Origin of the sequence: Natrinema salaciae, from assembly GCF_900110865.1 — an archaeon.
In the GTDB taxonomy this organism is placed as follows: domain Archaea; phylum Halobacteriota; class Halobacteria; order Halobacteriales; family Natrialbaceae; genus Natrinema; species Natrinema salaciae.
Genome location: NZ_FOFD01000002.1, coordinates 801,875 through 859,545 on the forward strand (window position 1 = coordinate 801,875; position 57,671 = coordinate 859,545).

General features: G+C 65.5%; 49 protein-coding genes and 1 tRNA gene (2 of these 50 running past the window's edge). 27 read left to right on the forward strand and 23 right to left on the reverse strand.

Going from position 1 to position 57,671, the window contains the following annotated elements; translation table 11 throughout:
- The 4 genes from BMX07_RS09165 to leuS form a co-directional block, all read right to left on the reverse strand.
- On the reverse strand, positions 1 to 49 hold the 5' portion of the coding sequence (locus BMX07_RS09165; protein WP_090617027.1) for a DUF420 domain-containing protein. The gene continues 557 nt to the left of window position 1, outside the view; the window shows 49 of its 606 coding nt (coding positions 1-49); the start codon lies at positions 47 to 49; its stop codon lies off the left edge, out of view.
- A gap of 106 nt (positions 50 to 155) precedes the next feature.
- Positions 156 to 911, reverse strand: coding sequence for a J domain-containing protein (locus tag BMX07_RS09170; protein WP_090617029.1), 756 nt, complete (start codon positions 909 to 911; stop codon positions 156 to 158).
- A gap of 85 nt (positions 912 to 996) precedes the next feature.
- Positions 997 to 1,302 carry a HalOD1 output domain-containing protein gene (locus BMX07_RS09175; RefSeq protein WP_090617030.1) on the reverse strand — a complete coding sequence of 102 codons (306 nt, stop codon included), beginning with the start codon at positions 1,300 to 1,302 and terminating at the stop codon, positions 997 to 999.
- A 105-nt stretch (positions 1,303 to 1,407) separates the two neighbouring features.
- Complete coding sequence (leuS, locus tag BMX07_RS09180) at positions 1,408 to 4,167, reverse strand: leucine--tRNA ligase (RefSeq protein ID WP_090617032.1); 2,760 nt, start codon at positions 4,165 to 4,167, stop codon at positions 1,408 to 1,410.
- A 208-nt stretch (positions 4,168 to 4,375) separates the two neighbouring features.
- On the opposite strand from leuS, the gene BMX07_RS09185 reads away from it, so the two are divergent.
- Together BMX07_RS09185 and BMX07_RS09190 are read left to right on the forward strand one after the other, a co-directional pair.
- Positions 4,376 to 4,927, forward strand: a complete 552-nt coding sequence (locus BMX07_RS09185; protein WP_090617033.1) for a hypothetical protein — start codon at positions 4,376 to 4,378, stop codon at positions 4,925 to 4,927.
- A 99-nt stretch (positions 4,928 to 5,026) separates the two neighbouring features.
- A complete protein-coding gene (locus tag BMX07_RS09190) occupies positions 5,027 to 5,992 on the forward strand; it encodes an SDR family oxidoreductase (protein ID WP_090617034.1) in 966 nt (321 codons plus the stop codon).
- Between the two features lie 24 nt (positions 5,993 to 6,016).
- Here BMX07_RS09190 and BMX07_RS09195 read toward each other — a convergent pair whose 3' ends face one another.
- Positions 6,017 to 6,478, reverse strand: a complete 462-nt coding sequence (locus BMX07_RS09195; RefSeq protein ID WP_090617036.1) for an SPW repeat protein — start codon at positions 6,476 to 6,478, stop codon at positions 6,017 to 6,019.
- 722 nt (positions 6,479 to 7,200) lie between these two features.
- Here BMX07_RS09195 and BMX07_RS09200 point away from each other — a divergent pair.
- Positions 7,201 to 8,118 (forward strand): carboxypeptidase regulatory-like domain-containing protein, encoded by a 918-nt coding sequence (locus tag BMX07_RS09200; protein ID WP_342708164.1) that lies wholly within the window; start codon positions 7,201 to 7,203, stop codon positions 8,116 to 8,118.
- A gap of 321 nt (positions 8,119 to 8,439) precedes the next feature.
- Entirely contained in the window at positions 8,440 to 8,895 is a 456-nt protein-coding gene (locus BMX07_RS09205) for a hypothetical protein (protein WP_090617039.1), read from the forward strand.
- 165 nt (positions 8,896 to 9,060) lie between these two features.
- Here BMX07_RS09205 and glmS read toward each other — a convergent pair whose 3' ends face one another.
- The 3 genes from glmS to BMX07_RS09215 all read right to left on the reverse strand — a co-directional run bounded on the left by glmS (position 9,061) and on the right by BMX07_RS09215 (position 12,239).
- The gene (gene glmS / locus BMX07_RS09210) at positions 9,061 to 10,869 is read right to left on the reverse strand and encodes a glutamine--fructose-6-phosphate transaminase (isomerizing) (protein ID WP_090617041.1); all 1,809 of its coding nucleotides are present in this window, start codon (positions 10,867 to 10,869) and stop codon (positions 9,061 to 9,063) included.
- Entirely contained in the window at positions 10,869 to 11,015 is a 147-nt protein-coding gene (locus BMX07_RS24365; protein WP_175480100.1) for a hypothetical protein, read from the reverse strand. Before BMX07_RS24365 ends, glmS begins: the two co-directional genes overlap by 1 nt.
- Positions 11,016 to 11,591: 576 nt before the next feature.
- A complete protein-coding gene (locus BMX07_RS09215) occupies positions 11,592 to 12,239 on the reverse strand; it encodes a helix-turn-helix transcriptional regulator (RefSeq protein WP_090617043.1) in 648 nt (215 codons plus the stop codon).
- A 351-nt stretch (positions 12,240 to 12,590) separates the two neighbouring features.
- Here BMX07_RS09215 and BMX07_RS09220 point away from each other — a divergent pair, with 351 nt between their 5' ends.
- The 5 genes from BMX07_RS09220 to BMX07_RS09240 are packed head-to-tail and all read left to right on the forward strand — an operon-like array spanning position 12,591 to position 19,047.
- The gene (locus BMX07_RS09220) at positions 12,591 to 13,991 is read left to right on the forward strand and encodes a nucleotide sugar dehydrogenase (protein ID WP_090617046.1); all 1,401 of its coding nucleotides are present in this window, start codon (positions 12,591 to 12,593) and stop codon (positions 13,989 to 13,991) included.
- Positions 13,991 to 15,037 carry a glycosyltransferase family 2 protein gene (locus tag BMX07_RS09225; RefSeq protein ID WP_090617048.1) on the forward strand — a complete coding sequence of 349 codons (1,047 nt, stop codon included), beginning with the start codon at positions 13,991 to 13,993 and terminating at the stop codon, positions 15,035 to 15,037. Before BMX07_RS09220 ends, BMX07_RS09225 begins: the two co-directional genes overlap by 1 nt.
- Positions 15,037 to 16,107 carry a DUF354 domain-containing protein gene (locus BMX07_RS09230; RefSeq protein ID WP_090617050.1) on the forward strand — a complete coding sequence of 357 codons (1,071 nt, stop codon included), beginning with the start codon at positions 15,037 to 15,039 and terminating at the stop codon, positions 16,105 to 16,107. The genes BMX07_RS09225 and BMX07_RS09230 overlap by 1 nt, the downstream gene beginning before the upstream one ends.
- A gap of 2 nt (positions 16,108 to 16,109) precedes the next feature.
- Positions 16,110 to 17,072: a glycosyltransferase gene (locus tag BMX07_RS09235; protein ID WP_090617052.1), complete on the forward strand. Its 963-nt coding sequence runs from the start codon at positions 16,110 to 16,112 to the stop codon at positions 17,070 to 17,072.
- Positions 17,062 to 19,047 (forward strand): hypothetical protein, encoded by a 1,986-nt coding sequence (locus BMX07_RS09240; protein ID WP_090617054.1) that lies wholly within the window; start codon positions 17,062 to 17,064, stop codon positions 19,045 to 19,047. The genes BMX07_RS09235 and BMX07_RS09240 overlap by 11 nt, the downstream gene beginning before the upstream one ends.
- A 676-nt stretch (positions 19,048 to 19,723) precedes the next feature.
- Here BMX07_RS09240 and BMX07_RS09245 read toward each other — a convergent pair.
- Positions 19,724 to 20,713 carry a DUF1616 domain-containing protein gene (locus BMX07_RS09245; RefSeq protein WP_090617236.1) on the reverse strand — a complete coding sequence of 330 codons (990 nt, stop codon included), beginning with the start codon at positions 20,711 to 20,713 and terminating at the stop codon, positions 19,724 to 19,726.
- A 389-nt stretch (positions 20,714 to 21,102) separates the two neighbouring features.
- Here BMX07_RS09245 and BMX07_RS09250 point away from each other — a divergent pair, with 389 nt between their 5' ends.
- Positions 21,103 to 21,714 (forward strand): DUF7344 domain-containing protein, encoded by a 612-nt coding sequence (locus BMX07_RS09250; protein ID WP_090617056.1) that lies wholly within the window; start codon positions 21,103 to 21,105, stop codon positions 21,712 to 21,714.
- 72 nt (positions 21,715 to 21,786) lie between these two features.
- Here BMX07_RS09250 and BMX07_RS09255 read toward each other — a convergent pair whose 3' ends face one another.
- Together BMX07_RS09255 and BMX07_RS09260 are read right to left on the reverse strand one after the other, a co-directional pair.
- Entirely contained in the window at positions 21,787 to 22,275 is a 489-nt protein-coding gene (locus BMX07_RS09255; RefSeq protein ID WP_090617058.1) for a hypothetical protein, read from the reverse strand.
- A 152-nt stretch (positions 22,276 to 22,427) separates the two neighbouring features.
- A complete protein-coding gene (locus tag BMX07_RS09260) occupies positions 22,428 to 24,128 on the reverse strand; it encodes an asparagine synthetase B family protein (protein WP_090617059.1) in 1,701 nt (566 codons plus the stop codon).
- Between the two features lie 220 nt (positions 24,129 to 24,348).
- Between BMX07_RS09260 and BMX07_RS09265 the strand changes: the two genes are divergently transcribed.
- The gene (locus BMX07_RS09265; protein ID WP_090617061.1) at positions 24,349 to 25,680 is read left to right on the forward strand and encodes a polysaccharide deacetylase family protein; all 1,332 of its coding nucleotides are present in this window, start codon (positions 24,349 to 24,351) and stop codon (positions 25,678 to 25,680) included.
- Positions 25,681 to 25,834: 154 nt separating this feature from the next.
- Here BMX07_RS09265 and BMX07_RS09270 read toward each other — a convergent pair whose 3' ends face one another.
- Complete coding sequence (locus BMX07_RS09270; protein ID WP_245742082.1) at positions 25,835 to 26,962, reverse strand: PKD domain-containing protein; 1,128 nt, start codon at positions 26,960 to 26,962, stop codon at positions 25,835 to 25,837.
- A 200-nt stretch (positions 26,963 to 27,162) separates the two neighbouring features.
- The gene (locus BMX07_RS09275) at positions 27,163 to 28,137 is read right to left on the reverse strand and encodes a glycosyltransferase family 2 protein (protein ID WP_090617065.1); all 975 of its coding nucleotides are present in this window, start codon (positions 28,135 to 28,137) and stop codon (positions 27,163 to 27,165) included.
- Between the two features lie 240 nt (positions 28,138 to 28,377).
- Here BMX07_RS09275 and BMX07_RS09280 point away from each other — a divergent pair, with 240 nt between their 5' ends.
- Positions 28,378 to 29,646, forward strand: coding sequence for a polysaccharide deacetylase family protein (locus BMX07_RS09280; RefSeq protein ID WP_090617067.1), 1,269 nt, complete (start codon positions 28,378 to 28,380; stop codon positions 29,644 to 29,646).
- A 284-nt stretch (positions 29,647 to 29,930) separates the two neighbouring features.
- On the opposite strand, the gene BMX07_RS09285 is transcribed toward BMX07_RS09280, so the two are convergent.
- From BMX07_RS09285 to BMX07_RS09330, 10 genes are all read right to left on the reverse strand, one after another.
- Positions 29,931 to 31,553, reverse strand: coding sequence for an oligosaccharide flippase family protein (locus BMX07_RS09285; protein WP_090617069.1), 1,623 nt, complete (start codon positions 31,551 to 31,553; stop codon positions 29,931 to 29,933).
- Positions 31,554 to 31,754: 201 nt separating this feature from the next.
- Positions 31,755 to 33,398, reverse strand: a complete 1,644-nt coding sequence (locus BMX07_RS09290; RefSeq protein WP_245742083.1) for a right-handed parallel beta-helix repeat-containing protein — start codon at positions 33,396 to 33,398, stop codon at positions 31,755 to 31,757.
- A 285-nt stretch (positions 33,399 to 33,683) separates the two neighbouring features.
- Positions 33,684 to 34,346 carry a helix-turn-helix domain-containing protein gene (locus BMX07_RS09295; RefSeq protein ID WP_090617071.1) on the reverse strand — a complete coding sequence of 221 codons (663 nt, stop codon included), beginning with the start codon at positions 34,344 to 34,346 and terminating at the stop codon, positions 33,684 to 33,686.
- 190 nt (positions 34,347 to 34,536) lie between these two features.
- Positions 34,537 to 36,222, reverse strand: a complete 1,686-nt coding sequence (locus BMX07_RS09300; RefSeq protein ID WP_090617073.1) for an alkaline phosphatase family protein — start codon at positions 36,220 to 36,222, stop codon at positions 34,537 to 34,539.
- A 195-nt stretch (positions 36,223 to 36,417) separates the two neighbouring features.
- Positions 36,418 to 37,755, reverse strand: a complete 1,338-nt coding sequence (gene glmM / locus BMX07_RS09305) for a phosphoglucosamine mutase (RefSeq protein WP_090617075.1) — start codon at positions 37,753 to 37,755, stop codon at positions 36,418 to 36,420.
- Positions 37,756 to 37,967: 212 nt separating this feature from the next.
- Positions 37,968 to 39,197, reverse strand: a complete 1,230-nt coding sequence (locus BMX07_RS09310; protein ID WP_090617240.1) for a cation:proton antiporter — start codon at positions 39,195 to 39,197, stop codon at positions 37,968 to 37,970.
- Between the two features lie 465 nt (positions 39,198 to 39,662).
- A tRNA-Gln gene (locus BMX07_RS09315) sits at positions 39,663 to 39,765 on the reverse strand.
- Between the two features lie 584 nt (positions 39,766 to 40,349).
- Positions 40,350 to 41,495, reverse strand: coding sequence for a pyridoxal phosphate-dependent aminotransferase (locus BMX07_RS09320; protein WP_090617077.1), 1,146 nt, complete (start codon positions 41,493 to 41,495; stop codon positions 40,350 to 40,352).
- A complete protein-coding gene (gene ribH / locus BMX07_RS09325; RefSeq protein ID WP_090617078.1) occupies positions 41,492 to 41,926 on the reverse strand; it encodes a 6,7-dimethyl-8-ribityllumazine synthase in 435 nt (144 codons plus the stop codon). The genes BMX07_RS09320 and ribH overlap by 4 nt, the downstream gene beginning before the upstream one ends.
- Positions 41,927 to 42,065: 139 nt before the next feature.
- Complete coding sequence (locus BMX07_RS09330; RefSeq protein ID WP_090617079.1) at positions 42,066 to 42,902, reverse strand: DUF4097 family beta strand repeat-containing protein; 837 nt, start codon at positions 42,900 to 42,902, stop codon at positions 42,066 to 42,068.
- A gap of 205 nt (positions 42,903 to 43,107) precedes the next feature.
- On the opposite strand from BMX07_RS09330, the gene BMX07_RS09335 reads away from it, so the two are divergent.
- From BMX07_RS09335 to BMX07_RS09405, 15 genes are all read left to right on the forward strand, one after another.
- Entirely contained in the window at positions 43,108 to 44,277 is a 1,170-nt protein-coding gene (locus BMX07_RS09335) for a 5-(carboxyamino)imidazole ribonucleotide synthase (protein WP_090617080.1), read from the forward strand.
- A gap of 115 nt (positions 44,278 to 44,392) precedes the next feature.
- Positions 44,393 to 45,031, forward strand: a complete 639-nt coding sequence (locus BMX07_RS09340; protein ID WP_090617082.1) for an AIR carboxylase family protein — start codon at positions 44,393 to 44,395, stop codon at positions 45,029 to 45,031.
- 293 nt (positions 45,032 to 45,324) lie between these two features.
- Positions 45,325 to 45,729, forward strand: a complete 405-nt coding sequence (locus BMX07_RS09345; RefSeq protein WP_090617242.1) for an NADH-quinone oxidoreductase subunit A — start codon at positions 45,325 to 45,327, stop codon at positions 45,727 to 45,729.
- Complete coding sequence (locus BMX07_RS09350; RefSeq protein WP_090617084.1) at positions 45,726 to 46,433, forward strand: NADH-quinone oxidoreductase subunit B; 708 nt, start codon at positions 45,726 to 45,728, stop codon at positions 46,431 to 46,433. Before BMX07_RS09345 ends, BMX07_RS09350 begins: the two co-directional genes overlap by 4 nt.
- The gene (locus tag BMX07_RS09355; protein WP_090617086.1) at positions 46,430 to 48,085 is read left to right on the forward strand and encodes an NADH-quinone oxidoreductase subunit D; all 1,656 of its coding nucleotides are present in this window, start codon (positions 46,430 to 46,432) and stop codon (positions 48,083 to 48,085) included. Before BMX07_RS09350 ends, BMX07_RS09355 begins: the two co-directional genes overlap by 4 nt.
- A 1-nt stretch (position 48,086) precedes the next feature.
- Positions 48,087 to 49,193, forward strand: a complete 1,107-nt coding sequence (locus BMX07_RS09360; RefSeq protein WP_090617088.1) for a complex I subunit 1/NuoH family protein — start codon at positions 48,087 to 48,089, stop codon at positions 49,191 to 49,193.
- Positions 49,190 to 49,651, forward strand: coding sequence for a NuoI/complex I 23 kDa subunit family protein (locus BMX07_RS09365; protein WP_090617091.1), 462 nt, complete (start codon positions 49,190 to 49,192; stop codon positions 49,649 to 49,651). The genes BMX07_RS09360 and BMX07_RS09365 overlap by 4 nt, the downstream gene beginning before the upstream one ends.
- Positions 49,652 to 49,691: 40 nt before the next feature.
- Positions 49,692 to 49,964: an NADH-quinone oxidoreductase subunit J gene (locus BMX07_RS09370; protein WP_090617094.1), complete on the forward strand. Its 273-nt coding sequence runs from the start codon at positions 49,692 to 49,694 to the stop codon at positions 49,962 to 49,964.
- Entirely contained in the window at positions 49,961 to 50,377 is a 417-nt protein-coding gene (locus BMX07_RS09375; RefSeq protein WP_090617096.1) for a hypothetical protein, read from the forward strand. Before BMX07_RS09370 ends, BMX07_RS09375 begins: the two co-directional genes overlap by 4 nt.
- Positions 50,374 to 50,679 carry an NADH-quinone oxidoreductase subunit NuoK gene (gene nuoK / locus BMX07_RS09380; protein WP_006181260.1) on the forward strand — a complete coding sequence of 102 codons (306 nt, stop codon included), beginning with the start codon at positions 50,374 to 50,376 and terminating at the stop codon, positions 50,677 to 50,679. Before BMX07_RS09375 ends, nuoK begins: the two co-directional genes overlap by 4 nt.
- Position 50,680: 1 nt before the next feature.
- Positions 50,681 to 52,729, forward strand: a complete 2,049-nt coding sequence (nuoL, locus tag BMX07_RS09385; RefSeq protein WP_090617098.1) for an NADH-quinone oxidoreductase subunit L — start codon at positions 50,681 to 50,683, stop codon at positions 52,727 to 52,729.
- Positions 52,726 to 54,249: a complex I subunit 4 family protein gene (locus BMX07_RS09390; RefSeq protein WP_090617100.1), complete on the forward strand. Its 1,524-nt coding sequence runs from the start codon at positions 52,726 to 52,728 to the stop codon at positions 54,247 to 54,249. The genes nuoL and BMX07_RS09390 overlap by 4 nt, the downstream gene beginning before the upstream one ends.
- Positions 54,249 to 55,775 (forward strand): NADH-quinone oxidoreductase subunit N, encoded by a 1,527-nt coding sequence (locus tag BMX07_RS09395; RefSeq protein WP_090617102.1) that lies wholly within the window; start codon positions 54,249 to 54,251, stop codon positions 55,773 to 55,775. Before BMX07_RS09390 ends, BMX07_RS09395 begins: the two co-directional genes overlap by 1 nt.
- A 52-nt stretch (positions 55,776 to 55,827) precedes the next feature.
- Positions 55,828 to 57,324: a DHH family phosphoesterase gene (locus tag BMX07_RS09400; RefSeq protein ID WP_090617104.1), complete on the forward strand. Its 1,497-nt coding sequence runs from the start codon at positions 55,828 to 55,830 to the stop codon at positions 57,322 to 57,324.
- Positions 57,325 to 57,395: 71 nt separating this feature from the next.
- Positions 57,396 to 57,671, forward strand: the beginning of a protein-coding gene (locus BMX07_RS09405; protein ID WP_090617106.1) for a CBS domain-containing protein. 546 nt of this gene lie beyond the right edge of the window; only the first 276 of its 822 coding nucleotides appear in the window; the start codon lies at positions 57,396 to 57,398; the stop codon falls past the right edge of the window.

Consider the following 57,671-nt stretch of genomic DNA (forward strand, 5'->3'; position numbering starts at 1 on the left):
CACCCATCGGCCGCTCCCGGAGCCGTCGTCTCGCGTCAGCGGTTGCCATTACCGGACGTTGGGAGCACCGCCGTATCATGCTTGCTGTTTCAGCACACCGCTCCGAGAACGCCGCCCGGCCGTTTCGAGAACGCCGTCCCGTGACGGTCGTCGAGTCAATCCCGATCGAACGGAAACCGATCGAGCCGCTCGCGAACGAGCGGCTTCAGTTCGAACAGGTACCGTTCGGTGTCCGCGAGGCCGTCACCGTCGGCCGTCTCGTCGGGAACGTGTTGGGTGTACATCACCTCGCTGACGGTGACGTCGTCGGGAATCTCCTGCGCGATGACGACCCCGTCCACCGCTCGACCGGGCTCGAGTTCGACCGCTGCTCCGGTCCACCGCCCGGGGAGGTCGGTCGCGTGCGGAGCGGCGATACTCGAGCCCTCGTAGAGGAAGCCGTCGTCGCCGAAGAAGCTCGTGTTCGTCGTGCCCTGCCAGGCGAGCGATCGCGAGCTCGTATTGTGGACGCGGAAGAACGCGACCGTTCGCGTCGTCGCGGCGGTGACCGGCCCGTCGATCAGCGCCGCGACGTCGACGTCGTGTACCAGCCCCGCGAGCGTCAGTGTCAGGTACTCGCCGCTCACCGGTAGCTCGTGGTCGCGCGTCTCGCCGCGTTCGGCCGGATCGTCGGTCGGCCGGTACTGACACGCGTTCGAGCGCCCGTCCGTGATCGCCCCGCCGTCCGTTTCGTGGTCGTCCGGTGCCTGCTCGCCGAGGATCGCCTCGTACGCCCCTTTGATCCGCAGAAACCGCTCTCGAGAGCCACCCTGATCCGGATGGTGATCCTTCAGTAAGGTCCTGTAGGCGCGCCGAACGGCACGCTCGTCGGCGTCCGGCGAAAGGCCGAGGACCTCGTAGTGACTCTCCATTGTGGCAGTAGTCGATCCCTCTCAGAAAAGAGTCTTTCCGTGTTCCGCCCAGACCAGTGCACGTGGGTCCGCTGGCCACCACCCGCTAGTGCGAGCCGTCGTTCCCGGGGTCGGTCGCTTCCTCGAGCGTCACCGCGCCATCGCGGTCGACAGTGACGTCGTAGCCGCAGAACGTGAACGAGACGGTCCCGCGCGGTCTGGTCGCGCCGTTGGCCCGCTCCGCGAAGAGCGCGTCGAGCGCCTCGGGATCGACGACGGTCTGGAGCGACTCGTACTCCGGTGGCGAGATCGCCGCCGCCGGGACCCCCTCCGCCTCGGCGACCGCATCGATCACCGCTCGACTCGGCGCGTTCCGGACCGCTCTGCCGCCGCTACCACGACCCTCCACCATCGTTCCTCCCCTTCCAAATCCGGTCGAATAAAACTGTCCGTCTCGCACTCGGAACGCGTCGGGTGGCGGGACGGCACCGTCGACCGGTCGAGCGCCTCGAGACCGTCAACTGATGTGGATCGCGGGTTTGCCGGGCCGAGCCTCGCCCGCCCGCTCGTCGTCGCCGGTCGCTCGACGGACCGTCACGTCCGCATCGAACTCGTCGGTGACGAGCCACGACGCGCTGTCGAGGATCGCCAGTTCGCGATCCCCCGCGAGCACCTGTCCGCCGTCCCCGCCGTCGCGTCCGGCTATCTCACCGACGAACGCCGCGACGGCGTCCCGATCGGCGTCGATTTCGAGCGTCTCGTCCGCGAGCAGTCGGTCGGCGATCGAATCGACGTCGGCCTCACCGGCTGCGTCCTCGTCCGCGGACCGACCCGCCAGTTCGACGGCTCGATACTTCCACTCCCGGGCGACGACCAGTTCGACCCGCTCGGGCTCGTCGATAGCGGCGACGTCGACGATGTCTCGGACGTCCTCGAGCGTTCGCTCGACGAGCCCGCGCTCGAGCTGGGCCGCCGACGTGTCCCGATTCGGCTCGGGCCAGTCTGCCTCGACGACGAGTCCCTCGCCCCGGAGTTTGTTCCAGAGCTCCTCGCCGAGGTGCGGGGCCATCGGGGCGATCAGCGCGGCGAGGGTCAGCAGGCCGCGTCGGTGGACCTCGCCGTGTGGCCGGTCGTACTCGCGATACCGCCGGAGCAGGCGCGCGAGCTCCCGGATCTCCGTGGCGGCACGGTGGAACCGGAACCGGTCGTACTCCTCGGTGACCACGGCGATCGTGCGGTCGATCTCTCGAGCCACGTAGTCGTCGTGATCCCGTCGCCTGACGCGGCTGTCGCCCGCCTCGACGAACGCGGTCGCCATCCGGTAGAGCGTCTGCTGGAGGTCGTAGGCCCCGCGGACGTTGTTGGCGGTCCACTCGAAGTCCTGCTCGGGGTGGGCGGCCGAGAGCACGAACAACCGGGTCGTCTCCGCGCCGTACTCCTCCGGCACGACGACGTTCCCCTTCGAACTGGACATCTTCTCGCCGTCGTACAGCACCGTTCCCTGGCTCTTGAGCTCTCGAATCGGCTCTCGTCCCTCGATGAGTCCGATGTCGGCCAGCGCCTTCGTGAAAAAGCGGGTGTACAGCAGGTGGAGGATGGCGTGCTCGTCGCCGCCGACGTAGACGTCGACTGGCATCCAGTCGTCCGCGAGGTCGGTGTCGAACGGCGCGTCCGCCAGGTCGGGCGAGAGAAAGCGCAGGTAGTACCACGAGGAGTCGACGAACGTGTCCATCGTGTCCGTCTCGCGCCGCGCGGGGCCGCCGCAGTCGGGGCACGTCGTCTCGTTCCACTCCTCGGCCGCGTCCAGCGGGTTCCCCGTGGTCCGAACGAATTCGGGGAGCTCCACGGGCAGCTCCTCGTCGGGGACGAGGACGTGGCCGCAGTCGTCGCAGTGGACGACCGGGATCGGCGTCCCCCAGTAGCGCTGCCGGGAGATCAGCCAGTCCCGGAGCCGGTAGGTGACGTCTTCCACGAGCGCGTCGTGGTCGGCCACGAGTCGCTCACCGGCCCGCTCGCTCTCGAGGCCGTCGTACTCGCCGCTGTTCTCGAGGACGCCGTCGCCGGTGTAGGCCCCGGTTTCGATGGCGCTCTCGGTGGCGTCGTCGGGAGCGATTACGCGCTCGATCGGCAGGTCGTGCTCGAGCGCGAACGCGTGGTCGCGCTCGTTGTGGCCCGGGACGCCCATGACGGCACCGGTGCCGACGTCCTCGAGGACGTAGCTGGCGACGTAGACGGGGAGTTCCGCGCCGGTCAGCGGATGGATCGCGGTCGCGTCCGTCTCGATACCGGAGAACCCGACCTCGTCGGGGTCACGCTCACGGACGGTCTCGACGTACGCTGCGACGTCGTCGTCGTCCTCGGCCAGTTCGCGAGCCAGTTCGTGGCCGGGCGAGACGGCGAGGGAGGTCGCCCCGTAGATCGTCTCCGGGCGAGTGCTGAACACGTCGACCGTCCCGCTACCGTTCCCGTCGTCGGTCTCGCCGTCGCCGACACCGCCGTATTCGGGTACGTCGAAGGTAATTCGCGCCCCTTCCTGCCGGCCGATCCAGTTGCGCTGGATCTCGCGAACGCCCTCGGGCCAGCCCTCGAGATCGTCGAGCCCCGCGTCCAGTTCCTCGGCGTAGTCGGTGATCGTGAAGAACCACTGGTCGAGTTCGCGCCGTCCGACGGGCGTCTCGCAGCGCCAGCAGACCCGGTCGCCGTCGCTGCTCGCGGCTTCGCCGCTCCCCCGATCCGAGGGCTCACTGTGTTCGTCCTCGCGTTCGGCGACCTGTGCGTCGGCGAGCACCGTCTCGCAGTCGGGACACCAGTTGACCGTCGCCGCCTCGTACTCGACGAGTCCCGCCTCGTAGAGCCGCTTGAACAGCCACTGATTCCACCGGTAGTACGCCGGCTCGCAGGTGGTGATCTCCCGGGACCAGTCGTAGCCAAAGCCCATGGTCTCGAGTTCCTCGCGCATGCGACGGATACACGCCTCGGTCCAGGACTGGGGGTCGGTCTTGCGCTCGAAGGCCGCGTTTTCGGCGGGCAAGCCGAACGCGTCCCACCCCATGGGGTGGAGGACGTCGTCGCCCTGCATGCGGCGATAGCGCGAGTAGGCGTCCGTGATCGCGTAGTTGCGGACGTGCCCCATGTGGAGCGTGCCCGACGTGTAGGGAAACATGCCGAGGACGTAGGTCGGATCGTCGGCGTCGGCATCGAGCGCGTAGACGTCGTCGCGCTCCCAGACGTACTGCCAGAACTCCTGTACCTGCGCGTGATCGTAATGACTGGTCATTGTCGGCGAGATCCGTTGGGTGTCACTGGGCGGTCCGGCCATATCATTGTTCGGCCCCGCAGGACCGCCACGCCCCGACCGAACCCGCCGCCGCCTCGCAGTCACCTCGAGTCGGCGACGATCGGTCCCGCGTCCCTCGGCGACCCGCGGCGGTGCGCTGTGGGCTGACATTAACAAAGCGGATCGGCCCGTTACGAGCGATCGTCGAATGTCCCGCCTTCGCGACGATCTGCCATCGGCGTTTACGCTGCTCGTCACAATCGCGACCGTCCTGCTCGCGTTCGGACTGCTCACGTCGGTCTTCGCCCCGGACCTGACGGCCGACGAGACGCCCCCGTCCAGCCCCGCGACGGAGAGCGAGGGTGCGTCGGCGACGGGATCGAACGCGACGACCAACACGTCCGAGAGTGCCACCGCTGCCGACTCGGAGAGCGAACCCGGCAACTCGACGGCCGACGCGGCCTCGACAGCGGCATCTTCCGAGGACGATCCGCCGAGCGATTCGGATACCGACTCGACGGACGACGACGGTCCGTTCGACGACGAATCCGCTGCGGAGGGACCGATCGACGACGAACCGGGCGACGACGACCGCGACGGACTCGAGTGGGCGCTCGAGGAGGCCGGGTTGGTCGACGACGAGGACGACGGGGACGACCGCGACCGCGGGCCACCGGACGACGACCGTGGCCCGCCGGACGAGGCCGGACCGCCAGCGGACGCCGGCCCACCGGATGACAGGGGACCGTTCGACGAGTAGCCGTATGCTCGTCGCCCCGCCGAACCCGTCGGCGACCGTGAACGTCATCGAAACCGAACGACGGGGACTCCCTTCATAGACGGCGTCGTAACTCGTCCTATGCCACCGACCGCACTCGTCACCGGCTGTTCCTCGGGCATCGGCTACGAAACCGCTCGCGCGCTGCTCGCCGAGGACTGGCGCGTCTACGCGACCGCTCGAGACCGCAATCGAGACGGCCTCGAGAAGCTGGCCAATCGGGGTGCGGCCCTCGCGGCGCTGGACCTCACCGACCCGGACGACATCGACCGCGTCGTCGGTCGCATCCGCGAGGAATCGGGCGGTGTGGACTGTCTCGTCAATAACGCCGGCTACGGTCAGTTCGGCCCGGTCGAAGACGTCCCGACGAGACTGCTCGAGCGCCAGTTCGCCGTCCACTGTTTCGGGCCGCATCGGTTGATGCGAGCGGTGCTGCCGGGAATGCGAACGCGTGGCCGTGGCCGAATTATCACCGTCACTAGCGCCGCCGATCGCCTCGCGCTCGCCGGGATCGGCGGCTACACCGCGTCGAAGTGGGCGATGGCGAGTCTCAGCGACGCGCTCCGACAGGAACTGGTCGACTCGGCGGTCGACGTCGTCGTCGTCCAGCCCGGGATCGTCGCGACACCGTTCTACGACCGCGCCGTAAGCGCGGTCGAAGCGGCGGCCGCGGCGTCGCCGCCTCGAGCCGCCGCTGCGGCGACCGCCGGGGAGACGACCCGGGAGGTGAGCGTCGTCAGACCCACCCGCTACACCGATCTCTACCGCGTCCTTCAGCGGCTTCGCGCCGTCGAGGGGGGTGGCCCACTGATCAACGACCCCGAACAGGTCGCAGCGACGGTTCGAGACGCCGCGACCGCCGCAAATCCCGAGACGCACTATCGCGTCGGCCCGGTTCCCCTGCTCGGATCGCTCTACGGGACGGTCGTCCCCGCGACGGTGCGGGATCGTCTCACGAAACTCGGCATCCGACTCGCCGCGAGCGAACCCGTTCTCGACCTGCTCGAGCGACGGACGCCCGACGCGGGTTCCGATCGGTATCCGTGATGGGGGCCGCGCGCGGACGCGACGCTATCGCGTTTCGGTCGCCGTTCCGCGCGGGACCTCGCGGCCGGCGGTGGAGGCGACGTACGCCGACAGCGCTGCGGCGACCAGTCCCAACACGGTGTTGCTCCAGGTCAGTCCCCGATCGGCGACCTCGAGGCCGCTCATCGCGACCTCGCCGCCGATGGCGAAGTGGGAGATGGCTGTCCAGAGCGCCAGCAGCGCGACGAGCGACATCACGCCGGTACTGGTCGGGTGATCGGTGACGATCCGGTAGTAGTTGTAGCCGGCGAGCAGGAAGATCGCACCGCCGACCAGCAGGTTGTTCCACAGGATGGATTGGGCCGTCTCGTAGACGAACGGCGATGCGGCCAGCCAGAACCCGATCAGCGAGACGATGCCGCTCAGCCACTTCTGTCCGTCCGGTTCACCCTGATCGTGGGCGGGCGATTCGCCAGTCGACGGGTCGGTGGTCGTAGACTCGCTCATAGTGGCCTCGATCGGTAATACCGCGAGCCGATTGAAAAAGCGCGACGACCGTTCCACCCCGATTCCCGAGAACGGCTCGGATTCCGTTCGTTCGGCGCTCGATCAACGAGCGGTGGCGCGGCTAAGATCGGCTTTCGAACTCGGCAATGACCGACTGGCTACCCCGTCCCGATCCGGTTAATGAGGGATTATTCCGGGGGCGCTCGGACGAGAACCTGCCCAGCAAGCGCCGTACTCTCGATCACACCCTCCCTCGATCACCGGCCTCGTTCTGACCGATCGGTGCTCGACGAGGCCCCGCCACCGGTTTCGTCGGCTCCATCGGACCGATCCGGCACCGCAGTCGAGCGGCGTCGCGAATCGTTTCAGCCGCGAAAACGGTTTTATCGTCCGTATAGTGAACCGCCGAACGACGAAACCATCAGGTAATGAGATTACTCGTACCTGTGCACTGCGGACGACGAAGCCGGCAGCGTACCCCTGATCGAGTCCCGAATCGAGAGCCGGCGGACGGCAACGCGTTCACGACGGCGACCGCCGGGACCGGTCGCTCGACACTCTCCCGACCGAAACCGGCAGTAGCCGATATCGGCGAGACGGCGAGTGCGTAACAACCGACACCGAATTTCATCCCACCTACAATGCGCCGCAATGCCCGACGACACCAGACGAAGACCCGATCGATTCAGAGCAGCGTCCAGGTTTTGCTCTTGGTTAGCGGTATGGCGTTCCTGCTGGCCGGGTTAGTACTCGCTGCGGGCGGAGCGTCCGTCGACAGCGCGATCGGAACGGTCGACGACAGATGGGACGATTCACAGAAGCAGACCAGCGACGACGTCGAGTCGCCGAACGACGGAACGACGCCCACGGACGGCGGCAACGAAACCGACGGCGACGGCGGTAACAGCAGTGATGGCAGCGACGGCGGTGACGGCGGCGATGGCGGCGATGGCGGCGATGGCGGCGATGGCGGCGATGGCGGCGATGGCGGCGATGGCGGCGATGGCGGCGATGGCGGCGATGGCGGTGACGGCGACGGAGGCGATGGTAGCGACGGCGGTGACGGCGGCGACGGCGGTGACGGCGACGACGGCAGCAACGAACAGCACACGTTGACGGTAATCGTCGAAGACCAGGACGGCAACCCGATCGACGGCGCCGATGTAAGTCACGACCCGTTCAGCGATAACAAAACCACGGGCGGGAACGGCGAGGCCGAGTGGACGGTCGAGGACGGGAGCTACCACGTGTCCGCGGCCGCGGACGGCTACCAGTCCGTGGAAGACGACGTCGAGATCGACGGCGGCGACGAGACGATCACGCTGACGCTCGAGGAGAGCGACTCCGGCGACGGCGGCGACGGCGGCGACGGAACGTACACGCTCTCGACGACCGTGGAAGACCAGAACGGCGACGCGATCGACAACGCGACCGTCGAAGCCGAGAGCGGATTGGGCTTCCTCGGCTGGAGCGACGAGAAAGACGTCGACGACGACGGCAAAGCCGAGTTCCAGGACCTCGAGGACGGCGAGTACACGGTGACCGCGTCCGCGGACGGCTACGCGGACACGGAGCAAACCGTCACGATCGACGGCTCGGACGAGGACGTCACGTTGACGCTCGAGCCGGCTGACGGCTGACGAGTCGGGCTGCCAACCCGATCTCGGGCGTCTGGACTGTTTTTGCGACCGTCACGTTCTCCATCGAACGCGGACGCCGATTCGACGGTCGCGGACTCGAGCATCGGCGTGCGCCGTGTACGCACCTCGCCCTCGTCTCGACCGAACGCGTCGCAGGCCGTCGGTTGCCGCAGTCGTCGATCGACGCCGTCGAGAACGGTCCGAGACCGACCGCTCGATCACGGACTCGCCTCCGGGAGCCGACTGTGACCGTCTCGCGACGGAGAACGGCCGCGTTATGTATTGGATAGCAATGGGTCGGAGCTCCGTATCGACGATCGAATGACCCCCTGGCATCGACGCACCGTACTGGCGATCGGCATCGCGGTCGCGACCGGAACGGTGCTCGGAACCGTCGGCGCGCGTACCGAACGCGAAGACGAGGATCGACAGGCACGCGACGGCCCGACCGATCGGGCGGGCGATGACGACATCGAACTCTCCGTTTCCGTGCCCGAATCGGTCCCCTATCGAGAAATCGCGGATCCGATCGAGGACGCTGCCGACGTCGTCATTACGGTGTGCAATACCGGCACCGACGCGACGTCGATCACCGCGACGCTCGAGATCGGTGACGTCGACGAACCGGTCGTCCTCGAGCCGGACGCTGGTGACCACGACACCGTCCGTTTCGGCGTCCTTCCGCGGGAACTCGGCGTCGGAGCGCACGACTGGACCGTGACGGCCGACGGGAAGATCGAGTCCGGCAGCCTGACCGTCGTCGACGACGAGCGGTGACTGGCTCCGAACGACGAGAGTAACTGGTGCGGCTGCGACCTGCTGTCGAAAGCGCCCTTCTTCTGGCTCTCTCGGGCACGAATCGAGGCCTCGTCTCACGCCGAGATAGGATGCTACCGGTTCGGACGGCTGCGTCGAAAAGACGTTAGTTGTCGGGCGAGGCGGTCATTCGACCGTAACGCTCTTCGCGAGGTTTCGCGGTTTGTCGATCGGACGATCGAGCTGATCCGCGGCGTGGTAGGAGAGCAGCTGCAGCTGGACGTTCGCGAGCAGTCCCGTCCAGACGGGGTGCGTGTCCGGGACCGACAGGTGCGCGTCGGCGATGTCGACGAGGGGATGGTCGTCCGGGCCGATGGCGACGATCGGTGCGCCCCGGGACTGGGCCTCGATCGCGTTCGTCTTCGTCTTGTCGTCGGCACCGCCGGTCGCGACCGCGAACACCGGCGTCGCCTCGGTCACGAGGGCGAGCGGCCCGTGTTTGAGCTCGCCGGCCGCGAACCCCTCCGCGTGCTCGTAGGTGATCTCCTTGAACTTCAGCGCGCCTTCGAGCGCGACCGAGCGACCGCGGCCGTTTCCGATGAAGAAAAACGACTCGCTGTCGAGCGTCTCCTCGGCGAGCGACTCGGCGGTGCTCGTCTCCAGGACGGTCTCGACGTGCTGTGGGAGGTCCTCGAGCGCCTCGAGCATCGCCGCCCGGTCCGCGACCGGCGCGGCGTCCGGCACGTCGCCGGCGAGGCGCTGGCTGAGGAGGGCGAGCGTGACCGCCTGCGAGGAGTAGGTTTTCGTCGCCGCGACGCCGACTTCCGGGCCAGCGCGGATGTAGACGGCGTCGTCGGCTTCGCGTGCGGCGGTCGACCCGACGACGTTGGTGACGGCCAGCGTCCGCGCGCCGCGATCGGCCGCTTTCCGGACTGCGTCGAGCGTATCGGCCGTCTCGCCGCTCTGCGTGACCGCGACGACGAGCGTCGTCTCGTCGACCGGTCCGGCCGTGGACTCGTACTCGCTGGCGCGGAGGACTTCGGCACGAACCCCGGCCTCTCGGACCAGCTGGCCGCCGTACATCGCGGCGTGATAGGAGGTCCCGCAGGCGACGAACTGGACGGAGTCGACATCGGCGAACGTCCCGGGTGGGAGACTCTCGAAGGCGACGTCGCCGTCCTCGATTCGCCCCTCGATCGTGTTCGAGAGGGCCGTCGGCTGCGTGTTGATCTCCTTGAGCATGTAGTGGTCGTACTCGCCTTTCCCGGCGTCTTCCGGGTCCCAATCGACGGTGTCGATCGAGCGCTCGATCGGATTCCCGGCCAGATCGGAGATCTGGTAGGCGTCCGGCTCGAGGACGACGAGATCGCCGTCCTCGAGGTAGATCACGTCCTCGGTGTGATCGAGGAACGCCGGGACGTCGCTGGCGAGGAACCACTCCTCGTCGTCGAGGCCGAGCACGAGCGGCGATCCCTTCCGCGCGGCGTAGACCGCCTCTTCGCCGTCGACGATCGCTGCGATCGCGTAGCTTCCCTCGAGCGTGTCGACGGCCTTCCGGACGGCTAGCTCGGTGTCGCCGGTCGCCTCCCGAAACTCGTCGATGAGGTGCGGGATGACCTCCGTGTCGGTGTCGCTCTCGAACTCGTGGCCCTTCGCCGTGAGCTCCGTTCTGAGCTCGTCGTAGTTGTCGATGACACCGTTGTGGACGACCGCCACGTCACCCGCCGTGTCCGTGTGCGGATGGGCGTTCGCGTCGGTCGGTGGCCCGTGCGTGCTCCAGCGAGTGTGGCCGATCCCCATGTTCCCGTGCGGATCGCTATCGAGCGACGATTTGAGATCGGAGACTTCGCCGGACGTCTTGTGTACCTTGACGCCGGAGCCGTTCTGGACGGCAATCCCAGCCGAGTCGTAGCCCCTGTACTCGAGGTTCTCCAGCCCCGAGAGGAGCGTCTCCGCCGCATTCCCCTGTCCGATTCGCGCGATAATTCCGCACATCAGACGGTCACCTCCGCTCGAGCGGCGGCTGTCGGCGACGGTAACACACCGGACTGACGGCATGTGACGCGGTCGTTGTCGGTCGCGTCGGTCGTATCGAGTTGGTTCGCGATCGCTGCCCGCAGTGCAGTACTGTTCCGTGTCATTGGTATCACCGACCCCGTCTGCCGCCACTACCGACGGTCGGGGGCGTCACTCCAATCACGTGGGACAGCGGCCATTACTATACCACGAATAAGACGGTACTGTGAGTACGACGGTGGCTATCGGCTGTATAATCTCGAGTGCGTTTTCACAATCCATCGTTCAACATAGTTTTCGTAGAAAACCATCAGAATATTTTTCTGTTTGTGCGGATCATCGGGACGAGGTGCACAGTCCGGCCGTCGTTCGATACGCCGATATCGGCCGTTTGACCGCCGAACAAGTCGTGCAATTACCGATGTCGATCACGGGTTCGCCAGTCCGAACCGCTGACGCGTCGGTCCGCGTCGGACGGGCTTCCAGCGACAGGACGAGTGGAACTGTCCCCACTGTTTCGGCGTACGAAATGGCGTCCCCGCTCGAGCGTTCGCACTCGAGACTGGCGGGCGGGAACTGATGAACGAGCAACAGGGGATACGGACCGGATGCTGCGACGAGCGAGAACGTCGCCTTCGCGGACTCTCAGCCGCACTGAGACGTCAGCGACGGGAACCATCGTACCGTCAGAGCGGGAGAACTCACGCTACCGGGTTCTCGACCGCGTCCGACTCCGTCTCTCCGTTCGAGGGCCGATCCGTCAGGGTGATGACGTTCTCTCTGCCGACCGATCGCTTCTCGATCGTCCCGTCGGCGTGCATCTGCGAGCAGATCCGGCTCACTTTCGACTTCGACCAACCAGTCTCTTCGGCGATCCGGTGTTGTCGGATCCGACCGTGATTCGCGATCAACAGTCGAACGACCTTCCCTTCGTCGCTCAGGAGCGTCGGCGGCGTTTCAGGCGAGAGATACGACTCGTACGCCCGCTGATCGGTGGCGTGTGCGTGATCCGATTCGGTTCCGCTACCCGCCGCAGCTGTTCCCAGTGGGAGCGACGACAGCTCGACGCTGCGGTCCGATAACACGTCGGCCATGCGAAGGCCGACGAGCGCACTGATCAGGAGGAACAGAACCGCGATCAGAGCCGATTCCCAGAACGACGTCGCGCGAAGCAGTTGTACCCAGGACAACGATCCACCGGACCCATCGCCGATCCGCGGTGCAATCGCTTCCGATGCAACAGCAGTGACATCGTACCGATGGGTCGAAGCCAGAACCGTCTCGATCGAGACGGTGCTGTGAATCGATTCGAATCCGGCTCTGACTTCGATCTGGGGCGTGGACACCATGATTCGCGGTTCTACTGCAGTCGGTACGTGACCGAGCCACGATCGTCGTGGACTCGCCGACCGCAGCGGAGATGCGATCCGTGCCCCCTTCATTATAGAGTGATACAGGTGCATTTAACAACGGTTTAAGCGTCTCGTCCGACTCGGCATCCGGGTCGGCTAAATCCGCACACAGCGAATCCGACCGACGACTTCCGGCCGTTGCTGCTCTCGCATCCGTTTATTCGAGCTATAGTAAACCCCCCACGCCGGCTTGCCGAATCTATGACACGCCCCGCCGATTGCGGGCGCACCAATTCGGCCTCACCGTCGCACTCGGTCGTGTGACGGGCCAGCGATAACGTCTCACCCATGACCACGATAATCAGCGACACGGAGAACCGAGCGGACGAGCGAGAGAGCGACCAGCACCCACGGGACGCGAGCGGCAACGGAACTGCCCTCGAACACACGGACGCACGCTCGACGCGTTCGGCGACGATCTGTGTCGTCGGATTGGGCTACGTCGGGCTCCCGCTCGCGGTCGGGTTCGCACAGTCGAACTACCGCGTGATCGGGTACGACGTCGACGACGTGACGGTCGGTCGGCTCCAGGAGGGTATCGACACGACCGGTGATCTCTCCGACGAAGCAGTCCGAGACGATGACATCTCGTACACGACGGACGCGACGGAGATCGGCGGGGCCGACTACGTCGTCATCGCCGTCCCGACGCCGATCGACGACGACGATCGGCCGGACCTCGGGTACATCGAGAGTGCGGCGACCACCGTCGGTTCGAAGATGGACCCCGGAACGACGGTCGTCCTCGAGTCGACGGTCTATCCGGGGGCGACGCGCGAGGTCCTCGTGCCGGCGCTGGAAGACGCATCCGGGCTGACTGCGGGCGAGGACTTTTTCGTCGGCTACTCCCCGGAACGCGCGACGCCGGGCGACGAGAATCACGGCCTCGAGGACGTCGTCAAGGTCGTCAGCGCGCAAAACGAGAAGGTACTCGAGGACGTGGCGACGCTCTACGAGTCGATCGTCGACGCGGGCGTCCACCGTGCCCCGTCGATCGAGGTCGCCGAGGCGTGCAAGGTCATCGAGAACATCCAGCGCGACGTCAACATCGCGCTCGTCAACGAGCTGTCGATGGCCTTCGAACGGCTGGGGATCGATACCCGCGAAGTGCTCGACGCGGCGGGGACGAAGTGGAACTTCCACGATTACCGACCGGGCCTCGTCGGCGGACACTGTATTCCGATCGACCCGTACTTCTTCGCCCACCGCGCGACGCGAGCGGGAGCGGACCCGGAACTGATCCGCACGAGTCGTGCGGTCAACGAGTCGATGCCGAACCACGTCGCCGAGTTGACGATCAAGGCGCTCAACCAGTGTCACAAGACGCTCCGAGAGAGTCGCGTGCTGGTTCTCGGGCTCGCGTACAAGGCTGACGTGGGCGATATCCGCAGTTCAAAGGTCGCCGACGTCGTCGATCACCTCCGCGAGTTCGGGATCGACGTCGCAGGATACGATCCGCACGCGGAGGCCGACGCGGTCCGGAACGCGTTCGACATCGACGTACAGGACTCGCTCACGTTCGACGGCTTCGACGCCGTCCTCCTCACGACCGGCCACTCGGCGTTCGAGGAGTTCGACCTCGACGACGTCGCGGCAGCCCTCGACGATGACGCCGCGCTCGTCGACGTCGTGGGAGCGTTCGAATCGGACGACGCAGACGACGCCGACCTCGTCTACCGCAGTTTATAATGTATCGGAGACACACGATCGGCGTCATCGTCCCGGCGTACAACGAGGAACGCCACATCGGTGACGTCCTCGAGACGATGCCGGAGTACGTCGACCGCATCTACGCCGTCGACGACCGCTCGACGGACGACACCTGGCGAATCATCCAAGAGTACGCGGCCGCGTCGGAGCAGGCGGACGACGAACCCGCCAAAACGGAGGCACTCGAGGCCGACGGCGAGCGGGTTCGGGCATCCGTCCCGGACGGCGGAGCCGTCGTGGGGCCGGAGATCGTCCCCATCCGTCACGCGGAGAATCAAGGGGCCGGCGGCGCGCTCCGGACGGGGTACGTTCGCGCGCGCGACGACGGTATCGATATCGCCGTCACGATGGACGCCGACGGCCAGATGGACCCCGACCAGCTCCCGACGCTCCTGGACCCGATCGTGGATGGCGACGCCGACTACGCGAAGGGGAACCGGCTCGCAGATCGGGCCTCGAGCCGAGAGATGCCGCCGTTTCGACTGTTCGGGAACTGGCTTCTGACCCAGCTCACGAAGATCGCGAGCGGCTACTGGCGGCTGCAGGACCCACAGAACGGCTACACTGCGATCTCTCACGACGCGCTCTCGGCGATCGACGTGGAGTCGCTGCCGGACGATCACGATTACCCCAACGACCTGCTCGTGCGGCTGAACGTCGCGGGAATGCGCGTCGCCGACGTGTCGATGCCGGCCGTCTACGACGACGAGGAGAGTACGATCGAGTACCGGCGCTTCGTTCCGGCGACGTCGGTTACGCTGCTGCGGGGATTCTGCCGCCGAATGACGGCGCAGTTTTCCGCCGATCGGCTCCACCCCACCGTCCTCTGTTACACCGCGGGGATCGCGTTGCTGGCGGCCGCCACCGCGATGGCGACCGTCAGCGCCGCTACTGCCACCGGCGGCGAGTCCGTCGTTCGGGAACCGATCGCGGCCGCGTTCGCGCTCGCGGCCAGCGTCGGCCTGCTCGCGGTCGCGATGCAAGTCGACGCGCAGGACAACGCCAAACTGGGGGTGCGTCGCTGATGCGCGTGATCGTCACGATCCAGCACCCGGGTCACGTTCACTTTTTCAAACACGCGATCCGGGAACTCCAGGCGCAGGGCCACGAGCTCCACGTCTTCGCCCGCGAGAACGAAGTGACGGTCGAACTGCTCGAGCGCGCGGGAATCGACCACGAGGTGCTGGCCGGAGAGTCGAACTCGCTGTTCTCGCTGGCGGCGGTGCAGGCGACCTACGAGGCGCGGCTCCTCCGTCGGGCGCGACGGATCGATCCGGACGTGATCACGGCGATCGGCGGCGTCGCCGCGGCTCACGTCTCGTCGGTGGTCGGCGCGAAGAGCGTCGTCTTCTACGACACGGAACACGCGACGCTCATCAAGAAGCTCGCGTACCCCTTCGCGGACGTCGTCTGTACGCCCGAGTGCTATCGGGGCGACATCGGCTCGAAGCAGCTCACGTACCCCGGATACCACGAGCTCGCGTACCTGCATCCGGACCGGTTCGAGCCCGACCCGTCGGTCCTCGACGACGCCGGGCTGGACCCCGACGACACTATCGCAGTGATGCGGCTGAGCAGCTGGGACTCCTCACACGACGTCGGACAGGGCGGGTTCGACGATCCGGTCGACGTCGTCGACCGCCTCGAGGCGGCCGGCGCGACCGTGCTGCTCACGTCGGAAGTCGACCTGCCGGCCGAACTCGAGCCGTATCGGTACACGTTGGCCCCGGATCGAATGCACGACCTGCTCGCCTTCGCGGACTGTTTCGTCGGCGAGGGGGCGACGATGGCCGCCGAGGCGGCGGTCCTCGGGACGCCGGCGGTGTACGTGAACTCGCTCGCGCTCGGCTACGTGACCGAACTCGACGACGAGTACGGACTCGTCTTCAGTTACAACGACGAGGACCGTCACGCTCGCTCGCTCGAACAGGCGCTCTCGATCGTCGAGCGAGATGACCCCTCGACGTGGCAGCGCCGCCGCGACCGGCTGCTCGCCGACCGGATCGACGTGACGGACGTCATCGTCCGGGAAGTCGAGACCGCCGGCTCCGAAACCGAGCCGGACCAGTCGACGCTCGCACCGAACCCAGGCTAACTATGCACGTTCTTCATCTTATCACCTCCACACGATCGTTCTTCGAACAGCAGATCGCGGTCCTTGAGGACCGCGGTATCGAGTGTACTATCGTCGGCGTTCCCGGGGAGTACAGCGCCGACTCCCCGCGGACGCCGCTCGACTACCTTCGCTTTCACCCGCGGGTGCTCTCACACGCGCTGTCGGGCGAGTACGACCTCGTCCACGGCCATTACGGGCTCGTCGCACCGTTCGCGATCGCCCAGCCCACCCGGCCCGTCGTCTTGAGCCTGTGGGGAACGGACGTGATGAGCGACATGGCGTGGCTCCGTCGGATCAGCCGGTACGGCGCTCGGTTCGCCGACGCGACGATCGTCCCGAGCCCGGTGATGTCCCGCGAACTCGACGTCGATCACGTCGAAATCCCGTTCGGCGTCGACACGGACCGCTTCAGACCGATTCCGCGCGACGAGGCCCGCGACCGGATCGGCTGGGACGCCGACGCCCGGATCGCGCTGTTCCCGTACGATCCGAGCCGGGCGGTCAAGGACTTCCCGCGGGCCGAACGCGTCGCCGACCGCGCCGACGCCGACCTCGAGGTGCGGACGATCGACGACGTTCCCTACGACGAGATGCCCTACTACATGAACGCCAGCGACGTCCTCCTCGTGACCTCGCGACGGGAGAGCGGACCGATGGTCGTCAAGGAGGCGGCCGCCTGTAACGTCCCGGTCGTCTCGACCGACGTCGGCTTCGTCCGCGAGACGATCGCCGGCGTCGACGGCTGCGTCGTGGGAACGACCGACGACGAGCTCGCTGCCGGCCTCGAGCGCGTCCTCGACGGGAGCCGTCGATCGAACGGACGAGACGCGGTCGACGGGCTCGGGCTCGAGGCGATGGGTGATCGCCTCCTGGACGTGTATCGCCGCGTCCTCGACCGGCCGAGCGAGACGGTCCACCGAACGGGGGTCGGTCATGAAGTATAGCTCGCTGTCGGAACTGCGGCCACTGCGACTCGACACGGTCGCGGCGATCGGCGGCCTCCTGATCGCACTGGCGCTGTTTCCGCTGCGGTTTTTCGCGTCACAGATCTACATCAATACCGTCCCGATCGTCCTCGGGACTGCGTGCGTCCTGTACATCGTCTCGCTGTATCAGCAGGACGATACCCGGGCGATCCCGGAGTTCTCCTCGAAGGTGTCGATGGCGTTGCCGAGCGTCGTTCTGGTCGGCCTCGCAGCGCTCGTGCTGCTGACGGTGTTTCAGGGGGGGCGAACGCCGGTGTTCTTCGGCGTGGCGAGCGTCGTCGGGACGCTCGTGCTCGCGCAGATCCTCTTCGTGGCCGATCGGGATCTCCATCCCAAACTGTTGATCCTCCAGATCGTCTGCTTCGCGACCGTCTTCCGGTTCACCGCGCTGTACGCGACGCCGGGATACGTCGGGATCGACATCTGGACGCACAGCGCGCTCGTCGAGTCGGTCCTCTCGGAGCAATCCCTCAGCGCGATCTCCCACGACAAACACTACGGATCGCCGTTCTACCACCTGCTGGTCGCCGGGTCGGCGCTGCTGTACGACGTGCCGATTCGGGGCGCGCTGTACCTCTCGGTGGGCCTCCTGATGCCGCTCTCGGTACTGCTCGTCTACGCCACCACGAACCTGCTCGTTTCGGCCCGGTGGGCCGTGCTCGCGACCGCGCTGTACGCGCTGGGTAGTCACGTCTCGCGGTGGGGAATGCATCTCATTCCCACGAGCCTGGGGCTGGTCTTCTTCCTCGGCATGCTGTACGCGCTGATCCGGGTAATGCGGATCGAGTACTCCGTTCGCGACTTCTCGCTCCTCGTCCTGTTGAGTATCGCCGTGATCCTCACGCATCAGGTGTCGACGTTCATCATGCTCGTCCTGTTGCTCGCGGCGTTCGTCGCGCAGGTCGTATTCGTGATCGGTCCCTTCGGCCTCACACGACTCGACACCAGCGTCTTCCGGACGAAGAAACCAGTCAACCTCGTCGGACTCGTCATCTTCAACCTCGGGCTGACGATCTTCGTCTGGTCGCTGACCCCGTATCGGCAGGACTCGTTCCTGGGGACGGCGCTGAGCTACTTCGCGCAGACGCTCGAGGAGAGCGCAGGCATTCTCAACATCGCGAGCAGTACCTCCTCCGAGGAATCGCAAGCGAGCGCCGATGCCGCGACGACGCTGCTCGACCAGATCGTCCCCTACGTGAACACCCTCGGGTTCCTGTTCCTGCTCGCGATCACGTTCGCCGGCTGTCTCTACGTCGTCCACAGGCGACGCGCCGAACAGTCGGTCTTCACGCTCTTGCTCGCGTCGGCATTCATGCTCGTGTTCGTCCTCGGCTTGCCGATGTTCGGGATCCGTAACTTCATCCCGACGCGGTGGTTCGCCTTCCTCTTCGCACCGATGGCGATCCTGGGCACGATCGGCATTCGAACCCTCAGGCGGAATCTCAACCCGTCGATCGTCATCTCGGTGTTGTTCGTGTTCGTCCTGATCTATCCGGGTGCGATGGTGCTTGCGGCGGAGAGCAACGCCGACAATCCGGTGTTCCCGGAGCATCACGAACGACTCGCGTACGAGCAGTCGGAGCTTGCGGCGGCCGAGTCGATCGGGGCGGTGACCGGAGCGCCGAGAGGCGACGAGATTCGCCGCGACCAGCAGCTGTACACCGATCATCCGTATCAAACGCTGATCGGTCGCACCGGCGCGTACGCGCGGACGGGGACCGAGCCCGCGGCGATCCCGCCCGACGACGGCGAGGCGTACGGCTACTCGGTGTATCGAACGAAGCAATCGACCGACGGCGCCTACTTCAGGGACGGCAACGGGCGCGCCGAGATGCGGAAGATCTCTCGGACGGATCTCTGTCGTCCCGAGCAGGCAACGGTCTACACGAGCGGAGACGTGACCTTGTGTACGCCTTCCCCGGCGACCGGGTGATCGCTCCCCGTCGGACCCCGCGGTATCGCGTTCCGCGTTCCCACCGTCCCCCGACCTTCGGCCCTCCGACGGCCGTGTACAGACGGTCGTCGTCCTCCGTACAATTCTTCGTGCCTCCACACTCGATACCACGCGCTCCGGGTCCACGCATCTGACGAAAACTCGGGCGGCTCGAGCGGCTACCGATCAGTGACGGCAGCGTGACGAGCGTGTCGACCAGACGAGCGGTTCGCACGCACGGTCGACGGTTTTCGCGCAGTCACACGTGACGGACCGCTCCGCACGCCGAGCGCTCGAGCGAGGGGGCCGATACCTCTGGAGTCGAATACCGCGCAACGTCCCGCTCGGAGCGTGTAATTCGACGTCGTCGACGACCACGATGATTGCTGGCTGGCTTCGCGATCGGGGGTCGGGCGATCAGCCCGAGGTCGGGACGGGAACACGCTGTAAAACAGGCTCGCCACCGCCGGCTCCGTATCGGCACAGCGAGCGGGTTCGCGTCTCGGTAGCCCGCCGACGATACCGCGTCGAGGAACCGGTTCGAGCGCCCGCTGACGGCTGCGATTGGACGGTGACGATCGGATCAGTTCACGACTCCTCGACCTGCGTGCGACGGCTTTTCCGGCCAGGCTGGAGTGGGTGACGCGACGAGACGCCGACGGAGATCCGCCGTTCGCTATTCCACCTCGATCGGCAGGTGGAGCGATCGGTAGGCGTTCTCGGCCGTCGGCTCTGACGGCGGTTCGCCGTTGTAGAGCAACACCGCCAACCGAAGGTCGTCCCCTGCCATCGGCGGTACGATCTCGAGCGTCTGCTGGGACGTTTCGCCGTCGGCCACCGTCGCCGTGTTCCTGTCCAGTTCGGTCGACTGGTTGACCGTCGCCTCGTCGCCGTCGTACCGCACCTGCTGGAGCATCACCACGGTCGTGTAGGTCCGTTCTTCGTGTTCCCGGTTCTCGATGGTCACCTGCAGCTCCTGGGGCTCGCCCGCCGTGAAGGTCGAGTCGTATATCGTGTCTATCTCGCCGGAGACGTTCTCCGTCTCGACCGACAACTCCGTGAACCCGTCGTGCTCCGGCGGATTCGCGATCGCGAAGCCACCACTGGCGAGCAACAGGAGCAGCCCGAGAGCGATGGCCACGTTGTACGGCTGACGATTCGTTCGCCCGAAGTCGCTCGGCTGTGACCGAGCGAAGAACGGCGACAGCGACGAAAGGGAAGGGGCGAACCGACGCTCGGGGAGACAGCGGTAGCGAGTACCAATTGCAATAAGTGAAAGTAAGACAGTAAGTACTGCAAGGCCGGAAAGTACCGGAATGACCGTCACACCCCTAGGGGTTGCGGACGCGAAAAGGGTGACCGTAGAAACGAGGGCAACACTAAAGATAATTGAGAGGACTACTCGTTCTACCGCCTCGAGTCCGCCGGTGACCAGCCGGGGATTACCGAGTCCGGTTTTTTCGTGATCGAACGAGCGGTAGTCGTCGTTCGGTTCGTCCGGAAACACGGCAGAGACGAGCGCATACCCGGGAAGAAAGAGAACGAGTGGAATTGTCAGCAGTATCCTTCCGTACCCATCAACACCTGAAATAATGCCGAACGTGAGCGCGCCAGTGACTGCAATGACGAGCGCCTGATCGAAAAACCACCAGTTGTTGTCGCTCATTGTGTCGTCCATGCGGCCAGCGGTGGTTTATTATCGCCAAGATAAGCCACGGGCTCCGGGGGCGACTCGGCCGTCATCTTCCGACGAGTTGTAATGTGAAGGACAACAGATCTGGCCGTCTCACCATCGCCCCTTCTCTACTGTTCCACGACACGGAATAAACGAAAATTCGGGATGAACGTGAGATATTAGTAGTGGATACTAGCGTGAAATGAACTTTCTACCCAATTCCGGAAATACCATCAAGAGACCCATACAAACCGATATTCAGCAGTTTTAAAATAACATAAAAAGAGACTGGCGGATATGAAATAACGTAAACTGTGTATGATCCAGCTATAGCGTTTCAATACTTTATTACCCACCTCTAATTAGGGAAGATTGGTGCAATGGAAGCGAAACATATCAGCTCTAAAGAACAGGACGAGCAGGGCGGCAACGACGACGTTCAGGGAGCGGATGCGGAAGCCGATTGCCCCGCAGACGAGCCTGCGTTTTCGAAAGACGAAATCTTTCATCTGCTGCAGAACGAGCGCCGTCGGATGGTTCTCCGGTACCTCCGGGATACTGAAGGGTCCGTACGCATGCGCGACGTAGCGGAACAGGTCGCCGCGTGGGAACACGACACGACTGTCGAAGACCTCACGTCCACACAGCGCCAGCGCGTCTATATCCCGCTCTACCAGTCCCACCTCTCCAAGCTCGACGAGGCCGGCCTGATCGAGTACCAACAGAATCGCGGCATCGTTGAGCGAAAGTCGCTCGCCGATCGCGTCGACAAGTACCTCGAGTTGGACTCGGAAGAGGAGTCGAACGAGGACGGGCCGTCCGACGATGCGTCCTGGGACGATTACTACATCGTTGCGACGGTTCTCTGCTACGCGGTCCTCCTCGGTGCCGTGATCGAACTGCCGTTCATCTCCTTCCTCTCCGGAATCGGCCTGAGCGCGCTGATCCTGTTCCTCTTTACCGCCCTCACTATCAGTCGAGTCATGGGATGAAGTGAGCTGTACAAACGCTACCACACGTTCGAACGGACTGACTGGAAAACCGAGCCACAGCGAGGACGACCGTCACGCGACGACCACGGAAACCGAGACGAGACCGATGAAGATGAGCAAAAACCCGATCGAGATCGCCGCCAGCAGCGGCGCGGAGAATCGCAACGTAACGCTCGAGCGAGTCGCCGATCGTTCGACGAGGCCCTGCGTTTCGTCGAATTCGACGGCTCCCGACGCGTCGAGTGCCGGCAGTCGGTCCTGGTGCAACTGCTCGTGAATAGTCGCCCACGTTTCGATCGGCGGCCGCGCCGGTTTGACCAGTTCGTCGGCGACTTCGTCGACAGTCGCCGGTGTGTTCATCCCATCGAGAACGGACAGGAGCGCGCGATCGGACTCGGGAAGAAACTCTCCCGCGCACCGATCGTCTCCGGAGTCGCTCGCCGAAAAGTCGTTCTCTGGGCCGCGGATCATCGTCACTCCGGTCATTCCGTCGGGAGTACCGGCACGCTCCTCGTCAGCGGGTTCCGACGAAGGGCCAAACCAGGACGGCGTCAGACGCATATTCCGCGGTATAACTTCTTGGGATATAAGGATTCTCACGGTTTACCGGCCGTGAACGATATACGTAGCTGTTAGAGCGGTTTCCGACCGTACTATCGTCTCAATCGGTCTTTCAGACGATAGTAAGCAGAGCCTGAACCGGTCCGACCGCGCTACGCGACGACCGGTTCCGGCGGCTCGAGCCACGGGAACAGTTCCGGTCGCGATTCCGACCACGACTCGAGCCACTCGCGGAGGTCGATGAGCCTGAGTTTGTGTCTGGCCGGCAGATTATGGAGGTGCTCGAGACCGGCCAACAGTCGTCGGTCGAAGCCGTGACGATCGAAAAGGGTCTCGCGGTCCGGCCACGGCGGTTCGAACGACGAGACGAACGGCGTCTTCCGACGAACGAATCCCTCGATTTCGTTGAACAGCGCCGTATCGTGGGGCCGATCGGGAGGTCTGTGTCGCAGGATGTCGTCGTCGACCCGCTCGCACGCCTGCAGGAAGGTTTCCGTCGTCCGGAGCTCCGGTGGCGTTCGGAGATGCCAGTCGATCAACTCGCGATCCGTCGCCAGAAACGACGTCATGAAGTGATCGGAAAGGTGGTTGTGGAACGGTATCGACGGCTGGTTCGCGATACCACAGCAGGTGAGCGCGTTCTGGACGGTGTCGGCTCGGTCCCGTCTCGCGACGAACTCGTCACGGATCGCCTCCCTGACGAACGTCTCCGGACCCGCGTCGAACGACGTCCGCTCGGCGAGTTCTCGACTGGCATCGCGACTGTAGCCGAACTTCCCGAGGAGCGACTCGACGGGGTTGGGGTCGGACTCGAGCCGACCGGTCGGGACCTCCTTCCCAAGGACATCGACGGTCTCCGAGGCGGTGAAGTGGCCCCGGAAGAACGTGTCACAGAGGAGGCCGTGATACATCGTGTCGACCCCAATTTCGTCGGTATAGCCGGCGTGGTGGATGTGCAAGGACTCCTTGATCCCCTGCGAGTAGCGGATTTTCGATTCGTCGGGGCAGAGATATCGCTCGTCCGGCGGGAAAGCCGTGTGGCTCGCACCGTACTGCGCGGCGAGGGCTCTCGCACCGTGGACTTCCTGTGCGTCCAGCGACCCGACGGTGTAACTGCAGTCGACGTCGATCTTCGAGAGGATAACTCGCGAGTCGTAGCCCGCCGAGAGGAGCACGCCCGCTCGACCCGGCAGCGTCGATCGACGTTGGAGCGCTCGTTCGAGCCGATCGGCGAGTTCGCCGACCGCGTCGTACGATCGAGGCGGCTGCGGATCGTAGACGAACCGCTCGAGCGAGTCGACCGACGCGGGCAGCAGTCGGCTGTCGACCGGCAACCGCTCCAGTTCCGCGACGGAGGTCTTCTCGCCGAGCGTCACGCCCAGGTGCAAGAACTCGAGGACACCGTCGCGGTTGAGCGTCGGATCCGCGATCGTGCGCCCGACCGCGGCGGCGTCGGTTCCGAAGACGCGATCGCCCGGTTCATCGGTGTAGAAACACTCCCGTGATCGAACGGGATCCGTGGCGACGAACGCGTCACCGCTCCGTTCGGCGTCGAGTACGACCAGGTACGAACCGTTGAGCTCCCGCAGTGCGTCGAGCCCGTTCGTCTCGTACTGTTCGAGGAACCAGCGTGCGGCGTTGGGTTCGTCACCGGGAACGTACGCCTCTCCCCAGACGAGACAACACCCCTCGTCGCCGGTATACGTGGCGCTCCAGCCCGGTGCGCCGAGATCGGCGTCCCTGATTCCGACCGTGACGGTCGATCCGGCGAGCACCTCGTCGAATTCGTCGCCGGATCTGAACCGCTCGAACGCGTCGATACCGCCGAATACACCGAAGAGTTCCCTGTTCATCGAAGACCACTTCGCAGACGGCGTACGATCGCAGTGTGGAAGAGTCGGGTTCCGCACGCGGGTCGCTTGCGCACGCCTCTGTCGAATCTCTCGACGGAGTACTCAATTACTATGGTACCGTTAAGCCTCGAACCGTCGGTCTCGAGTCGAGCCGGACGACTATCGTTCGCGACTATCGAATCTATAATAATGGGAGCACTGTCGGTAGTTCGGCTCGCCAATGTCACAGAAACGCGCGACGCGACGTCGGTTCCTCGCACTGTCGGGTGCGGTCGGAATCGCCGGAATGGCGGGCTGTACGGATCAGCTACCGTCGATGTCCGGCGGGAACGGCGACAACTCCTCGGACGAGTCGCCGTCGGACGACTCGAACGGATCGACGCCGGGGATCACGGACGGCGTTCCGTCGCTCGAAACCGAATTCAACAGCCGAGAACAGTACCGACAGCCCGGAGATTCGTTCGACGATTTCAGCGATCTCGACGCCTGGACCGTCGGTCAGGGATCGGGTGAAGCGGACGGAGAGGTCGCGTTCGACGGAGAGCAGAGCTTCAAACTCCAGTCGAATGGGAGCGAAAACATCATGGCGCAACGGGATCTCCAGGGCGAAGACCTGACAGGGCTGGACCTCTCGCTCGCGGTCCGAACGTCGACGCCGATGAACATCACGGTCAACCTGCGTCTCGTCGACCAGTTCGGCGGCGAGAAGGTGTACTCGCTCCGGGATATTACGTACCGATCGCCCGACATCGGCTGGTTCCGATCGAGCCCCGGTGTCTTTCAGCAGGACGAAGTCGAGCCGTCCCTGGACTACCTCGACCGACTCGAGGTCCACGTACTCCACTCCGAATCGGAGGCGGAGGTCTGGATCGACGACCTGCGCACGCACGAGATGGCCGATCAGGGGTACGTCATGCTGAGCTGGGACGACGGCACGCTCGACTACTACGAGACGGCGTCCCCGCTCCACGACGAGTACGGGTTTTCCACGGTCCAGGCGCCGGTGCCGCGATGGGTCGAACGGGGAGACGACGGAACCATGTCGGTCTCCCAGCTCAAAGAGCGCCAGGAGGCGGGCGACCAGATCGTCGTCCACGGCACGCACAGTCCCATAGCTGAGCTCGACGACGCGGACACGATCGCGGAACGGCTCAGCCGGGACAAACAGTGGTACATCGACAACGGCTTCGAGGGGGCGAACTACATCGTCCACCCGCACAACAGTTTCGACAAAACGAGCCTCAAGCAGGCGGCCAACTACCACTACTGCGGCGGCTTCAACCAGGCCGGGAACGTCAACACGACGAGCGTCTACGGCTTCGACCCACTGGTGCTCCCGCGAACGATCGGACACGACCTCGAGATCTCGAAGCGATGTGTCGACGTCGCCGCCAAGCACAATCAGTGTACGATCCTGAACTTCCACACGTTCGAGGCCAAGAATACGATGCCGGCGGACGACTACGAAGCGTTGCTCGAACACATCGATAGCGCCGACGTCGAGGTCATCACCTTCGACGGCCTCTGGAAACTTCGGACTGGCAATAAGTGATTCGCGACGGTCGACATCCGATCTCGTCGCGATGCGACTCGATTCTCGACCGGGCCGGCTCCGTAGACCGACGGCTGGCTGCCTCAGTGCTGGAGAGACGCCCCTCCGACGAGGCGTTCGTCTCGGGAGGCAGCGGATTCCGTCGGCCGACGAATCAACACCCCGCCGAGAGCGTGATCCGATCGGTGCCGGTCGATCCGTCGTCGTCGACGACGCGCAGCTCGACCGGATGCTCGCCGTTCGAATCGACCGTCACCTCGATCGTCTCGCCGGTCTCCTCGAACGAGTCGCTGTCTCCGACACACCACTCGTAGCGGACGATCTCGCCGTCCGGATCGCGGGATCGAGACGCGTCGAGCGTAACCGTTTGTCCCGGATCGAGCGTCGATTCGGACGACCACGTCGGCAGTAGCTGGATCTGCGCGTTCGGTGACGTCGTGGACGAGTCTCCCGCATCGCTGTCGGTGCTCTCCTCGGCGCTCTCGTCGGGGTCCGCCTCCTGAGTGCTGGTGCTGGCACCGTTGCGCAGGAGCTCACCCTGGAACAGTCGATCGACGACCGTCGTGTGCCACTGGACGCGCGTCCCGAGTGCGGGCTTGGAGACGGTCTCCGCGAGGAACGACTCGGCGCCGAGATCCCGTGCGGCCTTGTGCGCGAACAACCCCTTCGGATCGGCCGACGGCGACGAGAACGGCCCGATCTGGAACGCGAGATCGGGGTCGTCGATGTGGGCCTGGGTAACGTAGTCGGCAGCGTCAGCGGCCGCATCGGTGGCTGCAGCGCCGTCCGAGTGGAAGATCGCCTGGCCGACGCCGTCGCTCGTGTCGCCCGCATAGACGCCCGTCGATTCGTGGAGGTCGATGAAGATGTCGGGATCGTACTCCGTGACGACGTTCCAGAGCGCTCGTGCGAGTTCCGTCTGGGGCTTCATCCCCTCGGGGAACTGCCGGTTGAGATTGTTTCCGTTCTCGTCGTTTCTGGTCCCACGTTCGATCGCGACGGCGTTCGTCTCGGGGATCGTGACGAGCGTGCCGGCGTCGATCGTCCAGTCGGCGATGCGATCGGCGGCCGTATAGCCGGCGACCTCGTTGCCGTGTAGGCCCCCGACGACGACGGCCGTCGGCCCGTCGGCGTCCGCAGTCGTCACGTACACTGTCGTCTCTTCGGCTGTCCCCTTCCGAATCGCAAACGACTCTCGAGAAACGGTCTCCTCGTCGCTCTGCGCCGCGACACCGGCAGCGCCGGCGAGGCTCGCGCTCGCGAGTGCACAACTGCCTGTCATAGCCAATACTGATCGTCGTGGGAGTATCTCTGCGCGAGTATCGTGACTCATCCGTCCATCCCATGGAGAGGGGGCGGCTTTACTACAGACGCTATAAGCGGCAGCAACGGAACTGTTTCGTGTCTACGACGGTCTGTGTCGGTGAAATTCGGGCCGCCCGATCGTTCCAGATCGGAAACGATCGCGGCGGACGCGTGCGATCACCGACTGAGCGCGCGCCAGCCGAGGGTCGTTCCCACCACCAGCAGGGCGACCGTTGCGACGACCGGGAGGGGCCGCCGTCGAACGCCGGTACCGGCGACCCAGCAGACGCCGGGGAGCGTCCGCGGCGACGCCGCGGCCCGTCGGAAGTGCCACGCGCCACGGAGGAACCGTCCCTCCGCGAAGTAGCGCTTTGCCAGGATAAGCGCGTGACTCGAGCGAATCTCGTACCCTTCGTTCTCGAAGCGCTCGACCTCGTCCTCGTACGCCGAGAGGTACTGCTCGCTCGCGTTCGCGACGACGTCCGCCGGCGGGTGGCCGGTGTCCTCGCGACGGACGAGTTCCTCGTCGACGTAGACGAGTTTTCCCTGCTCGAGCACGCGCAGACAGAACTCGGGGTCCTGGAACCGATCGAGTTCCTCGTCGAACCCGCCGGCCGCCCTGGCGACCGCGGTGCGGACCAGCAGCGTCGAGCCGGCACCCGGTTGGACGTTGTCCGCGAGAATCTCGCCGACCAGCTCCTCGCCGCCGCTCCGGGTCGGCTCGTCGTCCGCACGGGCGAGCACGGACGCGGCGGTCGAGCGGAGCGCCCCGCTCGCGCCGGACAGATCGTACGTCGAATCGCAGTAAGCGCCGACCCAGTCGCTCGAGCGATCCGTGAGCGCCGCGAGCTGGCGCTCGAGCTTCTCCGGGTGCCACTCGTCGTCGGAGTCGAGGAAGGCGACGTACTCCCCGCGTGCGTGCTCGAGCCCCGTGTTCCGGGCGACGTTCGCACCCTGGTTGGTCGCGTGGAGAACCGGTCGAACCCGCGGGTCGTCGTACGCGGCCAACACCGACTCGGTGTCGTCGGTCGACCCGTCGTCGACGACGACCACCTCGAGGTCGTCGATCGTCTGCTCGAGCGCGCTGTCGATCGCGCGCGGAAGCGTCGCCGCTCTGTTGTACGTCGGGATGATGACGCTGACGCGAGTCATTTCCCGATCGTACCCGCCCCGGTTGGATTATTATCGCGTGGATAAACGCCGGGGCCCGGCACCGTCACCGACCGGCCCCCGACACCGTCGTCGGTTCGGAACGACTGCCGGCCCGACCGATCCCCGCTCGGCGGGTCGAACGACCGATTCCTTCAGGAACGGCCGATCGGTCGGATTCGACCGGCAGAACCCCGTCTAATAACTGTATAAGAAAGAACAAACGATTCGTTCACGTGGTCGATGACGAATCGAAACCGCCGATCGTTCGTGACGACTGTTGCAGCGGCCGGAACGCTCGGGTTGTCCGGCTGTCTCTCACAGTTTCGAGAGTGGCGTGGCGGCGATACCACGTCGACGGAACCGACGCCGAACGGAGACGCTAACTCGTCCGAAACGGACGACCTACCGGAGCTGTCCGGTGAATCGGTCGAAGACTTCGAGAATCTCGACGACTGGACGGCGATGATCGACGCCGGCGAACTCGAGGCCGAACCGAACGACCCGTACGCCGGCTCGCAGTCGGCTCGCCTCACGGCGTCAGCGGGCACCGATTCCGCGGCCATCTACAGGGCGATCCCCGACGGGCTGGATCTGAGCGGCAAGGCCCTCTCGCTGGCCGTCAACTTCACCGGTCGCGATCAGCTCCACCTCACGCTCGAACTGTTCGCACCGAACTCGCGCAACGTCCACGCGATGCAGCGAACGCTCACCGGGCCGAGCGATCGGTGGGTTCGCGTCGACTTCGGCACGGGTCGGATCGATACCCAGCCCGACCTGACGAACGTCCGCGAGATTCGGCTGACCGCTCGCCGGCGTGGTGACTCGTCCGGCTCCATCGACTGCCGGATCGACGACCTGCGGGCCATCGATCGCCCGACGACGGGGAAAGTGCTGTTCCTGTTCGATGGAACGCTCGAGAGCCACTACACGCGCGCCTTCGAACGGATGGAGCCCTACGGCTTCCCGGGTGTCGAGGCCGTCATGCCCGAAGCTCTCGGGCAGGACGGCAGGCTCACGCTCGACAAACTCGACGAACTGGACGACGCGGGCTGGGACATGGCAGCCCGGCCGCGAACGGGTGCCAGCTTCCTCCACGAGTACACCCCCGAAAAGCAAAAAGGCATGATCGAACGGACGAAGGTGTTTCTCGAGAACCGCGGCTTCGAGGACGGCGCCAGGCACTTCGTCACGCCTCGCAACATACTCAGCCCGACCGCCCGTGACCTCGTCGAGGAGTACCACGAGCAAGCGTTCCGGTTCGGCGGCGCGCCGAACGCGCTCCCGCTTACGGACCCCTACAACGTGGGGTTCTTCGCCGGCAATGCCGGCGACGAGGCGAGAACGTACATCGACTACGCCGCCGAATACGGCCAGCTCGCGGTGTTGCAGTTCGACTACATCGGCGACGACGGTATCAGCGAACGCGCGTTCGAGGGCATCCTCGAGTACGTCGACGCGCAGAGCGTCGAGGTCGTGTCCGCGAGCGATCTGTTGGGACCGTCCTACTGATCAACGGTGACAGGAGTCCGTCACCGTCGCCCACAGGGCCACGACGGCGACGCGCCGTCGCCACTCTTTCTCGGTAGCCGTTGGATCTGACCAGTGTGTCCGTCTCGGAGCACCACCCCGGCCGTCGAGCCGTGGGTACTGAACCGCGAACCGGTCGTCGATCGCTGCGGGGCGGGGTGAACTACTCCGTTCACACGGAAACAAGACGTGCGGACGCTGTATCCCTTCCCTGCTCGCGCCTTCGGCGCTCGCTGAGGAAGGGGGCTTAGCGCCCTCAATTACAGCTAAATGCCGGCGTCGAACAGGCCGAACGCGAGCCCCGAGAGGAGCAACGACAGCCCGGCGACGAACAACAGGCTCTGCAACCAGTTACGAGACGGCCCGCTGCGTTCGCCGCCGACGAGCCGACCGTAGACCGCGTCCGCTTTCGCGCCGATCGGGTCGGGGAACGCGGACAGGATCTCGAACGGCTCCGCCGGCTCGAGTGCACCGACGAGAACGGCGAACGTAACGAAGATGGCGAAGCCGACGGGCGGAACCACTGCGAGCGCGACCCACGGGTTCGCGATCGCCGTCGAGAGCGCGACGATAGGGACAGCCGTGAGGGCGGTGGTCAGCGCCGACCGACCGAGTCGCGCGTCCGCGAGCGGGTCGAAACCGACCCGTCGCGCGCTCCAGCAGTGGAAGACGAGCATCGATCCGTATCCGACGCTGGTCGCGACGGCGGCACCTCGCATTCCGTACTGCGGAATGAGGGTGACGTTGAGTACCAGGTTGATCGCGGCCGCAGCGCCGGTTGCCGCGACCGGATACCGAAGCGTTCCCTCTCCCTGCGAGATCGCCAGCACCGGGCGCGCGAGCGCAAATCCGAGCGCACCGGGGAGCAGCAACAACAGCGGCGTGATCGCCGGCAGCGCCTCGTGACCGAAATAGAGCGGCACCGCGACGTCCGCCAGCGCCGCGAGGCCGACCGCCATCAGGGCCGTCAGCAGGAACGTGTAGCGCATCGTCCGGGAAGCGAGATCGGAGATTTCCCGGACGCGGTTCTGCGACCACAGCTCCGACGTGGAGTGGACGAACACCGTCTGGACCGCCATCGGCACGAACCAGAGGAACTCCGCGAGCGTGAGCGCCGCTTTGTAGTTCCCGACCGACGTGCTCCCGCGGAACCGCTGGAGCATCACGATGTCGATGTGATAGAGCGACATCATCAGGAAGATCAGCGCGATGCTCATCGAATTGAACGTGAGCATCTGTTTCCGCGGGAAATTCGCCGGCGGTCGTCCGAACACACAGGACAGCGACACCCGGCGGTGAACGAGCACCAGGCCGATCGCTGCGACGAGCGCGCTCGCGAACAGGTGCCCGGCCAGGGCCCCGACGACACCGCCACCGACGTAGACCAGCGGAACCGCGACTACGGCGAAGGCGACCTTGTCGACGACCTTCAGCGGCTCCGAATACCGCTCGAGGCCGAATCCCATGAGCGTCTTGCGCGTGTAGTCGCGAAACTGCGCCGTCACCACGAGCGCGGCGAGGATGTAGAAGTACGGCTGTAGCTCGGGGTCGAACGCGAGGCCGACGAGCCCGAACCGGGTCGCGAGCACCAGGAGGAACGCACCGAGACCGGACAGGAAGAGGGCCAACCGGAGGTAGTAGCCGACGACGTGTTCGCTCCAGTTTGCCGCGTGGCGGTCCTCCGCGAGGTACTTCCTGACCCCGTCGGTGATCCCGGAACTGACGAAGATCATGTAGATCGCGAAGACCGACAGCAGAAACGAGTACGCGCCGAACTCGGATGCACCCAGAAGGCGGTACAAAAGCGGCGTCGAGAGCGCGGTGACGACCAGTGCGACGATCTTTGCGCTGACGACCGCGAAGACGCCGCTCGTAATACTCCTGTTCACGGTTTCACCTTGGAACGCTGAAACCGACGATGGACGACCCGCATCGCCGGCGGTCGCTCACGATCCGACGTACTCACTGTGTCCAGAGAGTGGCGACGACGTGGCGTTATTATACGTGGGTTAAACGGCGTTTGAACGCGAGCCGACGGCAAACGAAGACGCCGGAGAACGAAGACCGGACTCCTGCCGACCGCGCGTCGACTACTCGTAGCTATTCTTCCAGGTCGTGATGTCGCTCGCACCGAAGTTACGGATCCCGTTGACCAGTCTGCTGTCCTTGAGCGACGGACTATCACACGACGCGTAGAGACAGGCGGCCTCGAGACCGGACGACGATTCGAGGTCCGAATCGAGAACGAGGGATCCGGAGCCGATGTCGATGTACGGATACTTGCTGGCACGCAGGTTAGATCGGTAGACCGTCAGTTCCTCGCCCGTGTTGACGATCGCGTTCCGGTCCACACCGCTGCGACCCTGTTGCTTGATATCGACGACGTTGAACCGGCAGTTGTCCCGTTCACAGCGAATTCCATCGCGGAAACCGCCGTCCTCACCTGCCTGCCCGTCGATCGTGAGGTACTCGGCGAGAACCTGTCCACTGCTGTCGCTGTCCTGTATCCACAGCGGATAGCCGCCCGAGGTCTCGTGGGTGATCGTCGTATCGACGATCGTCGCCTCTCCAGAGCCGGGTGAGCAGACGATCCCGTGGTTTACGTCTTCGCCACGGATATCGAGCGTCGTTCCCTCGATACGGGCACTTTCACAGGAGTGCATCACCGAGATCGCGTGACTGGTCGGCATGGGTGAGGTGATGTTGACGGCCGCACCGTAAACCTGGATATCGCGACCTTGTTCGACCCGGATCGCCCGCTGGATCGTGTCCTCCGGTCGACTCGATTTGATCTCGACTGTCGGCCACCGGATTTCGCTGTGGGTGCCGCCGACGCGAACGTTTGCCCCATTGCTATCCCAGAACCAGCCGCCGTCAACGATGATCTTGCCGTTTCCGCCCGCCGCGTAGAGACCGTTGCTCGGGAACGGCCCGACCCAACAACGCCTGAACGTGAGCGTTCCCTCGTTCAGCGTGGCCTCGATACCGATCGGGCCACGCCAGTTGTTACCCGCGTTCGGCGTGTTGTTGATCCACGCGGCGCCGTCCGGCACGCGGAACCGTTCGACGATACCTCGGCCGTCGGGCTCGGTGATGTTGAACATCCCGGGACCCCAGGTCCCGCTATCGTGTTGGCCGTAGACGGTGATGTCTCGCACTTCGAGGCGCTCGGAGGCGTACGTCTCGATCGTTCGGATTCCCGTGTCGGGGGCCCGCTGGTCGACGTCGAACCCCTCGAATCGAACGCGACCACCGGGTCTTGACGACACGCCGAGCCGGAAGAGGCGGTACTGCGGGCCATCGAACTCGTGAAAGTCCGCCGGAACCAGCGTCGCGTTCTCGCCGACGACGCCGAAATTCTCGAAGCCGGTGAACCGGAACTGTTCGTCCATATAGTATCGGCCCTCGGGAAACACGAGTAACGTATCATCCTCTCGAAGTTCCTCGAGAACCGGCGTTACCGATTCGTTCCCGGTGTTGTCGGCCCCCACGTCGGTCACGTCGACGACCGTCGAGTAATCGTCGTAGTACTCCCCGTACGCGTCCGTGGACGCGCTGGCTGCCGACGTCAGTCCGATTCCGGCGGTACCCGCGGCTACGGTTCCTTGCAGAAACCGTCTCCTCGACCGCGAAATCGGACCGTCGCGAGCGGGCCGACCGTCCTCCCGACCGGTCGACCGAGAACGACAAGAACCGTCTCGATTCGAGCGCTGCATATCACTTCGGTCCGACATTGAGATTCATTTCTTTGTGAGTCATGACGGGGTCCAATATGTATGGGTTCGGATGGCAAGTCTTTAAGTAAACAGGCCGGTCTCCGTCTCGAAATCCCAATACTGTTGGAAATATAATAAATTGCGTCAAACGACACGTCGTATAGATCGTTCCCGACGAGTCGTTCAGTGACGACGCGGTCGCGGGTCCCGTTTCGGACGCTCCGCTGGCGGACCGATCGCGTGACGAGTAGTGGCCGACTCGAGACGAGCGTCTCCGGCGCTGGGGTATCGCGTCGGCAGCGGTTATCGGGAGTCGTTCGGCATTCGATCGTTCTCGAGCGTGGCGGCGATCAGTTCGGAGATCGCGCGCCGCAGCCGCTGGGAGACCGCCGAGTCCGAAATACCGAGGCGATCGGCGAGGTCGTCCTGCGTGATCTCTCGTGGCACCTCGAAGTAGTCGCCGTAGTAGGCCATCGTGAGAATCTCGTGCTGGCGCTCGGTCAGGAAGTACGTCCGCTCGTCCGACGCCGATGAGTCGTACAGCTGCGTCACACGAAACGAGATCCCACGGTCGTGGTAGTGCGCCCGGAACGCCGACAGCGTGTCCCGGTCGGGAAGGTGGACGCGGATGTTCCAGCCTCCGTTCTCGCTCGTTACCGTGAAGACGAACAGTCCGTACTCGGCACAGTGATCCGGCACGAGCTCGAGATCGGTGTCGAGGAGAATGCGATAGATGTCCCGGTTCTCGAACGCGGCGACGCGAACCGCCCTCGAGACCGTCGGATCGTCGGCCAGCGCATCCTCGACGGCCGTGGTCTCGCCGCCGAAGGCGGAGACGAACTGTAGACGTCGCCCGTCGACCGTCGTCCCGTACTCGTATCTAAACGTGACGCCGGAACAGCGATCGATCGTCGGCACCAGCGGAAGGTCGTCGTGGACGAGGTGGATTGCTGCGATAAATCCCATTGCGATCTCGAGTCGTCTCCCTCCTCGGAGCCGTCCGCCCATACTTATACCGCGGCTAAGAGGGTTGCAACGAAAGGAACTGCCTCGACGGTTCAGCAGGCGACCGTCTCGTCGCTGCGCAGCGGTACTAATCGATGCATCGAGTGCCACAGCGGCTGCGTTCGAACTACCGCTGGCGAGGACCGAGCCGTCAGTTCATGTAGCCGAGATCGGCCAGTCGATCGGTCACCGCTTCGTCCGTCGCCGGCCGCTGTTCGTCGTCCCCTTCCTCGTACTCGGGATAGGACATCGGTTCGACCGGGTCGACGACCGGAACCACGTTGCCGTCCATGCGGTCGCTGTAGGGGACCCCCATCGCGGCCATGACCGTCGGCGCGACGTCGAAGAGATGGGCCCGCTCCAGGGAGGCGTCCTCGTCGATTCCCTCGCCCGCGGCGAGGAAGATCCCGTCGAGCTTGTGGTTCCAGGGCTCGGCCGGGTGGAAGTAGTCACCGTCGGCTAGCTGTTCGGAGAGCATGTGTTCGAAGTCCGCGGGGATCGTGACGATATCGACGGTCTCGTCTATCTCGTCGCCGTGGAAGTACTGTTCACGCGGTGCGACCGTCTCGAAGAACGGCTCACCGTCGGGCGTCTCGACGGCCTGAAGCGTTCGAATGAGTTCCTCGCGGAGTTCCTCGTACTCGTCCTGTGGAACGACGCCCGTCGGATCGCGCCCCTCGAGGTTGATCCGGACGCCGAGTTCGGTTCGCGCACGAACGTACGCCGCCGATTCGGCGAAGTCGACCTGCTCGTTGGCCGTCCGGGAGACGCCGCCCGGCGCGTACTCGATAGCGACATCGGCCAGTCCGACGCGCTCGAGCGCCGTTCTGATGCGGCGGGCGGTGACCCCGAACCGGGCGGCGACCGATGCCGCGCGCGCGACCGGCCCCGGCTCCCAGGTGTCGTACTCCTCCCCCTCGCGGAGCCGCCTGCGCATCGGCGTCCACGATGGCATCCCCTTGCCCCCGGTCGTCGTCTCGAGGAAGTCCATGTCGCGGAGGTATTCGTTGATCCGGAACTCGTACCCCTCGTACGCGCCCATCCCGTGGTCGCTGACCAGGAAGACGCGGTCCGGATCGCACGCATCGAGGATCGCCCCGATCTGCTCGTCGGCCGCCTCGTACACCGGGCCGATGTGGCGATCGTCGCCGCTGAACTCGTGAAAGACCGTGTCCGTCTTCTGAAACTGGATGAAGCCGAACGCCGGCTCGAACTCGTCGACGAGGTAGCGAAACGCTTCGCCGCGCATCCGAACGAGGTTCTGGTACTCCGCGATCTTCGCCTCGTCGTCGAGCGAGTCGTCGTCACGCGTATAGTTCGGATAGACGCGATACGCTCCGATCTCGTCGCGGATCTCGTCTAAGAGCCCCTCGGGATGACATCGCGGGTCCTCGGGGCCGAGGAATCCAGGAACGACCGCCCCGTCGAACTCGTCCGGCGGATGCGTGACCGGCGCGTTGACGATGACGCTCGAGCGATCGTGGCGATCCAGCAGCGTCCACAGCGGATGCTCCCGGACGTCGTCGTTGCTCGTCACGTGCCAGTCGTACCCGTCGTAGCCGACGAAGCCGACCACGCCGTGTTTCCCGGGGTTGACGCCGGTGTAGATCGACGGCCAGGCACTCGGCGTCCACGGCGGAATCTGCGACTCGAGCGGCGCGGTTACGCCCTCCGAACAGAGCCGCTCGATGGTCGGAATCCGATCGTCTTCGAACAATCGCTCGAAGACCGGTAGACACCCCGCGTCGATACCGATAAGCAGCGTCTCCAATCCGTTCGATTCCTGTGCGGTACTCCCAGTCGGTGTTGCGTCGTCACGGCGAAACGTCCGAGTCATCGGTTCATCTGTATACCAAGTAGTTCCGTTCGACCGCTGCCGCCAGTCGGCGGAAGCGGTGTCGTTCGTTGCACCACGTATCTACTCCCAGTCTGAGCGACGAAACACTTCATTATCGATAGGTTAAACCGTTCTAGAAGCCGGAACGCCGGTAATTCCTCGACAGCGCGACTCAGTGCCTGCGAACCCGCGACGTCACTGTTTGATTCCCGAGACGGTCGCGATCGCGTTCTCGAGGATTCCGATCCCGTCGGCCTCGAGACGTTCGGCGCGAAACTCGTCCCGCGCTTCGACCGTGAGACGGACGACGGGTTCGGTCCCGCTCGCACGCAGGAGCATCCAGCCATCGTCGAGGTCGACGTAGACGCCGTCGAGCGTGTCGACGTCGTCGTACTGCTCCTGAACGCGATCCCGAACCCGGTTCATCACGGCGGCTTTCGCCTCGACCCTGACCGACGCGCGACGGATGGGGTACGTCTCGATCGCCGCGACGAGCGACGACAGCGGGCCCCGTTCGGCAGCGAGCGCGACCAGCTTGCACGCGGCGAGCGGGCCGTCCGGGCACGGCGTCTCGTCGGGCCAGATCCACGCTCCGCTCGGCTCGCCGCCGAAGACGACGTCCGGCCGTGCAGCGCGGTCGGCCACGAACGTGTCGCCGACCCGCGTTCGGCTCACTGATGCGCCGACCGACGCCAGCGCGTCGTCGACGGCCATGCTCGTCCCGACCGGCGCAGCGATCACGTCGCCGTCGGTCGCCGCCTCGCGCGCGAACAGCGCCAGGAGGACGTCCTTCGGCACGAACGACCCCGTCTCGTCGACGGCGAGCATCCGATCAGCGTCGCCGTCGTGCGCGACGCCGAGCGCGGCGTCCGTCGATTCGACGAGCGCCGAGAGATCGCCCAGCGTCTCTCGAGTCGGTTCACTCGGCCGACCCGGAAAGCGGCCGTCTCGCTGCCCGTTCAGCGTCACGACGTCACAACCGAGCGTCGAGAGCGCACGGGCAGTGACTCCACCGGCACCGTTCCCGACGTCGACGGCGACGCTCGGCGGGTCCTCGATCGACACCGACTCGACCAGCGCCGCCGCGTGTCGGGCCGTCGCGTCCTCGAGTCGCTCGAGCGAGCCGTGCCCGTCCCAGGGCCGCGGGTCGTACTCGTCGCCCCCGACTCGAGCGGCGATCGCGTCGCGCTCCTCGGGACCGAAGGCCTTGCCCGACGCCGACCAGAGTTTGAGCCCGTTGTCCGGTGCCGGATTGTGCGAGGCCGTGACGACGATTCCCGCGTCCGCGTTCGCCCGTGGGACGGCCCTGGCGATCGTCGGCGTCGGTGCGATCCCGGCCTCGAGGACGTCCGCACCGCAGTCGCGCAATCCAGCGGTCAGTGCGTCGACCAGAACCGCACCGCTCTCGCGAACGTCTCGCCCGACGACGACACGATCGTAGCCGTCCGACGCGACGGCGCGACCGACCGAGAGAGCGAGTTCGGCCGTTACCTCCTCGCCGACGGTTCCGCGAATACCGCTCGTTCCGAACATAGCGGAATGCTCGAAGAGAACGGAATTACTATGAAGTCGGTAAACGTTCCCGACCACGGTGCTCCGTGGGGGTCACCCCGCCGTGCTCCGCGACTCCGCTGCTCGAGCGACGGGATGGAGAGAGCGACGTCCACATCCGGGGCGGCGTGCTGTCCCACGAAGGAACCCTCACCCTTCAGGGCGGGGAGGATAGCAACGATCGAATTCGACACTCATTGCTCCGACTCGGTTGCCCCAAGCAACCCGGCGATCTGTCTCGCGAAGCCTGCTTCAACGACGACCGTGACGAGAATGGCGAGAAAGACGGTGCCGAGTAGCAAATGCGCCCCCGACGGATCGGTCGGCGGCACCTCCGTCTGCAGCCGGACGGCGAACAGCGTCGCGACCGACGCAGGGATAATCCCCCGCGGCCCGACGAAACTCATGAATAGCCGTTCGTTCGTCGTGAAGCCGACCCTGCCCGTCGAGACGAAGACGGCCAGCGGACGGATCACGACCATCAGGACCGCGACGACCGCGAGCCCCGCGACACCCAGCGCGAGGAGTTCCGCGAACTCGAGCAACGCCGCGAGCGTGATGAAGACGAACGAGAGGACCAGCAACGTCACGTCCCTCATGAACTGCAGGATCTCCTCCTGATAGGGCAGTTCGAGGCTTCCGAGGGTGAACCCCGCAGTGGCGGCGGCCACGATTCCGGCCTCCGAGAACACCGAGTCAGCGGCGGCGAACGCGATGACGGCACTGGCCAGCGCGAGCAGTCGAGCCGTCTGCGGCGCGGTCTCGGATGGGTGTTCGACCTGCGTGAGGAGGTACCAGACGACCCCGGCGACCACGAACCCGACGATCACCCCCATCGCGAGGCGCTGGACGAAGAGCCACACGTACCCGCCCGGCGCGAGGTGTCGGGCCGTCATGGCCTTGAAGAGGACGACCGCCAGCACCGCGGCCGTGACGTCGTTGACGATCCCTTCGATTTCGAGCGTCGTGGCGACCTCCTCGCGAACGGGAACCACCGCGAGAATCGGCGCGATGACCGTCGGCCCGGTGGCGACCAGCAGCGCGCCGATGAGGAACGCGATATCCCAGCTCGCTCTCAGCAGCAGGCGCACGGCCAGGGCCGTCCCGACGAACGCGATGACCGCTCCGATCGTGATCATCCGGCTGACCGCCCTCGACGCATTCCAGATGGCCCCGTACTCGAGGCGAAACGTGCCCTCGAAGATGATGATGGCGACGCTCACGCCGACGATGGTCGAGAGCGAATCGCCGACGGCGTCGGGCGGTATCAACTCGAGACCCTCGGGACCGATGGCGACGCCCATGAGGATGAGAAACAACACGCTCGGCACCCGGTACTTCGCGGCGAGAACCTGCGCCGCGACACCGAGGCCGACGATGGCCGCGATGAGGGCGACGACGTCGAGGCTGACGTGAATGGACACCGGTTCATCGACCTCCGGGACGGGGAGGACGACTCTCCGTGCACCACGCACCCAACGAGTGACGCCTCCGCGGGTCGTTCCCGACCAATACGACCGACATGCAACGTGCATCCACACCCAGTCACAAGTATCCGCAGACTCGGCGATAACCGACCGCTACCGAGTATTGCGCGATATCGTTCGAGAGTCGTTCGAAACGACCCCCGCCCTCAACGGGCGTCTCCTGGATCGAACGAACAGGGAGTCCGGATCGGCGCTGCTGAACCCATTTGGAACGGAGAGAACCGCGGCAACTCGAATCCGCTCGTCCTCTGGGCTCGAACCGCCGGGGATACTTGCGGCTCACGGATTTGTTCGCCGCAAAAGTAGTCCCGGGCGGATTCGAACCGCGAAGACTCGAATCCTCTCGTCTTCTGGGCCCGAATCCGCTGAACTATCCGCTCCTCACGTCCGTTCGTCGCAGAATAGTCCCGGGCGGATTCGAACCGCCGTCATGGGCTTGCTTCCGTGACGGCCTGAACCGGACACGTCCAAAGGCCCATATGATTGGCCACTACACCACGGGACTCCTGATCCCAGATAGCAGACGGCAGCACAATAGTGTTACTTTTCGTCTCGAGGAGAGACGGTGATCTGTCCGGCCTCGGCGCGCCGAGGGCAGCTCCGACAGCGCGTGATCACGTTAGCCATCGTGTGTGCGTCTTCGGGGTGATCGAACGACCGACCGGATGTGAACCGCCTCGGGGTCGAGCGGTTCGAGAGCGCGTCGCTCTCTCGTCATCACGGAAGATCTTCGATCTTCCGAACGACCCCGAGGCACTCGCCTCGTTCATCGGTGTACTCGAGCCCGCACCCGCGACACGTGTATTTTCAGCAGCTGCTCGCCGTGCACTTTCGTACGGTGCTGGCGCATCCCCTGCTCCGTCCGGAGCGGCTTACCACACGTTGGGCAGTCCGTGCAGGGGTTGGCCTCGGCATTCCGTAAACAGTCGAGTCGGACACGCCGCTGACTCGCACACGGCTCGAGACCAGCAATACGCCGGGACGGCGATCAGCGTAACGCGATCGAGCGTCCCGAAAAGTCCCGAAAACGAGCGGGCAGATCGCGGCGACCGGTCACCTCGTTGCCGGACCCGCTGCCGTGGGGATCGGCTACAGGTAGCCTTCCGCGGCCAGTCGCTCGATACCCTCCTCGAGTCGGTCCTCGCTCGCGGCGTACGAGATCCGCGCGTAGCCGGGGGTGCCGAAGGCGCTGCCGGGAACGGTCGCGACGTGGGCGTCCTCGATCGCGCCCTCGCACCACGCCTGATCGTCGTCGTCGACGGGCAGCATCATGTAGAACGCGCCCTCGGGGACGGCGACGTCGACGTCGTGCTCGGCGAGCAGGTCGACGACCAGATCGCGTCGGTCCTCGAAGGCCGCGACCATCTCCGTGACGGCGTCGTCGGTCTCGAGCGCCTCGAGGCCGGCGTGCTGGACGAAGTTGACGGCCGAGGAGACGGAGTGGCTGTGGAGTTTGCCGGCCTGATCGACCAGCGACTCGGGACCGGCGAAGTAGCCGAGCCGCCAGCCGGTCATCGAGTAGGCCTTCGAGAAGCCGTTGACCGTCACGGTGCGGTCGGCCATCCCCTCGAGCGTGCCCAGGCTCGTCGGCTCGACGCCGTAGGTGATCTCCTTGTAGATCTCGTCGGAGATCACGGTCACGTCGTGCTCGACGGCCAGATCGCGGACGCCCTCCAGCGCCGCGTCGGAGTAGACGGCGCCGGTGGGGTTCGACGGCGAGTTGACGACCAGCAGTTCGGTCTCGTCCGAGACGGCGGCTGCGAGGTCGTCGAGCGCCGGCTCGAGCTGGAAGTCGGTATCGGAGAGGTCGACGCGGGTGAGCTCGCCGCCGGCCATCTTGACCATGGCTTCGTAGGAGACCCACGCGGGGTCGAGCAGGACGACCTCGTCGCCGTCCTGCACGAGCACCTGGACGACCTCGTAGAGGGCCTGTTTCGCACCCGGCGTGACGATGACGTTCTCGGGGCCGTGGTCGAGGCCGTCGTCGGCCAGCTTGTCGGCGATGGCCTCGCGCAGTTCGAGGATCCCGGCGGACGTGGTGTAGCCGGTGTGGCCGGCGTCCATCGCGTCCTTGCCGGCCTCGACGATGTTCTCGGGCGTGGGGAAGTCGGGTTCGCCGACGGAGAGGTCGACGATGTCTGCGCCATCGGCCTCGAGTTCGGTGGCGAGCGCGGAGATGGCGAGCGTTGCGGACGGTTCAACTCGGCTGACGCGGTCGGTGAATTCCATCGTCATTGTTGGGAATCGACAGCTGAACTGGGGTCGGGTAGTTCGTCGACGAGATCGAGCGCGCCCTCGACGGCTTTGGCGGCGTTCTCAACGCGTTCGCGCGCTTCGGCGGCGGACATGCCGGGGCCGGTCACGCCGAGGGTCACGGGCGTGTCACGTTCGAGACTCACGTCGGAGAGCCGCTGAGCGGTGGCGTCGGTGATCACCTGATCGTGATCCGTGTCGCCGGTGATGACCGTCCCGACGACGGCCACCGCATCGACGTCGTCGCGGCGAGCGAGCCGGTCGGCAGCCAGTGGCGCGTCGTACGCCCCCGGTACGTGGACCGTCTCGTACACCTCGGCACCCGCGGCGGTCGCCGCCTCGAGTGCTTCCTGCTCCATCTGCTCGGTGATCGGGCGGTTGAACTGCGCGACCACCAGTCCGAGCGCGGTCATAGGCGAGCGGTGGGGAGGACGGGTAAAAGAGGTACCGTTCTCGGGTGACGGCTTCCGGTACCCGCGCGTCGATGCGCTGCCGGGAGACCGAGCGCTGGCCCGCTCGTGTGCGACGGAGATTCCCGCCACTCCCGGGGCGTTAGCCGTCGGATTCACTGCGAACGGTGACGTCGCCGTTGGTCGTCTCGACCCGCACGCTCCGTGTCCCATCCCCGAGCGTCACGTCGACCGAGTCGTCGCTCGAGACGTTCACGCCGTCGATCCCCTCGACGGAAACGTCGCCGTTCGTCGTGGCGGCGCTAACGATCGCGTCGAGGGAGTCGGGCGCGAGAACGGTGACGTCGCCGTTGGTGCTCTCCGCGAACAGGTCGCCGTCGCTGTCGCCGTCCGCGAGCGTGACGTCGATACTCCCGTTGGTCGTCTCCGCGTGGACGTCGCCGCTGACGCCGGTTGCGCGAATCGACCCGTTCGTACTCTCGGCGACCAGTCCGCCGTCGACGCCTCGAACGTCGATGTCACCGTTCGTCGTCTCGGCCGCCAACTCGCCGGTCACCTCGCGAACGTCGATATCCCCGTTCGTCGTCGCCGCACGAGCGAGGCGGACGCCGGCGGGAATCGTCACCTCGAGGTCTAGCTTCGGATCGGGACCGAACAGGAACGGCGGCTCGTCGCCCTGCCGTCCCTCGACGACGAGGCGGTCGCCGTCGCGGCTGGTCTCGATCGTCACGGACTCGAGGGTATCCTCGGTCGGCGCTGCCTTGTGGCCGCGAACCTCGACCGCGTCACCCTGTCCCCCTTCGACGGTGATCGATCCGGACTCGGTCGAAAGCGAGACGGCGCCGACCCCGTCGGTCTCGTAGGTTTCCGTCACGGTCTCCGTTTCCCCCCGTCCGGTCGCGAGACAGCCGGCGAGCGACGCGAGCACACCGAGACTCCCCCCAGTGAGTAGTCGACGTCGCGAGACGTTCGATTGCATACTCGTGTCTGTGCGTTGGTAGCTACATATATAATACCAGTCAGTTTCCGAGGCAGGTGCTCTGCACGAAGATTTTTATAGCTGAGCGGGAGCGAACTGTGACCCGAGACGCGGTGCGAGCGCCGCAGTACGAGCGCCGGCTCCGTTCGAAGGCGACGTCCCGGTTTGAGAATTCTTAAGCGCTGGCGGCGAGAACCGGCGCACAATGACGACGCTACGGACGCCGGGACCGACGATCGGCGTAGTCGGAGGGGGACAGCTCGGGCGAATGCTCGCCGAGGCGGCCGCGCCGCTGGGCGTCGAGGTGGTCGTGCTCGATCCGACGCCGGACTGTCCGGCCGCACTCGTGGCCCGCGATCAGATCGTCGCCGAGTTCGACGACGAAGCGGGGATCCGCGAACTCGCCGCGCGCGCCGACGTCCTCACGTTCGAAATCGAACTCGCGGATCAGGACGTGATGGAACGGGTGAGCGAGGACACCGGGACTCCCGTCCACCCGAAGCCGTCGACGCTGGAGACCATCCACGACAAACTCGTCCAGAAGCGGACGCTCGAGGACGCCGGAGTCCCAGTACCGCCGTTTCGCGCGGTCGACGACGCCGACGACGTCCGCGCGGCGATCGACGACTACGGCGCGCCGGTGATGCTCAAAGCGCGAACCGGCGGCTACGACGGCCGGGGCAACGTCCCCGTCGAATCGAAATCCGAAGCCGAGGACGCCCTCGAGGCGGTCGCCGGCCCCGCGATGGTCGAGTCGTTCGTCGACTTCGAACGTGAGGTATCGGTCATCGCGGTCGAGGGAGACGACGAGGTCGCGACCTTCCCGATCGGGGAGAACGTCCACGAGGCGGAGATCCTCCGGGAAACGATCGTTCCCGCTCGCTCGAGCGAGGCCGTCACCGAGCGCGCTCACGCGGTCGCTCGCGACGTGCTCGAAGTGATGGACGGGCGCGGCGTCTACGGGATCGAACTCTTCGAAACGACCGACGGCGAGATCCTGCTCAACGAGATCGCGCCGCGCCCACACAACTCCGGCCACTGGACCATCGAGGGCGCGGCGAGTTCCCAGTTCGAACAGCACGTCCGTGCCGTACTCGGCTGGCCGCTGGCCGCGACCGACCTGCGCTCGCCGACGGTCACGACGAACCTCCTCGGCGACGTGGACGACGAGCGACCCGCACGGCTGACCGATCTCGACGAAATTCTCGAGACGCCGCGCGCGGCTCTCCACTGGTACGGCAAACGACAGGCCCGCCCCCTCCGGAAGATGGGCCACGTGACGCTCTCGGCGGACGAATCGGCGTCGGATACGTCGGTCGGGGAACTGCTCGAGCGTGCGCGCGCCCTCGAGGACGCCGTGACGTTCCGGCCGTAGCACTCCCCACCGTTCGACGCCCGTTCTGCGACGCACCGGCGGCCGATCGCGAACCGGTCCGATCGCCGGCCTCGTTTGCTATCGTTTCAAGTCCGTCGCCCGACCACCACCACCCATGAGCGACAGCGTCAGCGAACTGATCGACCGCCTGCGCGAGGAAGCACGACAGGACCGCCCGGACGAAGCGACGCCCGACGTCGGAATCGTCATGGGGAGCGACTCCGATCTCGAGACGATGATGACCGGCGGCAAACGGCGAGGAGCCTACGACGCCTTCGTCGACGAACTCGGGTTCGCCGAGCAGACGGACTACGAGAGTCCGCCCGACGAGCGCTTCACGTTCGAGACCTACGTTACCTCCGCCCACCGCACACCCGACTTAATGACGGCTTACGCCGAAACGGCCGAGGATCGCGGCCTCGAGGTGGTCATCGCCGGGGCCGGTGGCAAGTCCGCGGATCTGCCGAACATGACTGCCTCGATCGCGTACCCGCTGCCGGTCATCGGCGTCCCGGTTCAGGAGAAGTCGGTCGACAGCGTCATCGGGATGCCGACCGGTGCGCCGCTGGTCGCGGTCGACGCCGGCAAGTCGTTCAACGCCGCGCTGTCGGCTGCACAGATCCTCGCCCGCCGGCACGAAACGGTTCGCGACCGACTGGTCGCCTACCACGAGGACCTGCGCGAGGGCGTCGGCGACGTCTCCCGGGAACTCCACGATAGCGGAACGCCAACGTTCCGGGATCGCGACCGGTAATCACGGTATCGACTTCCGGTCACAGGAACGCGTCTCTGGATCGGGGGCCACGAGTCGCCCGAACCGAAGCGGTTGGTTCGGATTACCGTCTCGGGTGCCGCGTACAGACCGATTTCGTCCAGGAGTAATATCGGTTTACTGTGATAGTCGCTCCCTGCGGACCCGTCCGTAATATGCGGTGATCGTTCATGAGAATCGCGTTCCCCTGAACTCCCTTCTCGGCCCGTGTTTCCCCGAAAAACGAAGAATCAACCCTTATGTGCGTGCGGTTTGAAGCCTCGAACGTTACCGAGATGAATGATTGGATCGCCATCGGGGCGCTGGCGCTCGTCGGGGTACTGATACCGTTCGGGATGATGGCGGTATCGTATCTCCTACGGCCCACCGTGCCCGAAACGAGTAAACGCGCCACCTACGAGAGCGGCGAGATTCCGACCGGCGGAACGCGCATCCGGTTCAATATTCAGTACTACATGGTTGCGCTGCTGTTCGTCGTCTTCGATATCGAAACCGTCCTGTTGTTCCCGTGGGCGGTCGCCTACCAGGATGCGCTCGCGGCGGACATCCCGCTCGTCCGCGCGCTGGGTCCGATGCTGTTGTTCGTCGCCATCCTGCTCGTTGGACTCGCGTGGGCGTGGCGCACGGGCGCGGTACAGTGGGCACGGACACCTAGCCAACTGGAAACAGAGAGACTATGAGTAGCGACCAACCACGCCAGCAGATCTACGACAGCACCGCACCGTCGACCGATACTCGGGACTCGCGGATCGGTGAAGGTGCCGACGACCGATTCAACTCCAAGCTTCGCGAGGCCTTCGGCTCCACCCCGTTCATCCTCACGAAGTTCGACAAGTTCATGAACTGGGTTCGGGGCAACTCCATGTTCATGCTCCAGTTCGGGATCGCGTGTTGCAGCATCGAGATGATGCACACGTACGCGATCAAGCACGACCTCGACCGCTTCGGCGCCGGGGTTCCGCGAGCCTCGCCCCGGCAGGCCGACGTGATGATCGTCCCCGGGACGATCGTCTCGAAGTTCGGCCCCCGCATGAAGCGGGTCTACGACCAGATGCCCGAACCCAAGTTCGTCGTCGGCATGGGCTCGTGTACGATCTCCGGCGGCCCCTTCCAGGAGGGGTACAACGTCGTCAAGGGCGCCGAGGAGATCATCCCCATCGACATCCACGTCCCCGGCTGTCCGCCGCGACCGGAAGCGCTCGTCTACGGCATCGCCAAACTCCAGGAGCGGATCCGCAACGGTGAATCGACCCCAGTCGTCGTCAAACCGTACGAACTCGAGGAGTTCGGCGACCTGCCGAAGGACGAACTCGTCCAGAAGCTCGCGGACGACATCGACGAGGATGACCTCGTCATGCGCTACAACTGGGCTGATTCGCCATGAGCACGGGACTCGAGCGAGCAGCGTCCGTCGAGGTTAGCGAGGACGACCTCGAGGCGCTGATCGGTGATCGCGCGCTCGCGCGTGACGACCACCTGAACGCGCCCGGATTCGTCGTTCGGCCGGACGACGTCCAGGACGTCCTCGCGGACCTCCGGGACGAGGCGGGGTTCGATCATCTCGCCAATCTCACCGCACAGGAGTACGCGGACCGGTACGAATCCATCTACCACCTCCGGAAGTACGCCGACCCGACGCAGGAGGTTTCGGTCGTCGTGCCGACGACGACCGACGACCCGGTTAGCGAGACCGCCGAACCGGTCTTCCGGACCGCCGACTGGCACGAGCGCGAGGCGTTCGACCTCGTCGGCATCGACTACGAGGGCCACCCCGATCCGCGCCGGATCCTCCTGCCCGAGACCTGGCAGGGACATCCGCTCTCGCGGGGGTACGATCAGGAGAAGCCCCAGCTCGTGACGCTGACGGAACACGCCAACCCGATCCAGCCGGACCACCACGACGACGAGTCGGACACGATGTTTCTCAACATCGGTCCGCACCATCCGGCGACCCACGGCGTGCTCCATATCGAGACGGTGCTCGACGGCGAGACGGTCGTCGACGTCGACCCCGACATCGGCTATCTCCACCGCTGCGAGGAGCAGATGTGCCAGCAGGGGACCTACCGCCACCAGATCATGCCCTACCCGGACCGCTGGGACTACGTCTCGGCCGGGCTGTTGAACGAGTGGGCCTACGCGCGCACGGCGGAGGAGCTGGCGGACATCGAGGTCCCCGAGTACGCGCAGGTCATCCGCACGATGGGGGCCGAGCTCTGCCGGATCGCCTCCCACATGCTCGCGCTGGCAACGTTCGCGCTGGACGTCTACGGCGACTTCACCGCCATCTTCCAGTACGGCATGCGCGACCGGGAGGTCATCCAGGACATCCTGGAGGACCTGACCGGCCAGCGGCTCATGTTCAACTACTTCCGACTCGGCGGCGTCGCCTGGGACCTGCCCGAACCCCGCGAGGAGTTCATCGAGAAGACCCGGGACTTCCTCGACGGGCTCCCCGCGAAGGTCGACGAGTACAACGACCTGCTGACCGGCAACGAGATCTTCCAGATTCGGTGTCACGACACCGGGATCCTCGAGCCGGACGTGGCGAAACAGTACGGCTGCACCGGGCCCGTCGCCCGCGGCTCCGGCATCGACTACGACCTTCGCCGCGACGACCCGTACGGCTACTACGAGAACTTAGAGTGGGACGTCGTCACCGAGGAGGGCTGTGACAACTACAGCCGCGTCCTCGTGCGTATGCAGGAGGTCGAGGAGTCGGCGAAGATCATCGAGCAGTGTCTCGACCTGCTCGCGGACTGGCCCGAAGACGAGCGGACGGTCCAGAGCAACGTCCCCCGGACGCTGAAGCCGGACGCGGACGCGGAGATCTACCGCAGCGTCGAGGCCGCGAAGGGCGAACTCGGGATCTACATCCGCTCGGACGGGACGGACAAGCCGGGTCGGTTCAAGATCCGCAGCCCGTGTTTCCACAACCTCTCGGCGCTGCCCGAGATGGCCGAAGGGGAGTACGTGCCGGACCTGATCGCGTCGCTCGGCAGCCTCGATATCGTGCTCGGGGAGGTGGACCGGTAGTATGTCCGGTGGCCAGATCGCGGGCGCGACCGCACCGGCGGTACCGCTACAGGATACCGTCCTGCTCCCCGAGCGGCTCGGCGAGGTTACCGGGCTCAACGAGTTCGGGTTCGGCGGCGAACTGCTCGCGACCTTCCTCGCGGCGTTTCTCATCGGCAACCTGATGCTCGCGATGACCGGGGTCGCGGGGCCGTGGGCGAAACGGAAGATCACCGCCGCCTTCACGGATCGGATCGCCGTCAACCGGCTCGGACCGGCCGGGCTGTTCATCATCGTCGCGGACGCCGTCCGGCTCCTCTCGAAGGAGCTAATCGTTCCCGAAAACGCGGACCGACCGGCCTACGACCTCGCGCCGATCGTCGTCGCGTCGTCGGCGCTTTTGGGCTTCGCCGTCATCCCGATGGGCAGCGGAATCCACTTGGCAGACCCCGAAGTCGGGCTGGCGTACGTCTTCGCGGTGTCGGGGATCGCGAGCCTCGGGCTGGTGATGGCCGGCTACGCCTCGGCGAACAAGTACTCGATGCTCGGCGGGCTCCGCGCGGTGGCACAGAACATCGCCTACGAGATCCCGCTGGTCATCACCGGGATGTCCGTCGTGATCTTCGCCGGAACGCTGCAGTTGGGGGAGATCGTCTCGGCGCAGGCGGAGCCGCTGGTCACGATCGCGGGCGTGTCGATTCCTGGGTGGTATGCGCTGGTCAATCCGTTCGCGTTCGTCCTGTTCCTCGTCGCGAACTTCGCCGAGGTCGGCCGTAACCCGTTCGACACGCCGGAGGCACCGACCGAGATCGTCGCCGGCTACCAGACCGAGTACTCCTCGGTCTACTTCGTGCTGATCTACCTCGGGGAGTTCCTCCACATCTTCCTCGGGGGTGCGATCATCGCGACGATCTTCCTCGGCGGCCCGGCCGGTCCCGGACCGGCGGCGCTCGGTATCGTCTGGTTCATCGTCAAGATCTGGGCGGTGTTCTTCGCGACGCAGTGGCTGCGATCGGCGGTTCCCCGCGTTCGGATCGATCAACTGATCGAGATCGGCTGGAAGGGACTGCTCGTCCTCTCCTTTGCGAATCTCATCTTCACTGCGGTAATCGTGGGGCTGATAGCATGATCGGGATACTCAAATCCATGGCAACGACGATGAAGCACGCACTGGACGGCTCCACCTTCACGGTGGAGTATCCGGAGACCGCACCGGACGTCTCGCCGCGCTTTCGCGGCGTCCACAAGTTCAGTCAGGAGCGGTGCATCTGGTGCCGGCAGTGCGAGAACGTCTGTCCGAACGATACGATCCAGATCGTGATGGACGACAAGCGAAACGGCGAACAGTACAACCTCCACATCGGGCAGTGTATCTACTGTCGGCTGTGCGAGGAGGTCTGTCCCGTCGACGCCATCCTGCTGACGGAGAACTTCGAGTTCACCGCGGACACGAAACACGACTTCGTCTACAACAAAGAGCAGCTGAAAGCGGTACCGTGGTACAAGGACATCGACCCGCTCGCCGCCCGTGAACCCGACCGGGGCGCGTGGGTCGGCGAGGGCGAGGGGGAGGTCGACTACCAGTAACGGGTCCGCCCGTCCCGCAAACGGGCACTACTAACAAACCATGAACTACGAGCTGATCGCGTTCGCGCTGTTCGCCATCGTGACGCTGGCCAGCGCGGTGGGTGTCGTGCTCATGCAGGACCCGTGGCATTCGGCGCTCCTGCTGGGCGTGGCGCTGCTCAGCGTGGCGGTCCACTACGTGATGCTGGCGGCGGAGTTCGTCGCCATGATGCAGGTTCTCGTCTACGTGGGCGGGGTCCTCGTCCTCATCACGTTCGCCGTCATGCTGACCGAGCGCGACGATTCCGACGCAGACGAGGTGGTACAGGCATGACGACCGGCCCGAAACTCCGACTCGGCAAGACGCTCGTTCCGGGACTGCTCGCCGTCGCCCTCTTCGCGGTGATGGCACTGGTCACCGTCAATGCCGGCTTCGGCGACATGACCGGCTTTCCGGACGGGATCTCGATTACGGCCGAACTCGGCTACGCGCTGTTCGGGTTCGACGAACTGCAGGAGGTCGGCGGCACCGAACCGTTCCTCGCCGCCGTCCTGCTCGTCGCGGTCGCGCTCGACGCCGCGCTCGACGCCTCGCTCGTCCTCGCGAAACGCGAGGAGGGCGGCGAACCCGTCGCCGCGCTCGCGACGACCGGCGAGTCCTCGAGCGCCGGCGAGGCGGCGGAGCCGGCCGTCGCGGACGGCGGAAGCGCCGACGAGTCCACGGACGCTGGAGGTGAGACTCGATGACCGTCGACGTGCAGTACTACGTGCTGCTGTCGATGGCAGTCTTCTGTATCGGCCTGTTCGGGGTGCTGACGCGTCGCAACGCACTGTTGTTCCTGATGTCCGTCGAACTGATGCTGAACGCGGCGAATATCAATCTGATCGCGTTCGCGTTCTATCACGGCAACCTTACGGGGCAGTTGTTCGCGCTGTTTACGATGGCGCTGGCTGCCGCGGAGGTGGCTGTCGGACTCGGGATCATCCTGGTGCTGTACCGCAACTTCCGTGACGTCGACGTCACGGTTCCAACGACGATGAGGTGGTAAGATGGCAGCAACAGCAACAGGACCGTTCGGATTCGCACCGGCCATCGCAGTGTTCCCGCTCGTAGCGTTCGTGATCGCGCTGCTGTTCGGGAAGTATCTGCCGAAGAAGGGCGCACTCCCGGGCATCCTCGCGACCGCGGGGTCGCTCGTGATCTCGCTGGTCATGTTCGCGGCCGTCGCGGGCGGCGACACGCACCAGACGACGCTGTACGAGTGGACGTCCGGCGCGGCCACCAGCGAAACCATGGTCGAGGGGATCTCGTTCACGTTCGGCATCCTGATCGATCCGCTCTCGGCGCTCATGCTGGTGATCGTCTCGCTCGTCGCCCTGCTCGTCCACGTCTTCAGTCTCGGCTACATGAACGCCGAGGGGGAGACCGGGCTGCCGCGGTACTACGCCGAACTCGGGCTCTTCACCTTCAGCATGCTCGCGTTCGTCTTCGCGGACAACCTGCTGATGGCGTTCATGTTCTTCGAACTCGTCGGCCTCTGTTCGTACCTGCTGATCGGGTTCTGGTTCCGCACGGAATCGGCACCCTCGGCCGCGAAGAAGGCGTTCCTGGTCACCCGCTTCGGTGACTACTTCTTCCTGGTGGGTGTCGTCGCCATCGCGGCGACGTTCGGCACGGTCGGCTTCGCCGGCGAGGACTCGTTCGTCACCGCCGCCGAGACGGCGATCGACGACGGCGCGACGCTGTTCGGCTTCGACGCCGAGACCTGGGTCACGATCACCGGACTGCTCGTGCTCGGCGGCGTCATCGGCAAGTCCGCGCAGTTCCCGCTACACACCTGGCTGCCCGACGCCATGGAGGGTCCGACCACCGTCTCCGCGCTCATTCACGCGGCGACGATGGTCGCGGCCGGCGTCTACCTGGTCGCCCGGATGTTCGGCTACTACGCGCTCTCGCCGACCGCGCTTGGGATCATCGCGTTCGTCGGCGGCTTCACCGCCCTGTTCGCCGCGACGATGGGCGTCGTCAAAGACGACGTCAAGCAGGTGCTGGCGTACTCGACGATCAGCCAGTACGGCTACATGATGCTCGGACTCGGCGTCGGCGGCTACGTCGCCGGGGTCTTCCACCTCATGAACCACGCCTTCTTCAAGGCGCTCCTGTTCCTCGGTGCCGGGGCCGTCATCGTCCTCATGCACCACGAACAGGACATGTGGGAGATGGGCGGCCTGAAGGAGAAAGCGCCCGTCACCTACTACACGTTCCTCGCCGGCGCGCTCGCGCTCGCGGGGATCGTCCCCTTCTCCGGCTTCTGGTCGAAAGACGAGGTGCTGTTCGACGCCCTGATCGTCGGCCTCGAGCAGCCGATCTTCCTCGTGGCCTACGCGATGGGGCTGCTCGCCGTGTTCTTCACCGGCTTCTACACGTTCCGGATGGTCTTCCTGACCTTCCACGGCGAGCCCCGCTCGGAGGCGGCCGAGGACCCACACCCGGTCGGCTGGGCGATCAAGGCCCCGCTGGTCGTGCTCGGCGTCCTCGCGGCCGTCACCGGGCTCGCGAACATGGCACCCGTCGCGGAGGTCCTCGGTGCGGACATCACCCTCCTCGAGTTCTGGCTCGACGGCGAGTACGGTGCCGTCGACGGACTCACCTACCACGAGTACCAAGACACCGTGGCCTTCGAGGAGGGGGCGATCGGTTCCGAGACGGTGACCATGCTCCTGGGCGCAGGATTGTCGCTCGGGCTGGCACTGGCCGGCGCGTTCACGGCGCACACGTTGTACAACGTGCCCGAGCCGACCCGCCACGTGGCGAAGCTCGGCGGCGCGTACGACGTCCTGCGCAGCAACTACTATCAGGACGAGTACCAGGTCTGGCTCGCCGAGGGACTCACGCTCCCGCTGGCTCGAGCGGCCGACCGATTCGATCAGACGGTCATCGACGGCATCGTCAACGGCACCTCGACGATCAGTCTGTTCGGCAGCAACTGGGTGAAGCGCATCCAGACGGGTATCGTGACTAACTACGCGGCGTTGCTGGTGGGCGGGTTCATCGCCTTACTGCTGGTTCTCGGCTATCTCGGAGGGTGGTTCGCATGATGATCGAAACACTGATCGCGGTCGCACTGCTCGGCGCGCTGGCGACGTTCGTCGCGCCGAATCGCGTCGCCGGCAAACTCGCGTTCGCCATCAGCCTCGTGCCGGCGGCCCTCTCGCTGTGGCTGTTCGCCGCCTTCGACGGCAGCGGGAACGCCCTGCTCGACGGCGAACTGGCGTTCGAATCGCAGGCGGCGTGGCTCGAGATCGGCGGGCGATCGATCTCGTGGTTCGTCGGCCTCGACGGGATCAGTCTCCCGCTGGTCGTCCTGACGACGATCCTCTGTACGCTGGCGATCGTCAGCTCGTGGACGCCGATCGACGAGCGAGAGTCCCAGTTCTACGGGCTGATCCTGTTCATCGAGGCGATGTTGATCGGCGTCTTCTCGGCGCTGGATTTCTTCCTCTGGTTCGTCTTCTGGGAGGCTGTCCTGATCCCGATGTACCTGCTGATCGGCATCTGGGGCGGTCCGCGCCGAAAGTACGCCGCGATCAAGTTCTTCGTCTACACGAACCTGGCGTCGCTGGTCATGTTCGGGTCGTTCATCGCGCTCGTCTTCGGCCTCGGCGACTCGGTGACCTCCTTCGCGCTGCCCGAAATCGCGACGGCGATGCGTGACGGCGGGCTCGAGGGCGTCTTCGGTCTCGGCGGGACGACGCTCGCCTCGGTCGTCTTCGTCGGGCTGTTCCTCGGGTTCGCGGTGAAGGTGCCGATCGTCCCCTTCCACACGTGGCTGCCGGACGCCCACGTCGAGGCCCCGACGCCGGCCTCGGTGCTGCTGGCCGGCGTCCTGCTGAAGATGGGGACCTACGCCCTGCTGCGGTTCAACTTCACGATGTTCCCGGAACAGGTCGAGACCTACGCGGTCCCGATCGCCGCGATCGCCGTGATCAGCGTGATCTACGGCGCGATGCTCGCCCTCGCCCAGACCGATCTCAAACGGATCGTCGCCTACTCGTCGGTCTCGTCGATGGGCTACGTCATCCTCGGGCTGGTCGCGTACACCCAGTTCGGGGTCGGCGGTGCGACCTTCCAGATGGTCTCCCACGGCCTGATCTCCGGACTGATGTTCATGGCCGTCGGCGTCATCTACAACGCGACCCACACCCGGATGGTCACCGACATGTCCGGGATGGCGGATCGGATGCCGATCGCCGTCGCGATCCTGGTCGCCGGTGCGTTCGGCTACATGGGGCTGCCGCTCATGAGCGGGTTCTACGGCGAGTTCACGATCTTCTTCGGGGCCTTCGGCTCCGAGCTGCTCGATTACTCGCCGCTGTTCACCGCGGCGGCGATGTTCGGCATCGTCATCGTCGCGGGCTACCTGCTGTTTGCGCTCCAGCGGACGGTGTTCGGACCGTATCGCCTCGAAACCGACTACGAAGTCGGCCGCGCACCCGTCCACGACGTCGCGTCGATGGTCGTGCTGCTGGGACTCATCGTCCTGCTGGGCGTGGCCCCGGACCTGATATTCGACATGATAACCGACGCAGTCGACCCGATCATCGGAGGTGATCTCTGATGGCGGTCCTCGAGCTCCCCCAGTGGACGGCGCTCGCACCGGCCCTGATTCTGGCGGGGACGGCGCTCGTCCTCTTCCTGATAGACAGCATCGATCCCCACTCGACGAACCGCACGCTGCTGGCCGGCACCGCGATCGTCGGCTCGCTCGCGTCGCTGGCCGTCGCGGTGTGGTACCTCGCCGCCGGCGTCGGCGCGACCGGAATCGAGAACTACGGCATCATCCAGATCATGGACGGCCAGTTCGTCGTCGACCAACTGGCGCTGTACTTCATGATCATCATCGCGATCGTCACGGCCCTCGTCTCGGTGGCGAGCCACGACTACCTGCGCGATCACACCTACCAGGCCGAGTACTACTCGCTGGTCGTCCTCGCGGCGACCGGCATGTCGATGATGGCGGCTTCGAACAGCCTCGTGACGATCTTCATCGCGCTCGAACTGACGAGCCTGCCGTCGTACGCGCTCGTGGCGATCCTGAAGGACAATCGCGGCAGCGTCGAGGCGGGCCTGAAGTACTTCCTGATCGGGGCCCTCTCCTCGGCGATCTTCGTCTACGGTGTCAGCCTGGTCTACGGTGCGACCGGCTCGCTGCAACTCACGGATATCGCAGCGAACCTCGGCGACGCCAGCGAGATGGGCGGCCTGCTTGGACTCGGCATTCTAATGCTGATCGGCGGAATCGCGTTCAAGACCGCGAGCGTGCCCTTCCACTTCTGGGCTCCCGAGGCCTACGAGGGCGCGCCCGCGCCGATCTCGGCGTTTCTCTCTTCGGCCTCGAAGGCCGCCGGCTTCGTGCTCGCCTTCCGCGTGTTCACGACGGCGTTCCCGATCGACGCGACGACCGATGTGATCGGGGTCGACTGGACGCTGGCCTTCGTCATCCTCGCGATCGTCACGATGACGGTCGGAAACTTCGCGGCGGCGACCCAGGAGAACGTCAAGCGGATGCTCGCGTACTCCTCGATCGGTCACGCCGGCTACGTGCTGATCGGACTCGCGGCGCTCTCGGCCGAGGGCGGCGAACTCGTGATGGGCGCGGCCATGATGCACCTGCTGGTCTACGGCTTCATGAACACGGGTGCGTTCCTGTTCGTCGGCCTGGCGGAACACTGGGGCGTCGGCCGCACCTTCGAGGACTACAACGGCCTCTCGCAGCAGGCACCGTTCGCCTCCGCCGCGATGGCCATCTTCATGTTCAGCCTCGCGGGTCTCCCGCCCTTTGGCGGCTTCTGGAGCAAGTACTTCCTCTACACCGAGACGCTCAACGCGGCCGCGGACAGCACGATACTGCTCGCCGTCGCCGCCGCGCTCGTGGTCAACAGCGTGCTCTCGCTGTACTACTACTCGCGGCTGGTCAAGGCGCTGTGGATCGAGGAGCCGATCCTCGACCGCGATCGCCTGACCCAGCCGACCGGCCTCTACGCGGCGATTATCGCCGCTGCAGTGATGACCGTCCTCATCCTCCCGGCGTTCGGTCCGATCGCCGACGCCGCCACCGAAGCGGCGGCCGCGGTCGTCGTCTGAGCCGGCGGGAGACCCGGTAGCTTTTACCCGTCGGGGTCGCAAGCCGCGACAAATGGTTTTCCGGCTCGTGCTCGGCTGCGGGACCGTCTGCCGACAGGTCATAGAGCAACTCGCCGAGCGCGGCGGCCGACTCCTCGTCATCACCGACGACGAGAGCGTCGTCGAAACGCTGCGCGACGAGAGCGTACCGGCTCGCAGTGCCGACCCGACCGATCCCGACGCCATCGCGAACGTCGACCCCCCCGACGTGATCTTCGTCGCCAGCGACCGCACCGACGTCAACCAGGCCGCACTCGAGGTCGCGCGCGAGCGATTCCCTGCGGCGTCGATCGCGGCTTATCTGGGTGGCAACGCGACGGCGGCAGACCGCGGCAAGTTCGAAGCACTCGCGGATCACGTCGTCGATCCGGCGACCGCCATGGCCGATCGCGTACTCGAGGGGACGGCGAGTCCGTCGGCCGAAACGGCCATCGAGCTCGGGCAGTATCTCACGGGTATCGACGGGCGGCTGGCAGTCGTGGCTCACGACAATCCCGATCCGGACGCGATCGCGAGCGCGGTCGCACTCGTCGACATCGCGAACGCCGTCGGCGTCGACGCGGACGCCTGTTACTTCGGTGACATCTCGCACCAGGAGAACCGGGCGATGGTCAACTTGCTCGATCTGGACCTCCGAAACCTGCACCGTGACGATTCGCTCGAGGAGTACGCCGCCTTCGCGCTGGTCGACCACTCTCGACCCGGGGTCAACGATCAGCTCCCGACGAACCTCCACGTCGACGTCGTCATCGACCACCATCCGCCCCGCGGACCGGTTCCCGGCGAGTTCGTCGACCTGCGCCAGCAGGCGGGCGCGACCAGCACGGTGCTGACCGAGTACCTCGAGCGGTTCGGTCTCGACATCGACCCGGTGACGGCGACGGCGCTGCTGTACGGGATCCGGGTCGATACGAACGATTTCAGCCGGGAGGTGTCACCCGCCGATTTCCGGGCCGCGTCGGTGCTGTGGCCCCGGGTCGACGCGTCGATCCTGGCGCAGATCGAACAGCCCTCGCTCGAGGGCGAGACCCTCGAGACGATCGCTCGAGCGATCAAAAACCGGGTCCAGCGGGATTCGGTCGCCGTCGCCAGCGTCGGACGGATCGGCAACCGCGACGCGTTGCCCCAGGCGGCCGACCAGTTGCTCGCGATGGAGGGGATCGAGACGACGCTCGTCTTCGGGTTCGCCAGGGAGATGGTGTTCCTGTCGGCCCGGTCCCGTGCCGGCGCGGTCGATCTCGGCGAGACGCTCCGGGACGCGTTCAACCGGATCGGCAGCGCCGGCGGCCACGCCGATATGGCCGGCGCACAGCTCGAGATCGGCATTCTGGGCAGCGCGGACGACGAGGAGGAGGTCGAGTCGATCGTCAGCGTAGTCGAAGAGGTCATCACGAACCGGTTCTTCGAGGCGCTCGAGACGCGGCCGGGCGTCCCGGTCGGCGCCTACACCCAGACCAGCGAGTGGTTGTTCACGCAGCGCGGCGACCGAGAGGACGGCGAATCGGCGTGACCGCTCGCCGGGTCGGTGCCGAGAGCGCGCGGAAGCCAGTACTTTTGCGCACGGCACCCGTGTGTCCGCCCATGGAGGTCGCGTCGGAACGGACGAAACCCCAGGTCAAAGACTACATGACGCGCGACGTGGCGACGGTGTCGCCCGACGAAACTGTCGGCGAGGTCGCGACGCGGATCGCCGAGAGCGAGGAGCACAGCGGGTTCCCCGTCTGTGAGCGACGACGCGTCGAGGGCTTCATCAGCGCCCGCGATCTGTTGCTCGCGGACGACGGCGATCCGATCTTCAAGGTGATGGCGACGGACCTGCTGGTCGCCCACCCCGACATGAAAGTGACCGACGCCGCG

Coding starts and splice junctions, on each gene's coding strand:
- BMX07_RS09170 (WP_090617029.1), bottom strand. CDS start 911: ATGGAGAGTCACTACGAGGTCCTCGGCCTTTCGCCGGACGCCGACGAG.
- BMX07_RS09175 (WP_090617030.1), bottom strand. CDS start 1,302: ATGGTGGAGGGTCGTGGTAGCGGCGGCAGAGCGGTCCGGAACGCGCCG.
- leuS (WP_090617032.1), bottom strand. CDS start 4,167: ATGACCAGTCATTACGATCACGCGCAGGTACAGGAGTTCTGGCAGTAC.
- BMX07_RS09185 (WP_090617033.1), top strand. CDS start 4,376: ATGTCCCGCCTTCGCGACGATCTGCCATCGGCGTTTACGCTGCTCGTC.
- BMX07_RS09190 (WP_090617034.1), top strand. CDS start 5,027: ATGCCACCGACCGCACTCGTCACCGGCTGTTCCTCGGGCATCGGCTAC.
- BMX07_RS09195 (WP_090617036.1), bottom strand. CDS start 6,478: ATGAGCGAGTCTACGACCACCGACCCGTCGACTGGCGAATCGCCCGCC.
- BMX07_RS09200 (WP_342708164.1), top strand. CDS start 7,201: ATGGCGTTCCTGCTGGCCGGGTTAGTACTCGCTGCGGGCGGAGCGTCC.
- BMX07_RS09205 (WP_090617039.1), top strand. CDS start 8,440: ATGACCCCCTGGCATCGACGCACCGTACTGGCGATCGGCATCGCGGTC.
- glmS (WP_090617041.1), bottom strand. CDS start 10,869: ATGTGCGGAATTATCGCGCGAATCGGACAGGGGAATGCGGCGGAGACG.
- BMX07_RS24365 (WP_175480100.1), bottom strand. CDS start 11,015: ATGACACGGAACAGTACTGCACTGCGGGCAGCGATCGCGAACCAACTC.
- BMX07_RS09215 (WP_090617043.1), bottom strand. CDS start 12,239: ATGGTGTCCACGCCCCAGATCGAAGTCAGAGCCGGATTCGAATCGATT.
- BMX07_RS09220 (WP_090617046.1), top strand. CDS start 12,591: ATGACCACGATAATCAGCGACACGGAGAACCGAGCGGACGAGCGAGAG.
- BMX07_RS09225 (WP_090617048.1), top strand. CDS start 13,991: ATGTATCGGAGACACACGATCGGCGTCATCGTCCCGGCGTACAACGAG.
- BMX07_RS09230 (WP_090617050.1), top strand. CDS start 15,037: ATGCGCGTGATCGTCACGATCCAGCACCCGGGTCACGTTCACTTTTTC.
- BMX07_RS09235 (WP_090617052.1), top strand. CDS start 16,110: ATGCACGTTCTTCATCTTATCACCTCCACACGATCGTTCTTCGAACAG.
- BMX07_RS09240 (WP_090617054.1), top strand. CDS start 17,062: ATGAAGTATAGCTCGCTGTCGGAACTGCGGCCACTGCGACTCGACACG.
- BMX07_RS09245 (WP_090617236.1), bottom strand. CDS start 20,713: ATGAGCGACAACAACTGGTGGTTTTTCGATCAGGCGCTCGTCATTGCA.
- BMX07_RS09250 (WP_090617056.1), top strand. CDS start 21,103: ATGGAAGCGAAACATATCAGCTCTAAAGAACAGGACGAGCAGGGCGGC.
- BMX07_RS09255 (WP_090617058.1), bottom strand. CDS start 22,275: ATGCGTCTGACGCCGTCCTGGTTTGGCCCTTCGTCGGAACCCGCTGAC.
- BMX07_RS09260 (WP_090617059.1), bottom strand. CDS start 24,128: ATGAACAGGGAACTCTTCGGTGTATTCGGCGGTATCGACGCGTTCGAG.
- BMX07_RS09265 (WP_090617061.1), top strand. CDS start 24,349: ATGTCACAGAAACGCGCGACGCGACGTCGGTTCCTCGCACTGTCGGGT.
- BMX07_RS09270 (WP_245742082.1), bottom strand. CDS start 26,962: ATGACAGGCAGTTGTGCACTCGCGAGCGCGAGCCTCGCCGGCGCTGCC.
- BMX07_RS09275 (WP_090617065.1), bottom strand. CDS start 28,137: ATGACTCGCGTCAGCGTCATCATCCCGACGTACAACAGAGCGGCGACG.
- BMX07_RS09280 (WP_090617067.1), top strand. CDS start 28,378: ATGACGAATCGAAACCGCCGATCGTTCGTGACGACTGTTGCAGCGGCC.
- BMX07_RS09290 (WP_245742083.1), bottom strand. CDS start 33,398: ATGTCGGACCGAAGTGATATGCAGCGCTCGAATCGAGACGGTTCTTGT.
- BMX07_RS09295 (WP_090617071.1), bottom strand. CDS start 34,346: ATGGGATTTATCGCAGCAATCCACCTCGTCCACGACGACCTTCCGCTG.
- BMX07_RS09300 (WP_090617073.1), bottom strand. CDS start 36,222: ATGACTCGGACGTTTCGCCGTGACGACGCAACACCGACTGGGAGTACC.
- glmM (WP_090617075.1), bottom strand. CDS start 37,755: ATGTTCGGAACGAGCGGTATTCGCGGAACCGTCGGCGAGGAGGTAACG.
- BMX07_RS09320 (WP_090617077.1), bottom strand. CDS start 41,495: ATGACGATGGAATTCACCGACCGCGTCAGCCGAGTTGAACCGTCCGCA.
- ribH (WP_090617078.1), bottom strand. CDS start 41,926: ATGACCGCGCTCGGACTGGTGGTCGCGCAGTTCAACCGCCCGATCACC.
- BMX07_RS09330 (WP_090617079.1), bottom strand. CDS start 42,902: ATGCAATCGAACGTCTCGCGACGTCGACTACTCACTGGGGGGAGTCTC.
- BMX07_RS09335 (WP_090617080.1), top strand. CDS start 43,108: ATGACGACGCTACGGACGCCGGGACCGACGATCGGCGTAGTCGGAGGG.
- BMX07_RS09340 (WP_090617082.1), top strand. CDS start 44,393: ATGAGCGACAGCGTCAGCGAACTGATCGACCGCCTGCGCGAGGAAGCA.
- BMX07_RS09345 (WP_090617242.1), top strand. CDS start 45,325: ATGAATGATTGGATCGCCATCGGGGCGCTGGCGCTCGTCGGGGTACTG.
- BMX07_RS09350 (WP_090617084.1), top strand. CDS start 45,726: ATGAGTAGCGACCAACCACGCCAGCAGATCTACGACAGCACCGCACCG.
- BMX07_RS09355 (WP_090617086.1), top strand. CDS start 46,430: ATGAGCACGGGACTCGAGCGAGCAGCGTCCGTCGAGGTTAGCGAGGAC.
- BMX07_RS09360 (WP_090617088.1), top strand. CDS start 48,087: ATGTCCGGTGGCCAGATCGCGGGCGCGACCGCACCGGCGGTACCGCTA.
- BMX07_RS09365 (WP_090617091.1), top strand. CDS start 49,190: ATGATCGGGATACTCAAATCCATGGCAACGACGATGAAGCACGCACTG.
- BMX07_RS09370 (WP_090617094.1), top strand. CDS start 49,692: ATGAACTACGAGCTGATCGCGTTCGCGCTGTTCGCCATCGTGACGCTG.
- BMX07_RS09375 (WP_090617096.1), top strand. CDS start 49,961: ATGACGACCGGCCCGAAACTCCGACTCGGCAAGACGCTCGTTCCGGGA.
- nuoK (WP_006181260.1), top strand. CDS start 50,374: ATGACCGTCGACGTGCAGTACTACGTGCTGCTGTCGATGGCAGTCTTC.
- nuoL (WP_090617098.1), top strand. CDS start 50,681: ATGGCAGCAACAGCAACAGGACCGTTCGGATTCGCACCGGCCATCGCA.
- BMX07_RS09390 (WP_090617100.1), top strand. CDS start 52,726: ATGATGATCGAAACACTGATCGCGGTCGCACTGCTCGGCGCGCTGGCG.
- BMX07_RS09395 (WP_090617102.1), top strand. CDS start 54,249: ATGGCGGTCCTCGAGCTCCCCCAGTGGACGGCGCTCGCACCGGCCCTG.
- BMX07_RS09400 (WP_090617104.1), top strand. CDS start 55,828: ATGGTTTTCCGGCTCGTGCTCGGCTGCGGGACCGTCTGCCGACAGGTC.